Source organism: Xanthomonas campestris pv. phormiicola (assembly GCA_025666215.1).
GTDB lineage: Bacteria > Pseudomonadota > Gammaproteobacteria > Xanthomonadales > Xanthomonadaceae > Xanthomonas_A > Xanthomonas_A campestris_A.
The window spans coordinates 1-57671 of sequence record CP102593.1; the positions used below are offsets into that span (position 1 = coordinate 1).

Genomic DNA, 57671 nt, shown 5'->3' on the forward strand with positions numbered 1-57671 from the left:
ATGGATGCTTGGCCCCGTTGCCTGGAACGCCTGGAAGCTGAATTTCCAGCCGAGGACGTTCACACCTGGTTGAAACCGCTGCAAGCCGAACAGCGCCATGACAACAGCATGGTCCTGTACGCCCCCAACGCCTTCATCGTCGAACAGGTGCGCGAGCGCTACCTGGCGCGGATCCGCGAGCTGATGACCTATTTCGCCGGCAGCGGCGAAGTGGCGTTGCAGGTCGGCTCGCGACCGCGCGCGCCGGAGCCGGTGGCCGCGGTCGCCAGCGATGCGGCCGCCGCGCGCACGCCGCCGGCGCCGCTGCTGGAGCCGTTCGCCGGCAACCTCGACTCGCACTACACCTTCGCCAACTTCGTCGAAGGCCGCAGCAACCAGCTCGGCCTGGCCGCAGCGGTGCAGGCGGCGCAGAAGCCGGGCGACCGCGCGCACAACCCGCTGCTGCTGTATGGCGGCACCGGCCTGGGCAAGACCCACCTGATGTTCGCCGCCGGCAACGCGATGCGCGAGCAGAACCCCAACGCGCGGGTCATGTACCTGCGCTCGGAACAGTTCTTCAGCGCGATGATCCGCGCGCTGCAGGACAAGACCATGGACCAGTTCAAGCGCCAGTTCCAGCAGGTGGACGCGCTGCTGATCGACGACATCCAGTTCTTCGCCGGCAAGGACCGCACCCAGGAAGAGTTCTTCCACACCTTCAACGCGCTGTTCGACGGCCGCCAGCAGATCATCCTGACCTGCGACCGCTACCCGCGCGAGGTGGAAGGCCTGGAGCCGCGGCTGAAATCGCGCCTGGCCTGGGGCCTGTCGGTGGCGATCGACCCGCCCGACTTCGAGACCCGCGCGGCGATCGTGCTGGCCAAGGCGCGCGAGCGCGGCGCCGAGATCCCCGACGACGTGGCGTTCCTGATCGCCAAGAAGATGCGCTCCAACGTGCGCGACCTGGAAGGCGCGCTCAACACGCTGGCCGCCCGCGCCAACTTCACCGGCCGCGCGATCACCACCGAGTTCGCCCAGGAAACGCTGCGCGACCTGTTGCGCGCGCAGCAGCAGGCGATCGGCATCCCCAACATCCAGAAGACTGTGGCCGACTACTACGGCCTGCAGATGAAGGACCTGCTGTCCAAGCGCCGCACACGCTCGCTGGCGCGGCCGCGGCAGGTAGCGATGGCGCTGACCAAGGAACTGACCGAACACAGCCTGCCGGAGATCGGCGATGCGTTCGCCGGGCGCGACCACACCACCGTGCTGCACGCCTGCCGCCAGATCAAGCACCTGATGGAAGCCGACGGCAAGCTGCGCGAGGACTGGGACAAGTTGATCCGCAAGTTGAGCGAGTAGCCGCGCCGCGCAGGCGCCCGGAAACGCGCGCAGCCGGATGCGCGCGCGCCCTGCGCCAGCGGCTGCCGGCGGCGCTTGATAAATCGGTGCATGACTTCGCGACAAATCCGGTAGAAACTGTGGATAAAGTGCAGCGCGGCGGCGCCGACAAAACTATCCACAGGTTTCCCCACCCCTTCAGGGGCAGTAATACCCGGGATTGCAGGGGCGAAAAACCTTTGCATTCCAGATAGTTAAGCTACCTTTGCACCGAAAATCGCTCTACCATCACCACCAAGCTTTTGATTTATTCCATATCTTTTTAAAGCATAGGGGCACGGAACCACATGCGTTTCACACTGCAACGCGAAGCCTTCCTCAAGCCATTGGCGCAAGTCGTCAATGTGGTCGAACGCCGCCAGACCTTGCCGGTTCTGGCCAACTTCCTGGTGCAGGTGCACGACGGGCAACTGTCGCTGACCGGTACCGACCTGGAAGTGGAAATGGTGTCGCGGATCGCGGTCGACGACGCCCAGGACGGCGAAACCACCATCCCGGCGCGCAAGCTGTTCGAGATCATTCGGGCGCTGCCCGACGGCAGCAAGATCACCGTGTCGCAGACCGGCGACAAGATCACCGTGCAGGCCGGGCGTAGCCGCTTCACCCTGGCGACATTGCCGGCCAACGATTTCCCGTCGGTCGACGAAGTGGAAGCCACCGAACGCGTGCTGGTGCCGGAAGCGGCGCTGAAGGAGCTGATCGAGCGCACCGCCTTCGCGATGGCGCAGCAGGACGTGCGCTATTACCTCAACGGCCTGCTGTTCGACCTGCGCGACCAGACGCTGCGCTGCGTGGCCACCGACGGCCACCGCCTGGCGCTGTGCGAGACCGAGCTGGAGAACGCCGGCGGCGCCAAGCGCCAGATCATCGTGCCGCGCAAGGGCGTGACCGAGCTGCAGCGCCTGCTGGAAGGCGGCGATCGCGAAGTCGAGCTGGAAGTGGGCCGCAGCCACGTGCGGGTCAAGCGCGACGATGTCACCTTCACCTCGAAGCTGATCGACGGCCGTTTCCCCGATTACGAAGCGGTGATCCCGATCGGCGCCGACCGCGAGGTCAAGCTGGATCGCGAGGCCCTGCGCGCGGCGTTGCAGCGTGCGGCGATCCTGTCCAACGAGAAATACCGCGGCGTGCGCGTGGAAGTCTCGCCGGGCCAGCTGAAGATCAGCGCGCACAACCCCGAGCAGGAAGAAGCGCAGGAAGAGATCGAGGCCGACACCAAGGTCAGCGACCTGGCGATCGGCTTCAACGTGAACTACCTGCTCGACGCGCTGTCGGCGTTGCGCGAGGAATTCATCGTGATCCAGCTGCGCGACGCCAACTCCTCGGCCTTGGTGCGCGAGGCCAGCAGCGCCCGTTCGCGCCACGTGGTGATGCCGCTGCGTCTGTGACCTGCGCAGAGCGCTCGTGTTCCACGTGGAACACAACAAGAAACCCGGCCTCGCGTCGGGTTTTCTTTTGCCCGGGTGAGCCGGCGCTCTTGACGCCCTGACCTGCTCCCTGTGGGAGCGACTTCAGTCGCGACGGGGCCTTACCGTTGCCGATTGATGTCTCCAGGAACACGCCTTTGGGCGCGAATGGCCTCGCAAGACCAGCCATTCCCCAGGCTCGGCGACCGCATCGAACCAAACCCCGATCGCCAGGCGTCGCCCGCGACAGGACGTTCGCGACAGCTTTGGGTATGCTGCCGCCCTCCCCTGATGAGCCGACCCGCGTGCGCCCGGTGCGAGCGCCTCGCCCCGATTCCGCGCATGCACGTCTCCCGCCTCGATCTGCATCACTTGCGCCGCTTCGCCGCGCTGGAGCTGGCGCCTGCGCCCGGCCTGAACCTGATCACCGGCGACAACGGCGCCGGCAAGACCACGATCCTCGAGGCCATGCACCTGATGGCCTACGGCCGCAGTTTCCGCGGGCGGGTCCGCGACGGCCTGGTCAGCCAGGGCCAGGAGGCGCTCGACGTATTCGTCGAATGGCAGGAGCGCGGCGCGGAGCCATCGCAGCCACGCCGCCGCCGTGCCGGGCTGCGCCACAGCGGCCAGGACTGGCGTGGCCGGCTCGATGGCGAAGACGTGGCCTACCTGGGCACGCTGTGCGCCGCGCTGGCGGTGGTCACCTTCGAGCCGGGCAGCCATGTGCTGGTCAGCGGCGGCGGCGAACCGCGCCGTCGCTTCGTCGATTGGGGTTTGTTCCACGTGGAACCAGACTTCCTGGCGTTGTGGCGCCGCTATGCACGGGCGCTCAAGCAGCGCAACGCCCTGCTCAAGAGCGGTGGCGGCGGTGCGGCCCTGGATGCCTGGGACCACGAACTGGCGGAGGCCGGCGAGCCATTGACCTCGCGCCGCGAGCACTACCTGGAGCGCCTGCTGCAGCGCCTGCTGGCGCTGGGGCCGGAACTGGCGCCGGCGCTGGGCATCCAGCACCTGCAGTTCGCCCCTGGCTGGCGCCGCCACGAGGTCCCGCTGGCCGATGCGCTGCTGCTCAACCGCGAGCGCGACCGCCAGTACGGCTATACCTCGGTCGGACCGCACCGCGCCGACTGGAGCCTGGAGTTCGCCGCCATCCCCGGCCGCGAGGCGCTGTCGCGCGGCCAGGCCAAGCTCACCGCGCTGGCCTGCCTGCTGGCCCAGGCCGAGGACTATGCCGAACAGCGCGGCGAGTGGCCGGTGATCGCGCTGGACGACCTGGCCTCGGAGCTGGACCAGCATCACCAGCGGCGCGTGCTGCAGCGGCTGCAGGCCGGACCAGCGCAGGTGTTCGTCACCGCGACCGAGACCCCGCAGGCGCTGGCCGATATCGCGTTGCCGATAGCGCGGTTCCACGTGGAACATGGTCAGGCCCTGGCCCGGTCCTAGCCGCCGCGGGGCTGGCGGGCCGGGGCTGCTATAATTCGCTGCAATCCCCTATCCATCGGCGCGACCGGGCTCCTGCCCGCCGTCGTCCGACTCGTGGAGCCTACGGCAAGCGCATGACCGAAGAACAGAATCCGCCAACCTCGCCCGCCAACACCACCTACGATTCCAGCAAGATCACCGTGCTGCGTGGGCTGGAAGCGGTCCGCAAGCGTCCCGGCATGTACATCGGCGACGTGCACGACGGCACCGGCCTGCACCACATGGTGTTCGAGGTGGTCGACAACTCCATCGACGAAGCGCTGGCCGGCCATGCCGACAACGTGCTGGTCAAGATCATGGTGGACGGCTCGGTGCAGGTGTCCGACAACGGGCGCGGCATTCCGGTCGACATCCACAAGGAAGAAGGCGTCTCCGCGGCCGAGGTGATCCTCACCGTGCTGCACGCCGGCGGCAAGTTCGACGACAACAGCTACAAGGTGTCCGGCGGCCTGCACGGCGTCGGCGTGTCGGTGGTCAACGCCCTGTCCGAGCACCTGTGGCTGGACGTGTGGCGCGATGGCCACCACTACCAGCAGGAATACAAGCTGGGCGAGCCGCAGTATCCGCTCAAGCAGCTCGAGCCTTCCGACAAGCGCGGCACCACGCTGCGCTTCAAGCCGGCGGTGGAGATCTTCAGCGACGTCGAATTCCACTACGACATCCTGGCGCGGCGCCTGCGCGAGCTGTCCTTCCTCAACTCCGGGGTCAAGATCACCCTGCAGGACGAGCGCGGCGAAGGCCGCCAGGACGTGTTCGAGTACGAAGGCGGCATCCGCAGCTTCGTCGAGCACCTGGCGCAGCTGAAGACCCCGCTGCACCCGAACGTGATCTCGGTGACCGGCGAGCACAACGGCATCGTGGTGGACGTGGCCCTGCAGTGGACCGACGCCTACCAGGAAACGATGTTCTGCTTCACCAACAACATCCCGCAGAAGGACGGCGGCACCCACCTGGCCGGCTTCCGCGCCGCGCTGACCCGCACCCTGACCAATTACATCGAACAGAACGGCATCGCCAAGCAGGCCAAGATCACCCTGTCCGGCGACGACATGCGCGAAGGCATGATCGCGGTGCTGTCGGTCAAGGTGCCGGACCCGAGCTTTTCGTCGCAGACCAAGGAGAAATTGGTCAGTTCCGAGGTCAAGCCCGCCGTTGAGAACACGTTCGGTGCCCGTTTGCAGGAATTCCTGCAGGAAAACCCCAACGAGGCCAAGGCCATCGCCGGCAAGATCGTCGATGCCGCGCGCGCCCGCGAGGCCGCGCGCAAGGCGCGCGACCTGACCCGCCGCAAGGGCGCGCTGGACATCGCCGGCCTGCCCGGCAAGCTGGCCGACTGCCAGGAGAAGGATCCGGCGCTGTCGGAGCTGTTCATCGTCGAGGGCGACTCGGCAGGCGGCTCGGCCAAGCAGGGCCGCAACCGCAAGAACCAGGCGGTGCTGCCGCTGCGCGGCAAGATCCTCAACGTGGAACGTGCGCGCTTCGACCGCATGCTCGCTTCCGACCAGGTCGGCACGCTGATCACCGCGCTGGGCACCGGCATCGGCCGCGACGAGTACAACCCGGACAAGCTGCGCTACCACCGCATCATCATCATGACCGACGCCGACGTCGACGGCGCGCACATCCGCACCCTGCTGCTGACGTTCTTCTACCGGCAGATGCCGGAGCTGATCGAGCGCGGCTACATCTACATCGGCCTGCCGCCGCTGTACCGGCTCAAGCAGGGCAAGCAGGAGCTGTACCTGAAGGACGACAACGCGCTCAACGCCTACCTGGCCAACAGCGCGGTCGAGGGTGCGGCGCTGATCCCGGCCAGCGACGAGCCGCCGATCACCGGCAGCGCGCTGGAGAAGCTGCTGCTGCTGTTCGCCAGCGCCAACGACGCAGTGGCGCGCAATGCGCACCGCTACGATCCGGCGCTGCTGACCGCGCTGATCGACCTGCCGCCGCTGGACGTGGCGCAGCTCGAGGCCGAGGGCGAGCAGCATCCGACCCTGGACGCGCTGCAGGCCGTGCTCAACCGCGGCAGCCTGGGCACCGCCCGCTATCAGCTGCGCTTCGAGCCGGGCACCGAACAGCGTCCGCCGACCCTGATCTCGGTACGCCGCCACATGGGCGAAGAGCTGACCCAGGTGCTGCCGATGGCGGTGTTCGAGAGCGGCGAACTGCGCCCGCTGCGCGACGTCGCGCTGGCGTTGAACGGACTGGTCCGCACCGGCGCGCAGATCGTGCGCGGCAACAAGACCCAGTCGGTCAACAGCTTCGCCCAGGCCCATGCCTGGTTGTTCGACGAAGCCAAGAAGGGCCGCCAGATCCAGCGCTTCAAGGGTCTGGGCGAAATGAACGCCGAGCAGCTGTGGGAAACCACGGTGAACCCGGATTCGCGCCGCCTGCTGCAGGTGCGGATCGAAGACGCGGTGGCCGCCGACCAGATCTTCAGCACCTTGATGGGCGACGTGGTCGAGCCGCGCCGCGATTTCATCGAGGAAAACGCGCTGAAGGTCGCCAACCTCGACATCTGACGCGGCAGCGCCGCCCCGGCCCGCGCCGGGGCCGGCATCGTTGCGCTCCCCTAGCCTGCTCTCGCCCAGGAACGCGATGACCTCGCTGCCGTCGCCTACGCCCGCCCCGCCCCCGTTCACCGATTCCGCGCCGCCGTCCGGCTGGTGCAAGCCGGTGCTCGGCTTCGTCCTCGACGTGCTGCTCGCCGCGGTCGTGCTGCTGGCCGTCAGCGTGCTGTCCGGCCTGGTGTGGGGCGTGGTGCGCGGCTTCCAGGTCACCATGGAACTGCGTGCGCAGGGCATTCCCGCCGATCGGCTCGCCAGCACCGTCGCGTCCCATCTCGGCCAGCCGGGGGCGCTGGCGCAGCTGCTGATCGCCCTGGTCAGCACTCTGTCCGCGGCCTTGCTGCTGTACTTCCTGCGCCGTCCGGCCAGCGCGGCCGAGCGCCGCGCCTCGTGGCAGGCCGCGCGCGTGCCTTCGACCTGGGGCTGGGTGCTGCTGGTCGCGGTGGCGGTGTTCGTGGGCAGCAGCGTGCTGTCCAACCTCGGCGCGCAGCTGGGGATCAAGCCGGTGCCGACCAACCTGCCGCTGATGCGCGACGCGATGACGCAGATGCCGCTGTTCCTGGTCGTGTTCGCGGTGCTGATCGCGCCGGCCTACGAGGAACTGCTGTTCCGCCGCGTGCTGTTCGGGCGCCTGTGGGATGCCGGGCGGCCGCGGCTGGGCATGGCGCTCAGCGGCGCCGCATTCGCACTGGTGCACGAATTGCCCGGCACCACCGGCAATGGCGTGGCCGAGACCCTGCAGCTGTGGCTGGTCTACGGCAGCATGGGCGCCGCGTTCGCATGGCTGTACAAGCGCACCGGCACGTTGTGGGCGCCGATCGCCGCGCACGGGCTGAACAATGCCGTGGCGGTCGCGGCTTTGTACTGGTTTGGCACAACTTGAAGATTTGTTTGACGAAAAGTTAAGACATGTGCCACCACACTGCGATGCGTGTCATAGGGGGACCCGTATGAAGAGTGTTGTACTGGGGGCATCGATCGCGGTGCTGCTGGCAGCGTGCGCGACGACCACATCGCCGACCGGGCGCACCCAGGTCGTGGGCGGCGTGTCGCAGCAGGAGCTGGATCAACTGGGTTTGAAGGCCTTCGCCGAGACCAAGGCCAAGGAACCGGTCGACAAGGACCCGAAGCGCAATGCCTATGTACGCTGCGTGGTCGATGCCCTGGTCGCGCAGTTGCCGGCGCAGTGGCGCGGCACCGCCTGGGAAACCGCCCTGTTCGACGACAAGGAACCCAACGCGTTCGCGCTGCCCGGCGGCAAGGTCGGCGTCAACAGCGGCATCTTCACCGTGGCCAAGAACCAGGATCAGCTGGCGGCGGTGCTCGGCCATGAGATCGGCCACGTGATCTCGCGTCACCACGAAGAACGCATCACCCGCCAGATGGGCACCCAGACCGGCCTCAGCGTGCTCGGAGCGCTGGCCGGCGCGCGCTACGGCAGCGCCGCGGCCGACACGGTGGGCCAGGTCGGCGGCATGACCGCGCAGGCCGCCTTCCTGCTGCCGGGTTCGCGCATCCAGGAGAGCGAGGCCGACGTGGTCGGCCAGCGGCTGATGGCGCAGGCCGGGTTCGACCCGGCGCAGGCGGTGGATCTGTGGAAGAACATGATGGCCGCCGGCGGCCAGCGCCCGCCGCAATGGTTGTCCACCCACCCCGATCCCAGTGCCCGCATCGGCGAACTGCAACGCGATGTCGCTACGCTTGAGCCCGTGTATGCGCAGGCGCGCAGTGCCGGGCGTACGCCGAAGTGCGGTTGAGCGCATCGGCGCCGCCGTGCATGCGCGTGAGCTGTGCACGGCAATGCGTCCTAAAAACGTTTTCACCGCGTACAGGTTTCTGTTAGTTTTGCTGGCTCGGCCCTGGATGGCCGCTCCGTCTTCCGTGCCGCTCAGGGCGGTTCCACCGAGGTGATCCATGAAATTCAGTATTCGCAAGCAAGCGCTGTTGTCCCTGGTGATCGCTGCTGCCCTCGGCGGCGCGGTGGTGACCGATGCTGTCGCGCAGTCCGATCGCTCCGAGCAGCGCTCCTCGCGCAAGTCCAAGAACGAAAAGGCCGCGGTGATGTTCCCCAACGCCACCCGCCAGGAGCCGACCGGCAAGCCGTCGGCCAAGCTCGGCAGCAAGCTGCAGAAGCTGATCGACACCTACAACAAGGGCGAGGACTACGCCGGCGTGCGTAGCCAGGCCGACGAGATCCTGGCCAATACCGCGGCCAACGAATACGACAAGTCGATCGCCGCGCAGCTGGCCGCGCAGGCCGCCTACAACCTGGACGACAGCAAGGCCGCCAAGCAGTACCTGCAGCAGGCGATCCAGTTCAACGGCCTGGACAACAACGGCCACTTCCAGTCGATGCTGATGCTGGCGCAGCTGCAGTTGCAGGACGACGAGACCGCCGCCGGCCTGGCCTCGCTGGACAAGTTCCTGGCCGAATCCAAGTCGACCCGTCCGGAAGACCTGATCCTCAAGGGCCAGGCGCTGTACCAGACCGAGCGCTACCAGGAGGCCATCCCGGTGCTGCAGCAGGCCATCGCCGCCTCGCCGCAGCCCAAGGACAGCTGGAACCAGCTGCTGATGGCGTCCTATGCCGCCGCCGGCCAGACCGGCGAAGCGGTCAAGGCCGCCGAGGCGCTGGCGGCGAAGACGCCGAACGACAAGAAGGCCCAGCTCAACCTGGCCAGCATGTACATGCAGGCCGACCAGATGGACAAGGCCGCCGCGGTGATGGACAAGCTGCGTGCGGCCGGGCAGTTGACCGACGAGAAGGAGTACAAGCAGCTGTACTCGATCTACGCCAACACCGACAAGAAGGAAAAGGACGTCATCTCGGTCATCAACGAAGGCCTGCAGAAGGGCATCCTCAAGCCCGACTACCAGACCTATCTGGCGCTGGCGCAGTCGTACTACTACACCGACCAGGTGCCGCAGGCGATCGAGAACTGGCAGAAGGCCGCGCCGTTGTCCAAGGACGGCGAAACCTATCTGAACCTGGCCAAGGTGCTGCACCAGGAAGGCCGCACCGCGGAAGCCAAGCAGGCCGCGCAGCAGGCGCTCGCCAAGGGCGTCAAGAAGCCGGAAGACGCCAAGAAGATCATCAATCTGAAGTAAAAAGCAAAAAAAGCCCCCGAAAACCAGTGCTTAAAGTAGTGCAGGTCGCAGGGATTGGTATAAGCTTGGAGGTTCCTGCGGTGTCAAGCCGCGTGAACTGGGATTCAGATTCTTCGCGAATCCCGGCCCCCCTAAATCGAGTCATTGGCGCATGACGGAACAATTGGTCATCAATCGGCATTACGACAGAGATGAAGCTTCCGGCCTCAGCTGGCCGCGCATCATCGGTATTGCCTTCGTAATCGCGCTGCATCTGGCAGCGCTGATGTTGTTGCTGATTCCAGCCGTTGCGCCGAAGGCGGCAGCGGAGAAGGAACGCAACATCGTCGTCACCCTGGTCGACGCCCCGCCGCCGCCGCCCCCCCCGCCGCCGCCGCCGCCGAAGCCGCCGGAGACGCCGCCGCCGCCGGTCAAGAACCTGGCGCCGCCGAAGCCGACCCCGTTGCCGCCGCCGCCGGAAGCCCCGGTGATCGACGTGCCGACGCCGCGCGAAACAGACATCGCCACGCCGCCGTCGCCGCCTGCGCCGCCTGCCGCCGCGACCGACATCGGCGCCAGCGTCGATATTTCGTCGAAGAACATGAACCCGCCGAAGTACCCGCCGTCCGCATTCCGGTCGGGCGCGGAAGGCGAGGTGATCCTGATCATCGACGTCGATGCAAACGGTAACGTCACCAACGTCGCCGTCGAGAAATCCAGCCGCAATCGCGATCTGGACCGCGCCGCCATGGAAGCAGCGCGCAAGTGGCGGTTCAATTCCGCTGTCGTCAATGGACAGAAGACCGCCGGCCGCGTCCGCGTACCGGTCAACTTCGCGCTGAACTGATACAAAGGCAGCAGGCCGGCGCACCCGCCGGTCTGCAGGCCCTGTCTACTCTTTGCACCACCCTCATCACCACACACAACAAAGGTAAGCGTCATGCTGCAGGAAATTTTCATCGCCGCTGCTGCGGGGGGCAACAACGCATCGAACGCCCTGTCGCAGATGGGCTTCGAGCACCTGATCACCGAGATGACCTCCAAGCCGGGTGACTTCGCCGTCTCCTGGGTGGTGCTCATCACCCTCATCATCATGTCGGCGTCGTCCTGGTACTGGACCGTCATCAACATCTTCCGCGCCACCCGTCTGAAGGGCCAGGCCGACCGCGTCACCAGCCTGTTCTGGGATACGCCGAACGCGCAGGACGCCATCCGTGCGATGGAAGAGCAGCCGGCCAGCGAGCCGTTCTCGAAGATCGCGCTCGACGCCGCACAGGCCGCTGCGCACCACCAGCGCGCCGAAGCCGGTGCCGGCACCGGCCTGGGCGAGACCCTGAGCCGTTCGGAGTTCGTCGACCGCGCCCTGCGTCAGGCCGTGACCCGCGAAAGCACCAAGCTGCAGTCGGGCATGACCCTGCTGGCCACCGTCGGTGCGACCGCGCCGTTCGTCGGTCTGCTCGGTACGGTGTGGGGCATCTACGGCGCGCTGATCAAGATCGGTGCCACCGGCTCCGCCTCGATCGACGCCGTTGCCGGCCCGGTGGGTGAAGCGCTGATCATGACCGCGATCGGTCTGTTCGTCGCGATCCCGGCCGTGTTCGCGTTCAACTTCTTCAGCAAGGTCAACAGCTCGACGATCGCCAAGTTCGATACGTTCGCCCACGACCTGCATGACTTCTTCGCCACTGGTTCGCGCGTTCGCTGATCCGCGGTCGAGTCGTCCACGCAACGATTAACGGAGCCCGTTATGGCTTTCAGTAGTGGTAACAGCGGCGGCCCCATGGCCGACATCAACGTCACGCCCCTCGTGGACGTGATGCTGGTGCTGCTGATCATCTTCATCATCACGGCACCGCTGATGTCCCACAAGGTCAAGGTGGAGCTGCCCCAAGCCAACCTGAAGCAGGATCCGGACAAGGACGAAAAACGTTCCAATCCGATCACGCTGGCGGTCAAGGAAGACGGGTCGCTGTACTGGAACGACGAGCCGATTTCCAAGGAAGCCCTGGAATCGCGCTTCTCCACCGCTGCCCAGCAGACCCCGCAGCCGCCGCTCAACCTGCGTGGCGACCGCACGACCAAGATGCGTACGATCAACGAGATCACCAAGATCGCGCAGGGTCAGGGCATGCTGGACGTGGGTTTCGTTGCGACCAAAGAGAAGGGGAACTGAGCCATGGCATTCAGCTCAGGAGGCGGCCGTGGTCCCATGGCCGACATCAACGTCACGCCGCTGGTCGACGTGATGCTGGTGCTGTTGATCATCTTCATCGTGACCGCGCCGATCATGACCTACCCGATCGACGTGGACCTGCCGCAGCGAGTGATCAACCCGCCGCCGCAGTTGCGCGACCCGCCGCCGCCGATCGATCTGCGCATCGATGCGTCGAACCAGCTCTTCTGGAACAACAGCCCGGTGGCTGTGACGGCGCTTCCGCAGATGATGGAAAACGAAGTACAGCGCGATCCGACCAACCAGCCGGAACTGCGCATCGATGCCAATCCGGATTCCGAATACGAAGTGATGGCCAAGGTGCTGGCCGCCGCCAAGAATTCGGACATGAAAAAGATCGGCTTCGTGCAGCAATAAGCTCTGCCGCAACACCTCAGTCATGACGCGACTGCAACGCCACCGGCAACGGTGGCGTTTTTTTTGGGCGGCGTCGTGCAAACCGGCAGGAGATCGACGCCGGCATGCGACTGCTCGCAGGTCCGGCAATGCGCCGTCGGACCCATTGTGGGAGCGACTTCAGTCGCGACGGGCTTTATCGATAAGGCCCGTCGCGACTGAAGGGCACCTCTAATAACCCTAATTCCCCAAATTGCACGCTATGCGTATCAATGACTTGCGAGCGTTTTAGCCGAGCTTTTGGGGTTGTTAGAGGTGCCTGAAGTCGCTCCCACAGGTCGTAATTGGCATGGCGATTCGCAGCGGGGCGGCCCAGGCCATTGGCTCCGACGGCCTCGGGTTCGGTAGGTTCGGCCGTTGCCGATGGCCTGCTCTCCCCAGAGACTCCCCCACAAGCTCCCGTCTGTGCTCGAAACGCAGATGGGCTACCGCGCAGCAGCCAGGATCCCCAGATACGCCTTCACCGTGGCATCGAGCCCGGCGTACAGCGCCTCGCCGATCAGCGCGTGGCCGATCGACACCTCCAGCACCTGCGGCACCGCGGCCAGGAACACGCCAAGGTTGGCCTGGGCCAGGTCGTGGCCGGCATTGACGCCCAGCCCAGCGGCCTGCGCGCGGCGCGCGGCCTCGGCGAAGGCGGCCGGCGCTGCGGCGTCGCCGCGGTCGAACGCTTCCGCATACGGCCCGGTGTACAGCTCGACGCGGTCGGCGCCGAGTTCGGCGGCGCGTGCCAGGTCGGGGGTGTCGGCATCCACGAACAGGCTGACCCGGCAGCCCAGGGCTTTCAGCTCGGCGATCAGCGGACGCAGCCGTTCGCTGTCGCGAGCGAAGTCGAAGCCATGGTCGGAGGTCAGCTGGCCGTCGCCATCCGGGACCAGGGTGGCCTGCGCCGGGCGCACCTGCGCGCACAGCGGAATCAGCCCCGGATAGCCCGGCCGCGGCGGCGCGAACGGATTGCCTTCGATGTTGAATTCCACGCCGCGTGCACGGGTCAGCTCGGCCAGTGCCAGCACGTCCTCGGCGTGGATGTGGCGCCGGTCCGGGCGCGGGTGCACGGTGATGCCATGCGCGCCGGCGTCCAGGCAGGCGCGCGCCGCCTCTAGCACGCTCGGTAGTTCGCCGCCGCGCGAATTGCGCAGCACCGCGATCTTGTTGACGTTGACGCTGAGTCGGGTCATCGGCGGGCGGCGCCTACGAGGAGATCGCGTCGTCGCTGGCGGCGGCGGCCGCGCGGCGCGCCGCGGCCTGTTCGCGCAGCCGGCGCAGCTCGGCAGGATCGATCATCGGTGCCGCATCGCGTTGGCTGGCGTCGCCGATCTTGGCCACGTACCAGCCGCGCGCCCAGGCCAGCAGGAATCCCAGCGCCGCCAACAAGGCCAGCACCAGCAACGACATGTGCGGCGTGGAGAACGCCAGGACGAAGGCAGCGAGCGCGAGCAGCAGAAAAAGCCAGTACATGACGATCTCCCCAAGGATGCACGCAGTGTAGCGCTGCCCGGGCGAGCGGTTCCACGGCGAAGCGCCGGAACGGGCGCCTTGCCGCCATTCGAGCGGAGCCCGTAGGGTCACGCTCGTATACGGCCCAGGCGGCTTCGTGGCCCGGGCGTGGACGTCCCCGCTCCCTGGCACGCGCAAGCAAGGCGCGACCTGTCCGGGGATCGACGACGCGCCTACAGCAGCGGCGAGGTCAGCCGCGCCATCGCCTCGGGCAACCGGTAGCGCCACAGCGAGCGCTTGCGGTCGTCGCGCACCTGCACCGCATCGGCGATCTCGCGGCCGATCAGCGTGGCCAGCTCCTGGGTCATCTGCCGGTCGCGGAACATCGCCGAGACTTCGAAGTTGAGGCGGAAACTGCGGTTGTCGAAGTTGGCGCTGCCGACGATGCACAGTTCCTCGTCGACGATCAGCGCCTTGCTGTGCAGCATGCGCGGGCCGTATTCGTAGATCTTGACCCCGGCCTGCAGCAACTCGTCGAAATACGAGCGCGCCGCCAGCGTCACCAGCCGCGAATCGCTGCGCTTTGGCACCAGCAGGCGCACATCGAGCCCACCCAGCGCGGCCGAGGTCAGCGCCATGCGTGCGGCCTCGCCCGGCACGAAGTACGGCGTCACCAGCCACACCCGCCGCTGCGCCTCGTAGATCGCCGCCACCTGCATGCGGTGGATGCTCTCCCACGACGAATCCGGGCCGGATACCAGCACCTGCGCTTGGATCGCGCCGTCGTCGCGGCCGGGCATGTCGTGCGGCCAGATCTGCGCCATGTCGAAAGCGTCGCGGCCCTGGCGGGTGGCATACAGCCAGTCCTCGACGAACACCAGCTGCAGGCTGCGCACCACGTGGCCCTCGCAACGCACGTGCAGGTCGCGGTAGGCATCGGAGCGCAGCGCCTCGTTCTCCTCGTCGGTGACATTGATGCCGCCGGTAAAGCCGATACGGCCGTCGATCACCACGATCTTGCGGTGGGTGCGCAGGTTCACCCATGGCCGCTTCAACTTGAAAGGACGCAGCAACTGGGTGGGATGGAACCAGGCCGCCTCGCCGCCGGCGTCCAGCAGCGGCTGCAGGAAGCGCTTGCGCACCTGCGAGGAGCCCACCGCGTCCAGCAGCAGGCGCACCTTGACCCCGGCGCGGGCGCGCTCGACCAGCGCGTCGCGGATGCGCGTGCCGCTGCGGTCGGGATTGAAGATGTAGTACTCCAGGTGCACGTGGTGCTGCGCGGCGGCGATGTCGCGCACGATCGCATCGTAGGTGGCCGCGCCGTCCACCAGCCATTGCGCGCGGGTCGCCGAACTCGGCGCCAGGCCGGTGGTGGCCTGGGCGATCTTGGCCAGCTCGGTGCAGTCCGCGTCCGGCGGACACACGCTGCTGTAGTGCTCCATGCCCGAGCGCGAGCGGCCGCGGCGCAGGCGCTGCCGCTTCACCTTCTGCGGGCCGAGCAGGTAGTAGATGACGAAGCCCAAGTACGGCAGCGCCGCCAGCGACAGTACCCAGCTCAGCGTCGCCGCCGGCTCGCGCTTCTGCAGCACGATCCAGCCGCTCAGCCACAGGATGTACAGCAGGTAGGCGGCGGTGAGATAGGCGCCGAAATGGGGAATGCCGGTCAGCCAGTCCCAGGTGCTCTGCAGGGTCGCGAATACGAACATCGGCGGATTCTACGGGGCCGGCGCGGCTCCTGCGCGTGGCGCTGAAAGATTCAGCGGCATCCGCCCGTCGTCGCAGCGGCCGAGACGGCAGCGGCGTAGCCTGTGCCGATGAGCACGGCCATCAAGGGACGCGGCGCCGGCAGCCATCTGCCCGGCCGCTTCGAACGCACCATCAGCCAGGCCGAGGACGACGGCTGGCACCCCGACGACAGCGAGGAATTCGCCGCGCCGCGGTTGCGCACCGAAGTGCGCGAGGAGACCGCGCGCAGCATCATCAGTCGCAACCAGTCGCCGGACGTGGGGTTTTCGCAGTCGGTCAATCCGTACCGCGGCTGCGAGCACGGCTGCAGCTACTGCTTCGCCCGCCCCAGCCACGCCTACCTCAACCTGTCGCCGGGGCTGGACTTCGAGACCCACCTGTTCGCCAAGACCAATGCGCCGGAGCTGCTGCGCTGCGAACTGGCCAAGCCCGGCTACGTGCCCAGCCCGATCGCGCTGGGCATCAACACCGATGCCTACCAGCCGATCGAGCGCAGGCTGCAGCTGACCCGGCGGCTGATCGAGGTGCTGTGGGAAACCCGTCATCCGTTCTCGCTGATCACCAAGAACGCGCTGGTCGAGCGCGACCTGGACCTGCTGGTGCCGCTGGCGCGCGAGCACCTGGTCAGCGTGCATTTCTCGGTGACCTCGCTGGACCCGCGTCTGTCGGCGCGGCTGGAGCCGCGCGCCTCGGCGCCGCATGCGCGGCTGCGCGCGATGCGCACCCTGCACGAGGCCGGAGTGCCGGTGGGGGTGATGGTGGCGCCGGTGATCCCGTGGATCAACGACCACGAACTGGAAGCGGTGCTGGAGGCGGCGCATGCCGCCGGCGCCGACTCCGCCGGTTACGTGCTGCTGCGCCTGCCGCACGAGGTCGCGCCGCTGTTCCGCGACTGGTTGCAGGCGCACCATCCCGACCGCGCCGCGCACGTGATGAGCACGGTGCAGCAGCTGCGCGGCGGCAAGGACTACGACGCCAGCTTCGGCAAGCGCATGCGCGGCGAAGGCGTCTATGCCGACCTGCTGGCGCGGCGCTTCGCGCTGGCGCACAAGCGGCTGGGCTACGCGGAACGCACGCGCCGGCCGCTGGACTGCAGCCGCTTCGTCAGGCCGCTGCCGCCGCGCGCGCCCTCGCCGCAGGGCGTGTTGTTTTGAGGCGGGGAGTGGGGAGTCGGGATTGGGGATTCGTAAAAGCACCTGCGGGCTTGCCGCAGTAGCCGCTGACATCCGAATCCCGGACGTCACCGGCCGCGTTGACCGGAAAGGATCCGGCTGGCGACGAGGACGTGCGCCAGCCTGCAGCCAGACGAAGGCTGGGCAGCGGACAGCCGCCGCCCCGCTCTTGCGAATCCCCAATCCCGACTCCCTACTCCCCGCCGTACAACGCCCGCGCCGATTGAAAAAGGATCCAGCTGGTGGCGATGAACTTGTCGCCGCCATGCGGGCGGTTGCCGCGATGGGTGTGGGTGAACGCGGTCGGCGCGATCAGCAGGCTGCCTGCACGTGGCGCGATCCTGCGCTGCTGGAACAGGAACTCGGTTTCGCCGTCCTGGAAATCGTCGTTGAGGTACAGCGTCCACAGCAGATGCCGGTGCAGGGTCTCGGCGCCGGGATCGCGCGGGTACAGTTCGCAGTGCCAGTACGGATAGCCGCCCTCGCCGGCGGCGTACCACTGCAGGTTGATCGCACCCGGACGCAGGCAGGTGCGGGCCAGGTTGGACAGCGCCGCGTCGTCGAGCAGCGCGAAATCGTCGGCGCCGAGCCGGTGCGGTTGGCCGTCGGCGCCGGGCACCTGCAGCATCAGCGGCGAGATCAGCGCCTGCGGGTACTTGCGCAGATAGCCGAGCAGGCCGGCGAACACCGCCTGCTGCAGGCGCTGTTCCACGTCGCGCCACGGCTCCAGGCCGCTGATGCGCAGGTCGCGGCTGTGCTTGAGCTCGGGGAACACGCCGCTGCCGACCTCGCCCGGCTGCAACTGCGAACTGGCGCGCAGGCGGCGCATGATCGCGGCGCAGTCCTCGCGGGTCATGGCGTCGTCGAAGACTTCGATGAAATCGGCAGTGGGTTCGGACATCGCGCGACCTTACCAGCGATCCCGCGATATCGCAGCTGCGCCGTTGGCATCCATCCGAGTGCGCGCCGACAATGATCGCCCCGCTGCCCACCCTGCCCTCGCCGATGATCCGCACGCTGTACCTCGCCGGCCCCGACGTGTTCCGTCCCGATGCCGCCGCCCGCGGCGAAACCTTGAAGCAGTGGTGCGCCGGGTTCGGCTTCGAGGGCCTGTTCCCGCTGGACCAGGCGGTACCGGCGCAGATCGCCGACCCCGCCGCGCAGGCGCGCTGGATCTACCAGGCCAACATCGGCCTGATCGCGCAGGCCGATGCGGTGCTGGCCAACCTGGATTTCTTCCGCGGCCCGGAGCCGGACAGCGGCACCTGTTTCGAGGTCGGCTACGCCGTGGCGCTGGGCAAGCCGGTGTACGGCTACATCCCCGACGACGGCAGCTTCGCCGAGCGTATCCGCGCCCGCCATCCCGGCGCGATCGGCGCCGACGGCCGCGTCGACACCCACGGCTGGCACTTCGAGGAATTCGGCCTGCCGCTCAACCTGATGCTGGCGGTCCCGGCGCCGCTGGTGGTGGGCGATGCGCGGCGCGCGTTGGCGCGGTTGCGCGAGGATCTGGGCGCGGCCTAGCCGGCCGCGTCCGCTTGCGGAGCGAAAATGGTCAGGTGCTGGGCAATGTCCGTATGCTGCAGGTAGTCCCAGCTCATGTACAGGAACGCCGTGCCGTCCTGCAGCTGCCGCAGGCCGAAGCGGGTATCGCCACCGTCCGCCATGCGGCCCCAGCCGAGCAATTTTTCTGCCTGCAGGATCAGGTGCTGCGTGGTGATGGCCGCTGCGCTCAACACCTTGCCGCCGCGGCTGTCGAGGAACGCCTGCACCGTCAGGTGCGGATAGGTGAGGCCCAGCTCCGGATGCTTGATCGCCGCCAGGCGCTTTTCGTACTCGGTTTCGGCGCCGCTGGGCTTTCGGTAGCGGATCGAGAAGGTCTTGCGATCCGGCCCCCACTGGACCCGGCTGGCGATGCTGCGCATGCCGATGCGGTTGCCCACGACCTGCCATGCATCGATCCCGGCCAGCAGATCGAAGTCCAGCGCCAGCGGCGTGTCCACGTTCGCCTCGACCAGGTGCAATTCGCCACCGCCGATGCGCGGATGCGAGGCGATATGCGGCCAGACCCTGGTCTGGAAATCCTGTGCGCTCTGCGACAGGTTGAGCTGGACATCCATGCAGCGCTCCCTGCGCATTCGATCGTCCGGCGATGATGCCAGCGGGCCTTGCAGCGAGAGCGTATCCGGATCTCGAAGTCAGGACTTGTCTACCGCACTGGCCGGAGCGATCGTTTTATCGGTACCGGCTTCCGTCGCTGTGGAGCGGCCCTGAAGGACTTGGTTTGCAGGATGCTCGGGCATGGCTACCGCGCTTTCGGCGGCGATGCACTGCCGCGGATCGCGTAACCCAGCAACACCAGCCAGGCGACCAGGGCCAGCAGCGTCGGCAGTTGGAACTTGCTGGATGTGCCCAGCGTGAAGCTTCTGGCGGCGAAGAAGATGAGCACCCACAGCGCCAGGTTGGCGGCGACGATCACCCGGCGCGCCTTGTGCCGGGTGAACCAGGAAATGACGCTCGGCATCAGCGCCACCGGCGCTGTGGCGAAGAAGAACATGAGGAAGACCGTCTGGTTCATCGCACTCCTGTTCCCTGCCGCTCTCGCAAGGTGGGGCGTTCCAAGTTGAATGGTGCCTTCCTGGGCAGGCTCAGGCGCCGCGCACGGACGGCGCGATGGACCAGAACGCGCTCGCACCGGCAGGCAGCGTCGCCAGTATCCGGTCCAGCTCCACGTTGTCGACATGCCTGCGCAATGCCTGCGCGACGGCCCGCACCGCGTTGGGCGGGGCGAAATTGTGCGCGGCGCGAACCGAACGGACTTCCGCCAACAACTCCTCGTCCGGGCCGAACGCCAGAATCGGCGCCTCGCTGTCCCAGCCTTCTACGAACAATGCGCGCAGCACGGGCGGCAGGATGTCGGCGAAACGGAGCCCTTGCTCGACCGTGAGGCGACGCCGGAAGGTATGCAGCACGCCGACCACCATGTTCCAGGCCATGTTGGTGGTCGCCAGATCCGAAAAGTCGCGCGCATCGACCATGAAGCGCTCGAACTCCAGCGATGCGTTTTGGTATGCGAAGGGCCATGTCATGTGTGGGTCGCCTGATGCCGTCGCCAGACCGAGCGCCGAAGCGGCCTGGCCAGAGTGAAGATGTACCTGCCAACGCAATCGCGTGCAAGGCAATCGACGGCGGGTTTCGGCGTCCCGTCCGTCGCCGCGCTCCTGCTCGCTCCTGCCCTCTACTGCGGCCGGAAGCGCAACAGCACGATGCCGAAGCCGATGAAGATGGTCCCGACGACGCGGTCGAACAGCCGACGCAGGCCGGGCCGGGACAGAGAGCGGCGGATGCCGTGTCCGCCGATGCCGTAGACCGCGTACCAGAACAGCTCGCATGCGGCGAAGGTGGCGACCAGGATCGCGAACTGCGGCCACTGCGGTTGGGTCCTGTCGACGAACTGCGGCAGGAACGCGGCGGCGAACAACAGCAGTTTGGGATTGCTCAGTCCGATCGCCAGGCCGCCACGGAACAGCTGCAGCGGCGACAGCGACGCGGCCAGGGGCGGTGCGCTCTGCGGGTCCAGCGGCGCCTCCCCGCTGCGCCAGGCGGCGATGCCCAGCCACAGCAGATAGCCGACGCCGGCGTAGCGCAGCACCTCGAACACGCGTGGCGACGCCTCCAGCACCGCACCCAGGCCCGCTGCCGACGCCAGCAGCACCAGCACCACCGCCAGCAGGCTGCGGCGCACGCCGAAACGCACGCTGCGCGTCATCACGTGCAGCATGTTCGGCCCGGGCGTGCCCGACAACACGAACACGGTCAGCAGGAACATCCACCAGACATGCAGGCTCATGGCGCAGCGGCTCGCGGGAAGTGGCGCCACATCGTAGCAACGGTGGGGTACGCACACCATGCGGGGAGCGCGGTCGTCCGCCCGCTCACGTAGCGCCGCACGATTTGCCGGCGGTGCATGCCGCAGTCAGGCCTGCGCCCGGCGACAGCGAGCGGGAACCGGCGTGCAGGCGGCGACGCTAGAAGTAACCGCTTGAAGGAACAACGCGGCCCAGGCATGCGCGAACGGCTTGACGGGCTGGCGGGCGGAAAGATGTGCGAATATCCCCGCGCACACGGAGAATGAAACTGCCGCTTTGAGGCGCAAAAACGCAATATTCGTCGTGAATTCGGGGAAGAAAACCCCCTCGGCCAATCCGAGAGCGAATTGCACGACTAAGAGCACACCGGCGTACTTGAAGACCTTGCTCCAGTTCATGCCGCTCATCCCCCGTTGCCAGGTGTGCATTGCGCCGAATTGCGAAGTGGCGTTGCTTGTTCCAGCTAACACGCCTCTCGTGCAGCGCGCCGGAGCGTTTGCCGGGGATGCCAGTAGCTGGTGTCTCCCCGGCAATGCGCAGCGAAGACTCAGCCCTGCGCCTGGTCGTGCTCCACGTGGTACCGCACCGCCTCGGCCACCTCGTGCTTCGAGCCCAGGAATACCGGCACGCGCTGGTGCAGCTGGTCGGGTTGAATGTCGAGGATGCGCGCGCGGCCGGTGCTGGCGGCGCCGCCGGCCTGTTCGACCAGCAGGCCCATCGGGTTGGCTTCGTACATCAGGCGCAGCTTGCCGGGTTTGCCGGGGTCTTTCTTGTCCCACGGATAGATGAAGATGCCGCCGCGGGTCAGGATGCGGTGCACGTCGGCGACCATGCTGGCGATCCAGCGCATGTTGAAGTTCTTGCCGCGCGGGCCTTCGTCGCCGGCGAGCAGGTCGGCCACGTAGTGCTGCATCGGCGCTTCCCAGTGGCGCTGGTTGGACATGTTGATCGCGAACTCGGCGGTGTCCTCGGGAATGCGCATGTCGGCCTGGGTCAGCAGGAAGCTGCCTTCCTCGCGTTCCAGGGTGAAGGCGTGGGTGCCGTGGCCCAGGGTCAGCACCAGCATCGTGCTGGGGCCGTAGATGCAGTAGCCGGCGGCGACCTGGGCGGTGCCCGGCTGCAGGAAGTGTTCGTCGCCGGGCTTGTCGGTGCCGGGCGGCGCGCGCAGCACCGAGAAGATGGTGCCGACGGAGACGTTGACGTCGATGTTGGAGCTGCCGTCCAGCGGATCGAACAACAGCAGGAAATCGCCGCTGGGATACTTGTCCGGCACCGGCTGGCTGTGGTCCATCTCTTCCGACGCGCAGGCGGCCAGATGCCCGCCCCAGGCGTTGGCTTCGAGCAGGATGTCGTTGCTGAGCACGTCCAGCTTCTTCTGCGCCTCGCCCTGCACGTTGCCGGTACCGGCGTCGCCGAGCACGCCGCCCAGGGCGCCCTTGCTGACCGCGATGGAGATGCGCTTGCAGGCGCGCGAGACGATGGTGATGAGCTGGCGCAGCTCCGGGCCGATGCGGCCGGCGTGCTGTTCTTCGATCAGGAAGCGGGTCAGCGAGGTTCGCGACATGGGCGCAGGCAGCCTTTTCGTGGGGGAAGGCGCCTATTGTCGCGGCTGTTGCATGAGATTTCGATTAGCGGGAGAGCGATGGCGTGCAGCCGCAGCACAACGGCACGGGTCGATGGGAGCGGGGCGTTCGGAGAATGCCATGCGTCGGGGCTGAAGCCCCTCCCACAACAGGCGGTCGATAGCGCGCACAAAAAAGCCGGAAGCGCAGGCGCTTCCGGCTTCGTGTCGCGACGTCGCCGCGAGCGATCAGCCCTTGTGCACGGTGGCCACGGCCTGGGTCACGTAGTCCAGGTTGGCCTGGCTCAGCGCAGCCACGCAGATGCGGCCGGTGCCGACGGCATAGATGCCGAACTCTTCGCGCAGCCGGTCCACCTGCGCCTTGCTCAGGCCCGAGTACGAGAACATGCCGGCCTGCTGCTGGATGAAGCCGAACTCCGGCGCGCCGAGGGCGGCCAGCTTCTGCACCATGCCGGCGCGCAGCGCGTGGATGCGTTCGCGCATCTCGGTCAGTTCCTGCTCCCACATCGCGCGCAGCTCGGGGCTGGTGAGCACGCCGGCCACCAGCGCGGCGCCGTGGGTGGACGGGCTGGAGTAGATGGTGCGGATGATGCGCTTGACCTGCGACTGCACCGCCTTGCTCTCGGCCGCGGTGGCCGAGACCACCGACAGCGCGCCGACGCGCTCGCCGTACAGCGAGAACGACTTGGAGTACGAGCTGGCGACCACGTAGCTGTCCACGCCGGCTTCGGCCAGCAGGCGCACCGCGTAGGCGTCTTCGTCGATGCCCTTGTCGAAGCCCTGGTAGGCGATGTCGACGAACGGGAACAGCTGGCGTTCCTTCAGCAGCGCGGCGACGCTGCGCCACTGCTCCTGGGTCAGGTCGGCACCGGTCGGGTTGTGGCAGCAGGCGTGCAGCAGCACCACGGTGCCCGGCGCGAGCTTGTTCAGGTCGGCGAGCATGCCGTCGAAGTTCAGGCCGTGCGTGGCCGCATCGAAATAGGTGTAGTCGACCACGTCGAAGCCGGCGGCCGAGAACACCGCGCGGTGGTTCTCCCAGCTCGGGTTGCTGATGGCGATGGTCGAGGTGGACAGCAGCTTCTTCAGCAGGTCCGCGCCCACGCGCAGCGCGCCGCTGCCGCCGATGGTCTGCGAGGTGGCGACGCGGCCGGCGGCCAGCAGCGGCGACTCGGCGCCGAACAGCAGTTTCTGCGTGGCCAGGTCGTACGCCGGCAGGCCGTCGATCGGCAGGTAGCCGCGCGGTTTGGCGTCCTGCGCCAGCTGCCGTTCGATCTGCTGGACGGCGCGCAGCAGCGGGATGCGGCCGCTCTCGTCGTAATAGATGCCCACGCCCAGGTTGACCTTGGTCGGGCGGGAATCGGCGTTGTAGGCCTCGGTCAGGCCCAGGATCGGGTCGCCTGGGACCTGTTCCACGTTTGCAAAGAAGGACACGGCGGTACTCGTTTGGTGGCGAAAGGTGGGGGCCGGGAGGGACCGGAGCCGGCGCGGTCAAACGCCCCATCCTAGCAAACGCAGGTCCTTGCGTGGCGGGGCTTTGCGCCGCACCGCGTGCGGCCGGGCGGCGCATGGGCGATGATGCACGCATGCCCAATCGCCATCCCCTCGCCCTGCTCTGCGGCCTCTGTGCCGCGGGGCTGTCGCCGGTCGTCTGCGCCGCCGCCGATCCCGATCCCACCACCCTGCCGGTCGTGCAGGTGCAGGCCGCGCGGGTCAGCGGGGTGGACGATTTCGACCTGCCCGCGTCGCTGACCGCGATCACCGTGGGCGACAGCAACCGCACCGGGGTGCAGGTCTCCGAGGCCTTGTCCGGCGTGCCCGGGCTGCTGGCGCGCGACCGCCAGAACTACGCGCAGGACACCCAATTGTCGATCCGCGGCTTCGGCGCGCGCTCGGCGTTCGGGGTGCGCGGCGTGCGCCTGCTGCTGGACGGCATCCCGGCGACGATGCCGGACGGCCAGGGCCAGCTGTCGCACTTCAACCTGCTCGGCGCCGAGCGCATCGAGGTGCTGCGCGGCCCGTTCTCGGCGCTCTACGGCAACTCCTCCGGCGGCGTGGTGCAGCTGTGGAGCGCCGACGGCGCGCCCGACGACCCGTGGCGGCTGCGCACCACCGCCGGCAGCAACGGCACCTACAGCGCCGGGGCGCAACTGCAGGGCCAGCAAGGCGCCGTGCACTACAACGTGGCCGCCACCCACTTCCGCACCGACGGCTACCGCGACCACAGCCAGGCGCGGCGCGAGTCGGTCAACGCCAAGCTCGGCTTCGACCTGGCCCCGGGCCGGCGCCTGGATCTGGTGCTGAACTACCTGGACGCGCCGTGGGCGCAGGATCCGCTGGGCCTGACCCGCGCCCAGTTCCATGCCGATCCGCAGCAGGCCACCGCCGTGGCGACCCAGTTCGACACGCGCAAGTCCACCCGCCAGGCGCAGGCCGGGGCGATCTTCACCCAGCAAGTGGATCAGCAGACCTGGCGGCTGATGGGCTATGCCGGGCGCCGCGACGTGCAGCAGTACCTGGCGGTGCCGGTGGCGGTGCAGGCCAATCCGCTGCACGCCGGCGGGCTGATCGACCTGGACGGCGACTACGGCGGCATCGATGCGCGCTGGGCCTGGCAGGGCGAGCTCGGCGGGCGCCCGTTCCAGTTCACCGTCGGCGCCAATGCCGATCGCCAGAAGCAGCACCGCACCGGCTACGAGAACTTCGTCGGCAGCACGCTGGGGGTGAAGGGGCGGCTGCGCCGCGACCAGGAGGACCAGGTGCAGAACGTGGACCAGTTCGCCCAGGCCTGGTGGCAGTTCAGCGAACGCTGGTCGCTGCTCGCCGGGCTGCGCCACAGCCAGGTGCGGTTCCGTTCCGACGACGCCTACATCGTCGGCCGCAATCCGGACGACAGCGGCAGCACCGATTATTCGGCGACCACGCCGGTGGCCGGGGTGGTGTTCCGCGCCAGCGACGACCTGCGCTTCTACGCCTCGGCCGGGCGCGGTTTCGAGACCCCGACCTTCAACGAACTGGGCTACCGCAACGATGGCGGCGCCGGCCTGGCGCTGGACCTGTCCGCGGCCAGGAGCGAGAACCTGGAACTCGGCGCGAAATGGCGCGACCAGGCCGGCGCCGCCTGGGAAGCGGCGCTGTTCCGCGCCAACACCGACGACGAGCTGGCGGTGGCCAGCAACACCAACGGCCGCAGCACCTACCGCAACATCGGCCGCACCCGCCGCCAGGGCGCCGAGGCCAGCTACCTGCTGCCGCTCGGGGAGACCGCGCAGCTGCAGCTGTCCTACACCTGGCTGCAGGCGACCGTGCGCCAGGCCTACCTGACCTGCGCCAGCAGCGGCTGCGCCACGCCCACCGCGCGGGTGGCGGCCGGGTCGCGCCTGCCCGGCGTGCCGCGCCAGCAGTTCTTCGCGCGCTGGCAGTGGCAGCCGCGCGCGTGGCAGTTCGCGGTCGAAGCGGTGGCCGCCGGCGACACCGTGGCCAACGACCTGGCCACCGAGACCGCCCCCGGCTACGCGCTGCTGAACCTGGAGGCCTCGCGCCGCTGGAGCACCGCGCACGGTGCGCTGCACACCTTCGCGCGCATCGACAATGCGCTCGACCACGCCTACATCGGCTCGGTCATCGTCAACGACGCCAATGGCCGTTACTACGAGCCGGGACCGGACCGCGGCTATACGGTCGGGTTGCAGTGGGATTTCGCGCATTGAGCATGGCGGAGCCTGCAGCACATCGGCTTGACGCAGGTCCAGAGGGAAACACCCTTTTCACAAACGCCACCAGCGACGCCTGGACGTTGATAGCCGATATGCGCGCGCTGGATCGGACAGCAGATGGATCGCTGGCGTTATAGTTGCTCCCTGCATCGGGACGGCACGTCTGCGAAATGAAGCATGTCGGCGTGAGAGACTGCGGGTGGAATGTTGTTCGATTCGCCATCGTGACCTTCGCGATGACGATCGTAGCGCACGCGTTGGCCTACCTGACCCATGAGTACAGCCACTCAAGCATGGCGTGGTTACTGGGTTGGATGAAAACCCCCTTTGCTATCGACTATGGCTCCGCAACGCCGAACAACGTCATTTTCCTCGATGATGTTTCAGACAACGTGGACTACGGCCCCATCCTGGCGAACGGGAAGGGGTACAGCGTGGCGGTCATCGCACTGGCCGGCCCGTTCATCGGCAACGGCGCGCTCTTCTTTCTGCTGGACAGGCTGTTGCGCACGAAGGTGGTTCGATCGCAATGGTTGCTTCATGCCTTCCTGTACTGGTTGTGCCTGATGTGCGCGGGCAACGTATGGGGCTATGTGCCGATTCGTGCCATCACGACGCATGCGGACATCGCGCTGGCCGCACAAGGACTCGGGCTCTCGCCGTGGGCCCTATTTCCGGCGCTGATGACACTCTCGGGATACATCGTTTTTCGCTTTTTCACGAAGACATTTCCTCGCGCTTGCGACGGCATCTGCGGGAGAAATCCCGAAAAATACCTTTTGCTTTCCGTGTTGAGCGCGTTCTGGTTCTTCTCGTTCTTTAGTGCCGATGGCATCTCCGGATCTTACGGAGTCCTCTCTCAGATCCTCTCCATCGCATCGCGCTACCTTGTTTTCCCGTTGTGCGCCGTGTGGCTCTGGAATGCCTATGGGAAGGACCTTTCATCGCGGACGCCGGCATCCAGCTAAGCCGTGACAGGTGGGAACTGCAGTGCACGGAGGCGCAGAGTGTGCCGCCAGGTGGCGCATCAAGAGTGCTGCGCCCCAACGCAGTTGCAAAGCATGAGGGATGGTGCACATCCGGCTCATGCAAGCGGGACGGAGCAGCACGCCGATATCAAGCCGAGGGCGCCGCGGCGCCGAGCCCGAGCCGGCGGTACAGCGTGCTGCGGCTGATGCCGAGCTGGCGCGCGGCGCGGGCGACGTTGCCGCCGCAGGCTTCCAGCGCCTGGCGCATCGCCGCCAGGGCGAGGCTGTCCAGGTCGCTCGCCGATGGCGATGCGCTTGCCGGGGTCGCCAGCAGTTCGCCCGGCGATGCGCTCTGCCCCGGCACGGCTGCGCCGCTGGCCGCAGACAGGCCGCGCCGTGCGCCGGGCAGATAGGCGGGCAATGCATCGACGTCGACCACGGCACCGGCGTCGCTCAGTGCCACCAAGGTCCGCAGGCAGGCCACCAGCTGGCGCAGGTTGCCCGGCCACGGATAGGCGCTCAGCGTGGCCAGCGCCGGGTCGGTGAGGCGCCGGCCCTGCCCTACCCGCGCCCACAGCTCCTGCACCACCGCACGCCGATCCGGATGCACGCTCAGCGCCGGAATCTGCACGCCGTGGTGGGCGATGCGGTAATACAGGTCGGGGCGGAAACGCCGTTCGGCCATCGCCTCGTCCAGGTCGCGATGGGTGGCGCAGATCAGCGCGAAATCCAGCTTCACCGGCTTGCCGCCGCCCAGCGGCAGCAGTTCGCGCTCCCGCAGCACGCGCAGCAGGCGCGGCTGCAGGGCCAGCGGCATGTCGCCGATCTCGTCCAGGAACAGCACGCCACCGTCGGCCTGGCGCAACAGGCCGGGGCTGCCGTGCTTGCGCGCGCCGGTGAAGGCGCCGTCCTCGTAGCCGAACAGTTCGGCCTCGATCAGCCCTTCCGGCAGCGCCGCGCAGTTGACCGCGACGAACGGCTTGCCGGCGCGCGCGCTGCGCCGGTGCAGCTCGCGCGCGAACACTTCCTTGCCGGTGCCGGTTTCGCCCTGCACCAGCACCGGCAACTGCGCATCGAGCACGCGCCGCGCACGCTCCAGCGCCAGCTCCTGCATGGCATCGAACAGCGGCGCATCGGCAGGGGCATGGGCGCGCGTGGCCGTGGACACGGTGATCGGCGGCTGCTGCGAACGCCGCCGCGGCTGCGCATCGCCGAGGCTGTCGACGCGGCCGTGCAGGGCGCGGCCCTGCAGGTCGAACACGCTGCCCTGCTGGCGCAGCCGCGACAGCGGCTCTTCGAACAGGGCGTCGTAAGGCGCGCGGCCCAGGTCGTGCCGCTCCAGCCCGAACAGGCGCAGGCCGGCCTGGTTGGCCGCCACCAGCTTGCCGTTGCGGAATGCGAGCAGGCCTTCGCGCGCGGTGCCGAGCAGCGCCGGATCGTGGTGCACGCGCAGCAGGTCGCAGCCGGCGATGCCGTCGTCGAAATAGCGGTGCTCGATGCTGGCCACCGCCATCCGCGCCAGGCCCAGCGCGTGCATGTGCTGCACGCTGGCGTCGCCGGAAATGTCCAGCACGCCGGCCAGCTGGCCGTAGGGATCGAAGATCGGCACCGCGGCGCAGCTGAGGATCTGGTGCGGCGCGAAGTAGTGTTCGCCGCCGCGCACCTCCACCGAGCGGCTCTCGACGATGGCGGTGCCGATCGCGTTGGTGCCGACCTGGGTCTCGCTCCAGCACGCGCCCGGCATCAGCGCCACGCGTCCGGCCTTGTCGAGAAAGCGTGGGCTGCCTTCGGCGTCGAGGATCCAGCCGGCCTCGTCGGTCAGCAGCACGATGCTGCCGGTGGCGGCGGCATCGCCGGCCAGGCCTTCCAGTTCGGCGCGCGCCAGCCGCCACAGGCGCTCGTGCGCTTCGCGCAGTTCGCGCAGGCGCGGCGCGCTGACCGGCTCGATCGGCGGCGTGCCCTGCGCGGCCAGGCCCAGCCGCTGGCAGCGCTGCCACGACTGCAGGATGGTGTCCGGCACCTGGCCGACCGGGGCGCCGCCGCGCTCGAAGAAGATCCGGCGGGCATGGCCGAGCTGGTGCTGCGTTTGCGGGTGCGCCATGGCGGCTCCGCTGTCGCAGATTGCGACAGGTGTTGGGACGGGTGTTCCGATAAACACCACATCCGCCGCCGGCGCGCAATCGGCAGACGTGACGCGCTGCAGCAGGAATCGGCTGGGTGCGCCGATCCGTCGCGGTGCGGCGGCGTGACGCAGCGCAGCACCTGGAACCTGGCATCGCTCTTGCGGTTACCGCCTACCCGGATGCGGCACGCCGCATCCCTTCCCACCGCCGCAGGAGACCCCGATGAACGCCGTGACCACCGCCAAGCCGCATGCCACCGATCCGCAATCCATCTTCAAGTCGCGTTACGGCAACTTCATCGGCGGGCAATGGGTGGAACCCAGGAGCGGCCGCTACTTCGACAACAGCACGCCGATCACCGGCAAGGTGTTCACCTCGGTGGCGCGCTCCGACGCGCAGGACATCGAGGCCGCGCTGGACGCGGCGCACGCGGCCAAGGACGCCTGGGGCAAGACCTCGGCCACCGAGCGCAGCAACGCGCTGCTCAAGATCGCCGATCGCATCGAGCAGAACCTCGAGCTGCTGGCCTATGCCGAGACCTGGGACAACGGCAAGCCGCTGCGCGAGACGCTCAACGCCGACGTGCCGCTGTGCGCCGACCACTTCCGCTACTTCGCCGGCGCGATCCGCGCGCAGGAAGGCGGCATCTCCGAGATCGACAGCGACACCATCGCCTACCACTTCCACGAGCCGCTGGGCGTGGTCGGGCAGATCATCCCGTGGAACTTCCCGCTGCTGATGGCGTGCTGGAAGCTGGCCCCGGCGATCGCCGCCGGCAATTGCGTGGTGATGAAGCCGGCCGAGCAGACCCCGGCCTCGATCCTGGTGCTGATGGAGGTGATCGGCGACCTGCTCCCCGCCGGCGTGCTCAACGTGGTCAACGGCTTCGGCCTGGAAGCGGGCAAGCCGCTGGCCAGCAGCCCGCGCATCGCCAAGATCGCCTTCACCGGCGAGACCACCACCGGCCGGCTGATCATGCAGTACGCCAGCCAGAACCTGATCCCGGTGACGCTGGAACTGGGCGGCAAGTCGCCGAACATCTTCTTCGCCGACGTGATGGCCGAGGACGACGATTTCCTCGACAAGGCGATCGAGGGCTTCGTGCTGTTCGCGTTCAACCAGGGCGAGGTGTGCACCTGCCCGTCGCGCGCGCTGATCCAGGAATCGATCTACGACAGGTTCATGGAAAAGGCGCTCAAGCGCGTGGCCGCGATCAAGCAGGGCAATCCGCTGGATCCCAACACCATGGTCGGCGCGCAGGCCTCCAGCGAGCAGTTGGAGAAGATCCTGTCCTACATCGACATCGGCAGGCAGGAGGGCGCGCAGGTGCTGATCGGCGGCGAGCGCAACGCCCTCGACGGTGAGCTGGCCGGCGGCTTCTACGTCAAGCCGACGGTGTTCAAGGGCCACAACAAGATGCGCGTGTTCCAGGAGGAGATCTTCGGGCCGGTGGTGTCGGTGACCACGTTCAAGGACGAGGCCGAGGCGCTGGCGATCGCCAACGACACGCTGTACGGGCTGGGCGCCGGCGTGTGGAGCCGCGATGCGGCACGGCTGTACCGCATGGGCCGCGCGATCCAGGCCGGGCGGGTGTGGACCAACTGCTACCACGCCTATCCGGCGCATGCCGCGTTCGGCGGCTACAAGCAGTCGGGCATCGGCCGCGAGAACCACAAGATGATGCTCGACCACTACCAGCAGACCAAGAACCTGCTGGTCAGCTACTCGCCGAAGGCGCTGGGCTTCTTCTGAGTCCGGCCTCGGCCGTGGGGCCGCCGCGCTCAGCGGTAGCCCCACGCGGCGCGCGTGCTCACGCCGGGCGTCGCGCTGCCGGCGCATGGTGACGCACGCCAGTGCCGTGCGCGCCTGACTGTCGCCGCGCCCGCGGTGCGTGCGTGCGGCCCGACCTGCCGTGGCCGCGCCAGGGCGCCGCAGCGGACGCCACTTCCTGATCTGGATCAAAGCGCGCCAGCGCCGGATCAACGATGGTGCTGTCACCCATTCTTCCAAGGAGTACTCCATGAACAAGACGATGAAGGCTGCAGTGGTGCGCGAATTCGGCAAGCCGCTGACGATCGAGGAAGTGGAGGTGCCGCGGCCGCAGGCCGGCGACATCCTGGTCAAGATCGAAGCCTGTGGCGTGTGCCACACCGACCTGCATGCGGCCGAGGGCGACTGGCCGGTGAAGCCGAACCCGCCGTTCATTCCCGGTCACGAGGGCGTGGGCCATGTGGTTGCGGTCGGCGCTGGCGTGGGCCACATCAAGGAAGGCGATCGGGTCGGCATTCCGTGGCTGTATTCGGCCTGCGGGCATTGCGAGCACTGCCTGGGCGGCTGGGAGACGCTGTGCGAGGCGCAGCAGAACTCCGGCTACTCGGTCAACGGCGGTTTCGCCGAATACGCGCTGGCCAATGCCGACTACGTCGGCCACCTGCCGAACACCATCGGCTTCGTCGAGATCGCGCCGATCCTGTGCGCCGGGGTCACCGTGTACAAGGGCCTGAAGGTCACCGACACCAAGCCCGGCAACTGGGTGGTGATCTCCGGCATCGGCGGGCTCGGCCACATGGCGGTGCAGTACGCCAAGGCGATGGGCCTGAACGTGGCCGCGGTGGACGTGGACGACGCCAAGCTGGCGCTGGCCCGGCGCCTGGGCGCCACGGTGACGGTCAACGCGCTGACCACCGACCCGGTGGCCTACCTGAAGAAGGAGATCGGCGGCGCGCACGGCGCGCTGGTCACCGCGGTGTCGCCGAAGGCGTTCGAGCAAGCGATCGGCATGGTCCGCCGCGGCGGCACGGTGTCGTTGAACGGGCTGCCGCCGGGCCAGTTCCCGCTGGACATCTTCGGCATGGTGCTCAACGGGGTGACCGTGCGCGGCTCGATCGTCGGCACCCGCCTGGACCTGCAGGAATCGCTGGACTTCGCCGAGCAGGGCAAGGTCGCCGCGACCGTGGCCACCGCCGCGCTGGAGAACATCAACGAGGTATTCGCGCGCATGCGCGCCGGCCAGATCGAAGGCCGCATCGTGCTGGACATGGCGGCCTGATGGACGCCGTCGCGCCCGCCTCCGGTCTGCCGCTGCAGGTGCTGGCGACACTGCCGGCACTGCAGTTGATCCAAACCTTGCGCGCGCGGCACGGGCCGTTGCTGTTCCACCAGTCCGGCGGCTGTTGCGACGGATCCTCGCCGATGTGCTATCCGCAGGACGATTTCATCGTCGGCGACCGCGACGTGCAGCTGGGCGAGATCGGCGGCGCGCCGTTCTACATCAGCGCGCCGCAGTTCGAATACTGGAAGCACACGCAACTGGTCATCGACGTGGTGCCCGGTCGCGGCGGCATGTTCTCGCTGGAGAACGGCGAAGGCGTGCGCTTCCTGGTGCGCTCGCGGCTGTTCGGCGACGAGGAGTATGCGGCGTTGCAGGCGGCGGGCAGGGTATAGCGAGCCTTGCCGCAACCGCTTGAGCAGGCGCAAGAACGTTGTGGGAGCGACTTCCGTCGCGACGGGCCTTCCCGGTAGCGCCTGTCGCGACGGAAGTCGCTCCCACAATTGCGCTGACCGGCCTACGGGGCCTTGGACGGTACAAACGCGGAGACCGGATCGCTGGCGGGGAAGGTCTCTTCCAGCGCTTCGTCCTGATTGGCGTCGGCGTGGTGCTGGCGCGCCCGGTCTTCGTCCGTGGCATCCGCCGCCGCCTCGGGCGCATGCCGGTCCGCGCCGGTGCGCGGTTCGTGCTCGACGATGGTGGCGGGGCTGTCGCCGGCGCCGCGGTCCTCGCGGTCCTGGCCGTCGCGTTTGCCGCGCTGTTCGCCGGGGACGGGGTCGCTGCGCAGCGGGTCGGTGGGCGTGGACATGGCCGATTCCTCCTGTGGGGTAGGGCAACGCTGCGCCCAGTGCAGTGCGTTCCCGGTGAAGCCGCTGCGAATCGCAGCGCGTCCACGCGGCTGTCACGAACGCCTAACGGTACCGGCGCTACTGCTGCCTCCCCGCCGCCGCCGATGCCGCCCGGAGCTTTCGCCATGTGCCCCAGCGCCCGCCCCGATCCGCTGTTGTTCAATGCCCACCTGGATCCGTTGCCGGCCGCGCCGCCAGGCCGCCACGATGCGACCAGTGCGCATCCGCACGCCGCCGCGGACTACCGCCAGTACAGCCTGGCCGACTATCGCCAGCGCCGCGCCCGCCATGGCACCCCATGGCGCGACCTGTGCCCGGCCTATGCATTCGCGCTGCGCACCCACGCCGGCGGCTGGCCGCGCGCGTCCATGGCCGACACCGATGGCGAACTGGCCGCGCACTGGGAGCAGGTCCGCGGCGAATCGTGCCTGGACTGGCGCCAGGCAAGGCCGGTGATCGAGGATGCGTGGCAGGCGCTGGACCATCTGCCGGCGCCGGCGCTGCGCATGGAGGCGCACTGATGGCGCGCCCGATCTGGACCGGCACCCTGTCCTTCGGCCTGCTCAACGTGCCGGTGGCGCTGATGTCCGGCGAACGCCGCATCGACCTGCACTTCCGCATGCTCGATGCGCGCGACAAGCGCCCGATCCGTTTCGAGCGGGTCAACGCCGACACCGGCGAAGAGGTGCCGTGGAAGGACATCGTCAAGGCCTTCGAGTACAGCAAGGGCAACTACGTGGTGGTCGAGCAGAAGGACATCGCCTCGGCCGCGCCGGAAAGCCACGAAACGGTGGAAGTGGAGGCCTTCGTCGACGCCGCCGACATCGACCTGCGCTATTTCGAGAAACCCTACGTGCTGGTGCCGGGCAAGAAGGCCGAGAAGGGCTACGTGCTGCTGCGCGAGACGCTGCGCGCCACCGGCAAGGTCGGCATCGCGCGGGTGGTGATCCGCACCCGCGAATACCTGTCGGCGGTGCTGCCGCAGGAGGACGCGCTGGTGCTGATCCTGCTGCGCTATCCGCAGGAGCTGGTCGATCTGGAGGACTACACGCTGCCCAGCGGCAAGGCCGCCGACTACCGGATCAGCGCCAAGGAAACCGAGATGGCCGCGCAGCTGATCGGCTCGATGTCCGGCAAGTGGGATCCGGCGTCCTATCACGACGAGTTCCGCGAACGCCTGCAGGCGGTGATCCAGAAGCGGATCGAGGCGCAGGAAGGCACCGCGCAGGTGGACGACGAGACCGACGCGCCGCAGCGCGAGGATGCCGCCACCAACGTGGTCGATTTCATGTCGCTGCTGCAGAAGAGCCTGGACGCCAAGCGGCGCACGCCGGCGAAACAGGCCGAGGCGTCGGTCCCGGTGCGCAAGACCGCGAAGAAGCCGGCCAAGAAAGCGGCGAAGAAGGCCGCCAAGCCTGGCGCGACATCCGCGAGCAAGGCCAAGCCGGCGAAAAAGCCCGCCGCAAGCAAGCTGCCGGCGCGGCGCAAGGCGGGGTAGGGCGCGATGAGCCTGCGCGAATACGCCCGCAAGCGCCGCTTCGGCGCGACCCCGGAACCGGCCGACGACAGCGCCGCGGCGCCGTCGCGGCGGCCGATCTTCGTCGTGCAGCTGCACCACGCCAGTTCGCGCCACTACGATTTTCGCCTGGAAGCCGATGGCGTGCTGAAGAGCTGGGCGGTGCCGAAGGGGCCGTCGCTGCGCGTGGGCGAAAAGCGCCTGGCGGTGCAGGTGGAAGACCATCCGCTGTCCTATGCCGGCTTTGCCGGCGATATTCCCGACGGCCATTACGGCGCCGGCCATGTCGAGGGGTTCGACCACGGCACCTGGTCGTGCGACGGCGAGCCGCTGGCCGCGATCGCCGCCGGCAAGCTGGATTTCGTGCTGCACGGCGAGCGCCTCAACGGCAACTGGAAACTGCTGCGCACCGCGCTGCGCGGCAAGCAGCCGCAGTGGCTGCTGATCAAGCGCGACGACGCGTTCGCCGCCGATCGCGAGGCCGACGACCTGCTGCAGGAGCCGCTGGCGGCCGCTGCCAAGCGCGCCGCCAAGGCGACCAAGGCGACCAAGGCGACCAAGGCGACCAAGGCCAGCAAGGCAAAACCCACGCGCGGCCAAGCGCCGGCCGCAACTGCCGCACCCCGCGCAGCGCGGCCGCGGCGCAGCGATGCGGCCTGGCGCAAGCGCGCGCTGGCGCTGGACGGCGCACGCGATGGTCCATGTCCGCCAGGCGAGCGCGCACAGCTGACCACCTTGCGCGAGCGCGCCCCCGACGGCGCGCAGTGGCTGCATGAGATCAAATGGGACGGCTATCGCCTGCTCGCCGATCTCGAGGCCGGCCAGGCCACGCTGCGCTCGCGCAACGACCAGGCCTGGACCGAGAGCTTCCCCGGGGTCGCGCACGCGGTGCAGGCGCTGCCGGTCAGCCAGGCGCGGCTGGACGGCGAGCTGGTGGTGCTCGACGCGGACGGCCGCAGCGATTTCTCCGCCTTGCAGCGGGTCATCGACGGCAGCTCCAGGCAGCCGCTGCGCTACCTGGCGTTCGATCTGCTCGGCGTGGCCGGGGTGGACCTGCGCGACGTGCCGCTGCTGCAGCGCAAGCAGTTGTTGCGCACGCTGCTGGGCGATGCGCCGGGCGTGCTGGCCTACAGCGATCACGTGCTCGGCCATGGTCCGGAGGTGTTCGCCGCCGCGGCCGCCAAGGGCTACGAAGGCGTGATCAGCAAGCGCGTGGACGCGCGCCATCACGGCGGCCGCGGCGGCGACTGGGTCAAGACCAAGCACGAGAACAGCGACGAGTTCGTCATCGTCGGCTACACCGATCCCAAGGGCGCGCGCAATGGCTTCGGCTCGCTGCTGCTGGCGCAGCACAGCGATGGCGGGTTGCGCTATGTCGGCCGTGTCGGCACCGGCTTCGACGAGGCCGGCCTGCAGCGGTTGCTTGCGCAGCTGCAGGCGTTGCACAGCGAGCAGGAGGTGGTGGATCTTCCTGCGCATGCGCCGTTGCCGCGGCGCAGCGTGCACTGGGTGCGGCCGCAGCTGGTCGCCGAAGTCGCCTTCCGTGGCTGGGCCAAGCAAGGCTTGCTGCGCCAGGCCGCGTTCAAGCGCCTGCGCGAGGACAAGCCGCTGCAGGATCTGGGCGGCGATCGTGCGCCGCCGCCGCCCGCGCGCCGTGGCAACCACGCCACGGCGGCACGCGTGGCCACGCCGGCAAAGGTGGCAGCGGCCACGCGCGCGGCGGCAAGGACCGCGCAAGCCAAGGGCAAGCAAGGCCAGGCCGGAATCGGCAAGGCTGCGAAAGAGCGGGCTGCGAACGGCCCGGCCGCGAAAGCGCAGGTCAGGGCCGCGCCGCGCGCGTCGAAGGCGCGCAAGGCGGTGTCCAGCGCCGCGGCCGCGGCCGATGCGGTGACCGTCACCCATCCCGAGCGCGTGGTGTATCCGGGCGCCGGCATCAGCAAGGGCGAGGTTGCCGACTACTACCGCGCCATCGCGCCATGGTTGCTGCAGGAAGTCGCCGGCCGTCCGTTGTCGTTGCTGCGCTGCCCCGACGGCGCCGGCGGCGAATGCTTCTTCCAGAAGCACAACAATCGCGCGCTCGGCCAGCACGTGCACGCGATCGCGCTGAAGCAGAAGAGCGGCACCGAGGATTACCTGTACATCGACGATCTCGCCGGCCTGCTGGAGCTGGTGCAGATGAACACCCTGGAGCTGCATCCCTGGGGATCGACCGTGGACGATCCCGAGCACCCGGACCGGCTGGTGTTCGACCTGGACCCGGGCGAGGGCGTGCGCTGGACGCAGATCAAGGCGGCCGCGCGCGAGATCCGCGCCCGCTTGCGCGAGGCCGGGCTGGAGAGTTTCGTGCGCCTGTCCGGCGGCAAGGGCCTGCACGTGGTGGTGCCGATCGTGCCCGGCGCGGACTGGGAGCAGGCGCGCGATTTCTGCGAAGCCTTCGCCCAGGCGCTGGCCGCGTTCGCACCCGACCGCTACGTGGCCACGATGAGCAAGGCCAAGCGCAACGGGGTGATCTTCGTCGATTGGCTGCGCAACGGCCGCGGCAACACCAGCGTGTGCTCGTGGTCGCTGCGCGCGCGCGAGCACGCCACCGTGGCGGTGCCGCTGCGCTGGGAGGAACTGGCGCGGATCGCCTCGCCGCAGGCGTTCCCGCTGGCCAAGGCGCTGCAGCGCGCCGCGCGCCTGCGCGAGCATCCGTGGAAGGAGATGGAGACGCTGCAGCAGCGGTTGCCGGGGAGCTGAGCCGGACGGATTGCGGCGTCCCGTTGTCTGCCTTTCCGGCATCTGGTGGCGAACCGCGTCGCGACTGAAGGGCACCTCCAACAACTCCAAAAAACTCGGCTAAAACGCTCGCAAGTCATTGATGCGTATAGCGTGAAATTTTGGGAATTGAGGTTGTTAGAGGTGCCCTGAAGTCGCTCCCACAACAAGCGGCGTGTCTCGCACACACATCTCAGCTCTCGTATCCATTGTGGGAGCGACTTCAGTCGCGACGAACGAAGTCTTGAGCCATCCGTTGGCGCCGACCCTTGCAAACCGACGGCATCTCCGCGGTGCCGCACTCGGCGGCATGCGCCAGCGCCACGCGCGATGCAGACACGCGATGCTCGCCGCGTCGCGGACCCGCGGCGCCGATGCCGAAGCGGACTACGGCGACACGGCGGACTCGCGGGTGACCCGCGCCAGCGAATCGCGCGAGATCGCCGCGATCGACTTCGCCCCGGTCAGCGTCATCGCCACCCGCATCTCCTTCTCCACCAGGGTCAGCAGGTTCTCCACCCCGGCCTGGCCGGCCGCGGCCAGCGCATAGACGAAGGCGCGGCCGAGCAGCACCGCGTCGGCGCCGAGCGCGAGCATGCGCACCACGTCCAGGCCGCTGCGGATGCCGGAGTCGGCCAGGATCTTCAGCTCGCCCTTCACCGCGTCGGCGATCGCCGGCAGCGCGCGCGCGCTGGACAGCACGCCGTCGAGCTGGCGCCCGCCATGGTTGGAGACCACGATGCCGTCGGCGCCGAAGCGCACCGCGTCGCGCGCATCGTCCGGATCGAGGATGCCCTTGATCACCATCGGCCCGGTCCAGAACTCGCGGATCCACTCCAGATCCTTCCACGAGATCGACGGGTCGAAGTTCGCGCCTAGCCAGCCGATGTAGTCGGCCAGCCCGGTCGGGTGGCCGCGGTAGGCGGAGATGTTGCCCAGGTCGTGCGGCCGCCCCAGCAGGCCCACGTCCCAGGCCCAGCGCGGATGGGTCGCGGCCTGCAGCATGCGCCGCAGCGGCGCATTGGGCCCGCTCATGCCCGAGTGCGCGTCGCGGTAGCGCGCGCCGGGCGTGGGCATGTCCACGGTGAACACCAGCGTGGTCACGCCGGCGGCCCTGGCCCGTTCCAGCGCGTTGCGCATGAAGCCGCGGTCCTTGAGCACGTACAGCTGGAACCACATCGGCCGCGCGATCGCCGGCGCCACTTCCTCGATCGGGCACACCGATACCGTGGACAGGGTGAACGGCACGCCCTTGGCCGCCGCGGCGCGCGCGGCCTGCACCTCGCCGCGGCGCGCGTACATGCCGGTCAGCCCGACCGGGGCCAGCGCCAGCGGCAGCGCCAGGCGCTCGCCGAACAGCTCGGTCTCCAGGCTCAGCGCGGCCATGTCGCGCAGCACCCGCTGGCGCAGCGCGATGTCGGCCAGGTCGGCGACGTTGCGCCGCAGCGTGTGCTCGGCGTAGGCGCCGCCATCGATGTAGTGGAACAGGAACGGCGGCAGCCGCGCTTGCGCGGCGGCGCGGTAGTCGGAAGCGGCGGAAATGATCATCGGCGCGGTCGTCAGGGAGAGGAGGGCAGGCGCGAGGCGCGCGCACGGCGCGCCTCGTCCTCGTCGAGGCTGCGCAGCGAGGTGTGCACGAAGGCCAGGTGCGCATGCGCGGCATCGCGTGCGCGTTCCGGCTCGCCGGCCAGGATCGCGTCGCACAGCGCGCGGTGCTGCGCCAGCAGCGGCGCGAAGGTGCGCGGCGACTGGAACAGCTTGTGCCGGCTCTGCGAGATGTTGGTCTGCAGCAGGTCGAACAGGCCGCGCATCACCTGCAGCAGCACGCGGTTGTGCGCGGCCTCGGCAATGGCCAGGTGGAAGTCGGCGTCGGCGCGCGCCTCGGCGGCCGCATCGCCCTGCGCATGCGCCTGCAGCATCGCCTCGAACGCAGCGGCGATGCGCGCGCGGTCGGCGTCGGTGGCGCGCAGCGCGGCATGCCAGGCGGTGGCGCCTTCCAGCGCATGGCGGGTCTCCAGCACGTCGAAGCGGTATTCCGGATCGCCCTGCAGCAGCGGCAGGAACGGTTGCAGCGGCGCCACCACCCGCTCTTCGGGCGTGTGCGGCCGCTGCACGTAGGTGCCGCCGCCGGCGCGCGCGCGCAGCAGCCCCTGGCTGGCGAGCTGGGCGATGGCCTCGCGCAATGCGGTGCGCGAGACGCCCAGTTCCAGCGCCAGGGTGCGCTCGGCCGGCAGGCGCTGTTCCGGCTGCAGCCCGCGTTGCGCGATCAGCGCACGCAGCTGCGCGGCGACGCGATCGCTGAGCCGGCCGCCGCCGGGCGTGGCCGCGGTCGCGGTCGCCTCGGGCACTGCATCGCGGGGGCCGCCGCTTGCCGCCGGCCGGGCCGGCGTGCCGCTTGTCGCGGATGCGGATGAATTGGTCATACCAATGTCTTCGGGCGGCACGCCGGGGTGGTCATTAGATCGCCGTGCGTTCCGCAAAGTCAATTGCAGAAGGGAGGAGGCGTCCGATTTTGGTCGTACCAATCACAGCATCCCGTAACGCGCCATCGTCGCAGCCAGCACGAACACCAGCCCCAGTAGGCCCAGTTCGGCGCAGACGAGGCGGTACAGCGCGGCCACCTGCACCGGCGGCGGCACGAACCCCGGCTGCAGGCGGCTCTGGCGGCGCCAGCGCAGCAGACGCAGCGTGGGCAGCAGCGACAGCAGCCCGATTGTCGCGAACACGCCCAGCTTGGCCCAGAACCAGGGGTTGTGCAGGTAGTAGTCCGGGCCCTTGAGTCCGTAGCGCACGCGCAGGCCGCCGACGATCAGGATCAGCAGCGCCGCCACCCCGTACGCGGCGTCCGCGCGCAGCAGCCGCGCCAGTCGCAGCGCATGCGGCGGTTCGCGCAGCAGCGTCCATTCGATCACCAGCGCTGCGCTCAGCAGCAGCAAGGCCAGGTGGTGCAGCACCGCGAGCAGCAGGTCGAGCGCGCCCATCGACCGCACCTCACCAGACGAACGGCAGCAGCCGCCAGCTGTGCGCGGCGTAGTCGGGGTACTCGCGCGGGAACGCCTGGGTCAGCGCGGCTTCCTCCACGCGGATGCGGCGCAGGAATGCCCAGGTCACCGGCAGCACGATCACCAGCAGCGACAGCACGTTGCCCAGGCCGACCGCCAGTCCATAGAACGCCAGCAGCGCGCCGGTGTAGGAAGGGTGGCGCAGATAGCGGTACGGCCCATGGCGGATCAGCCGGTGGTCGTCCTGGATGGTCACGTCCACCGTGAACCAGCGCGCCAGCACCCGGATCGCCCACAGCCGCAGCGCCAGCCCGCCGGCCAGCAGCGCGCAGCCCAGCCAGCGCGCCGGCTCCTGCAGCGCCGGCGCATAACGCCACACGCCGACGAAGGCCAGCAGCACGCCCACCGCCACCGCTGCGTACAGCACGCGCCACAGCAGCTGCAGCGTGCCCTGGTCGCGCGCGCCTCCATCGGCCGCGCGGCGGCGGTGGCTGAGCAGCAGTTCGTAGACGCCCCAGGCCAGATTGAGCGCGATGAACAGCGTATCGGGAAGATGCATGGCATGACTCCGTGGATGGATGGATCAGGAAGAATGCGGAAGGACGGCCAGCACGGCGGATAGGATCAGCAGCCAGTGAACGACGATGTTGGGCCATAGGCGGCCACTGACGATGAACTGCAGGCACAGTGCCAGGCCCCATAGGAAAAACCACCAGAACTGGTCGATCGACTTGAGCCCGTGCTGGAACACGAAGGCCAGCGTGGCCACGCCGCTGGAAACCCAGGCACCCAGTCCCCGGCTGCGCAGCGCCTGCAGTGCGAAGCCGCGGTAGACGAGTTCCTCGCACAGGCCGCCGAGCAACGCCATGCAGATGAACACCATGCGGCTGGCGGTGCTCTGCGGCGCCAGGTTGGCCAGGTCGGAAAGCTTGGCCGGATCGACCGCGCCGGTGAGTCGGAGCGCGAATTCGACCGTTGCCACCAGGCACAGCGCGAACAGCAGGTAGCCGCCGATCAGGGCGACGCTGCCCCGCCGGCCGAACCCATAGCCAAGATCGCGCCAGTGCCAGCCGCTGGCACGCAACACGCAGCGAAGCAGCAGGAGTTGCGCGGCATACCAGAGCGTCACCAGGATCCAGAACAGGCTCTGGAAATCCAGGCCATGCGCCAGGACCACGGGTCGGGCGAGCAAAAGCAGCGACAGCAAGGTGGAGCCCAGCGGCAGGCCGAGCAACAGGCCCAGCAGATAGCGCATCGGCATCGGGGAAGGCGGGTTAGGGCGGGTCATGGCGGCGTCCATGCGGTGGTCGTTCAAGTCTGGCCGTCCGCGCCGCTGCCGACAGCAGCCGCTGGTCATCGATCCGACATGCCGGAAGTCACTTTCTGCGCTGGCCCCATTGCCGGCCAGGTGGCGCGCGGTCAGCATGCGCGGCATGAACGGTTTCCTGCGCGAGCTCCTCGAACCCAAGCGCCTGGCGGCGCTGGTTACCGTGGCGACCGTCCTGTGGTCGTTCCAGCTGGAGCCGCAGGCGCCGGCCGCCTGGCGCTGGACCGCGATCGGGGTGTTCGCCCTGCCGCTGCTGTTGAGCGGGACCGTCCTGTCGCCACCGCGCCTGCGCGACGTCCTCGTCTGGCTGCAGGCAGGTGCTGCGCTGGCCCTGGTGTGGATGGAACCGCGCGCCGGCACCGCGCCGGTATTGCTGGTGGTTGTGGTCGCGCGCGTGGCGTTGGTGTGGGAGCCGCGTCGGGTGCTGCTGATGGTGCTGCTGGTCAACCTCGGTACGTTCCTGGTGCTGCACGAGGCCGGATTCCGGCGTGCGCTGGCGGTGACCCTGATCTACGCCGGCTTCCACGCCTTCGCCGCGCTGACCGCGCACTACGCGCGCACCACCGAACTCGCCCGCGAAGCGCTGGCCCGGGTCAACGCCGACCTGCTGGCCACGCGCGCGCTGCTGGCCGACAGCGCCCGCGACGCCGAACGCCTGCGCCTGGCGCGCGAGCTGCACGACGTGGCCGGGCACAAGCTGACCGCGATGCGGATCAACCTGCGCCTGCTGCTGGCCGATCCGGACCTGGCGCGGCGCGAGGAACTCGGCGTGGTCGAGCGCCTGTCCGGCGAGCTGCTGGCCGATATCCGCAACGTGGTGCAGTCGCTGCGCGACGACCGCGGCCTGGACCTGGAGACTGCGCTGCGCGCGCTGGCCGCACCGTTCCCGCGGCCGCAATTGCGGCTGCAGATCGCACCGGACGTGCGCATCACCGATCCGCAGCTGGCCGAGACCCTGCTGCGGCTGGTGCAGGAAGCGCTGACCAACGCCGCCCGGCATGCCGATGCCGATGAGGTACAGATACGTCTGCATCATGAGGATGGGCAATTGCGCGTGGACATCGAGGACGACGGCCGCCGTGCCGAGCGTATCCAGGAAGGCAACGGCATCGCCGGCATGCGTGAGCGCCTGGCCGCGTTGCGCGGCCGGCTCGAGCTGGGCCGCACGCCGCTGGGCGGCATGCAACTGACCGCGCGACTGCCGCTGTGAGCGGCTTGCGCATCGCCCTGGCCGACGACCAGATCCTGGTGCGCGCCGGCCTGCGCGCCTTGCTGCAGACCCAGGGCATCGTCGTGGCCTGCGAGGCCGACGACGGCGAAGCGCTGCTGGCCGCGCTGGCGGCCACGCCGGTGGACGTGGTGCTCAGCGACATCCGCATGCCCGGGCTGGACGGCATCCAGGCGCTGCAACGGCTGCGCGCGCGCGGCGACGCCACCCCGGTGCTGCTGCTGACCACCTTCGACGACGCCGACCTGCTGCTGCGCGCCACCGACGCCGGCGCGCAGGGCTTCCTGCTCAAGGACGCCGCACCGGAGGACCTGCGCGATGCGATCGTGCGCGTGGCCGCGGGCGAGACCCTGCTGCAGCCGGTCAGCACCGACCCGGTCCGCGCGCGCTACCGCTACCGCGACGAGGACGCGCCGCGCGACACCTTCAACGAACGCGAAGTGGCGATCCTGCGCCTGCTCGCCGGCGGCTATTCGAACAAGGAGATCGCGCGCAGCCTGTTCCTGGCCGAGGGCACGGTGAAGAACTACGTGTCCACGATCCTGGACAAGCTCGGCACCCGCGACCGCACCCGCGCGGTGCTCAAGGCGATCACGCTGCGGGTCATCTGAGCGGGCGGACACGGCACGCGTGTCGCGAGGCCGGCGGTGGATGCAGTCGCGACTGAAGTCGCTCCCACAATGAAGCCGAGGGCTGCGGTATTCCGGCAGCGAACGTCGCCCCTTGTGGGAGCGACTTCAGTCGCGACGCGCAGACCCGCAACGGCTGCAGCCAAAGCGGCATGCCAGGAACACGTTCCACCGATCGGCCGTGCCAGTCCAGCGTCCAGCCTCACAGATCCGCACTAGGACAGCCGCCGCATGCCGCGCCATGTCCATACCATGCCGTCTGCTGCACTCGGCCCTTCTGCGCACGCCGCGCAGACATTAAGATGCCGCGGGGCATCTTGCCGAGAGGACACCACGTTGATCATCCACCCGAAAGTTCGCGGCTTCATCTGCACCACCACGCATCCGCTCGGCTGCGAGCGCAACGTGCTCGAGCAGATCGAGGCCACGCGCGCGCGCGGCGTGCGCAGCGACGGCCCGAAGAAAGTGCTGGTGATCGGCGCCTCCAGCGGCTACGGCCTGGCCTCGCGCATCACCGCCGCGTTCGGCTTCGGCGCCGACACGCTGGGCGTGTTCTTCGAAAAGCCGGGCAGCGACAAGAAGGCCGGCACCGCCGGCTGGTACAACTCGGCTGCGTTCGACAAATTCGCCAAGGCGCAGGGCCTGTACAGCAAGTCGATCAACGGCGACGCCTTCTCCGACGAAGCGCGCGCGCAGGTGATCGAACTGATCAAGACCGAGATGGGCGGCCAGGTCGACCTGGTCGTGTATTCGCTGGCCTCGCCGGTGCGCAAGCTGCCCGGCAGCGGCGAAGTGAAGCGCTCGGCGCTCAAGCCGATTGGCCAGACCTACACCGCCACTGCGATCGACACCAACAAGGACGCGATCATCGAGGCCTCGATCGAGCCGGCCACCGAGCAGGAGATCGAAGACACCGTCACCGTGATGGGCGGCCAGGACTGGGAACTGTGGATCGACGCGCTGGCCGCCGCCGGCGTGCTCGCGCCGGGCGCGCGCAGCGTGGCCTTCAGCTACATCGGCACCGAGATCACCTGGCCGATCTACTGGCACGGCGCGCTGGGCAAGGCCAAGGTGGACCTGGACCAGACCGCGCAGCGCCTGCATGCGCGCCTGCAGCAAAGCGGCGGCAGCGCCAACGTGGCGGTGCTCAAGTCGGTGGTGACCCAGGCCAGCGCGGCGATCCCGGTGATGCCGCTGTACATCTCCATGGTCTACAAGATCATGAAGGAAAAGGGCCTGCACGAAGGCACCATCGACCAGCTCGACCGCCTGTTCCGCGAGCGCATGTACCGCGCAGACGGCCAGGTGCCGGCCACCGACGAGCAGAACCGCCTGCGCCTGGACGACTGGGAACTGCGCGACGACGTGCAGGACGCCTGCAAGGCGCTGTGGCCGCAGGTCACCACCGAGAACCTGTTCCAGCTCACCGACTACGCCGGCTACAAACACGAATTCCTCAAGCTGTTCGGCTTCGAGCGTAAGGACGTGGACTACGACGCCGACGTGGATCCGGACGTGCGGTTCGATTGCATCGAGCTGTAGGGAGCCGGGATTGGGGATTGGGGATTGGGGATTCGGGATTGGAAAACGGCAGGCAGTGATGCCGGCCGTTTTCTTTGAGCTCCACGCGTCGCGACTGAAGTCGCTCCCACAAACTGAAGTCGCTCCCACAAACAGCGCCGGCCGCCGCGGAGACCGCGCGGGTTGCCACTGTGGGAGCGACTTCAGTCGCGACGCGGAAAACCAAGGCCGCCGCTGCGCCGAGCATTGCAGGAAGGTCCGCAGCGACTGCTCAATGGAAGCCGCCCGGCAGCTGAAGCGTGTCGCTGCTCGCGGCTGGAGCCGCGGGGATTCGGGATTGGGGATTGGGGATGCGTGATGGCGTCGATGCCGTGTTTTCCATGGGCGTCTTGGCATTGCGACCGCTTCATTTTCCTGTCGCGGCTGAAGCCACTCCTAAAGGGAACAGCGCGCGCGCTTTTTTGTAGACGGCTTCAGCCGCGACAGAAAAACGAATCGCCAGCAACGCCCACCCACTCGCAAAAACGCCGCAACCAACGCTCTTACGAATCCCGAATCCCGAATCCCCACTCCCGGCTTTTCACCGCTTCACATCGAACCGCGACGTCCCCACGCAGGCCTGCACGTCGGCTTCGCCCAGCGGATGGAAGTCGCCCGGCACCGAGTGCTTCAGGCAGCCGGCGGCCAGGCCGAAGCGGATCGTGGCGGTGTCGTCCCAGCCCTGGCTCAGGCCGTGCAGCACGCCCGCGGCGAACGCATCGCCGCCGCCGATGCGGTCGACGATGCCGGTCAGCTCCTCGCTCGGGACCTGCGCCACCGAGCCATCGCGGCGCAGCAGCATCGCGCCCAGGCTGTGGTGGTCCACGCTGTGCGCCACGCGCTGGGTGCAGGCCATCGCCTGCAGCTGCGGGAACGCGGCGAAGGCGTCGCGCGCGCCGGCTTCCACCCGCGCCTGCGCGCTGTCCTGCGGATACTGGTGGCCCAGCACCACGCCCAGGTCGCGGTAGTCGGCGAACAGCACGTCGGCCTGCGCCAGCAGCTGGCGCAGGATGCCCGGCGCGTCGCCGTTCCAGGCCTCCCACAGCTTGGGCCGGTAGTTGCCGTCGAACGACACGCGCACGCCGAGCGCGCGTGCGCTGCGCGCCGCCGCCAGCGCTGCGGCCGCGCCGCGTTCGCCCAGCGCCGGGGTCACCCCGGACAGGTGCAGCCACTGCGCACCCTGCAGCAGCGCCGGCCAGTCGTAGGCGTCCGCCTCCGCCAGCGCGAACGCCGAGCCGGCGCGGTCGTAGGTGACTTCGCTGGGGCGGTGCCCGGCGCCGGTGGTCAGGAAGTACAGGCCCATGCGCCCCGGCACGACGCGCACGCCGCGGGTGTCCACGCCGTGGCGGCGCAGCTCGCCGGCGGCCGCCTCGCCCAGCGGGTTGTCCGGCAGCACGCTGACCATCGCCACGTCGTGGCCGAAATGCGCCAGCGCCACGCCGACATTGGCCTCGGCGCCGCCCACATGCACGTCCAGCCGTGGCGACTGCAACAGACGTTCGTGGCCGGGGGCGCCCAGGCGCAGCAAGAGTTCGCCGAAGCAGACGATGCGGGAGGCGGTCATGGCGGAGAGGATCCTGATCGGTCGAAGCGGGGGCCCAGCATGCCGGGAACGACGGCCCCGGCCAAGTCCATTGACTATCGGTGTCATTTTTCGCAGACGCCAACGCGCCATCGCCGCAGCGGCTGCGCCAGGCCAGCCACGGCTTTGTGCCGAAATCGCACAAATCGGCTGCGTTTTCTGTTGCGCTGCAAGATGCCGCAATGTTTCGCAACTGTTAACGTCGGTTTTGACTAGCGGTGTCATCCGCGGCAACACCCCGAAATATCATGCAGTTCATGTAACCCTTGGGAGGGGAGGACATGCAATCTCGTACCGAACGCCGGAAGACACCGGTTACCTTGCTCGCATTCTCGATCGGTCTGGCCCTGCACGCCGGCGTGGTCCAGGCGCAGGACGTTCCCGCGCAGGATCCTGCCCCCGCCCCCGGCTCCAGCGAAACGGCCACCCAGCTCGACACGGTCACCGTCACCGGCTACCGCGCCAGCGTGGAGAAGGCGCTGGACCTCAAGCGCGGCGAGACCGGCATGGTCGACGCCATCGTGGCCGAGGACATCGCCGACTTCCCCGACCTCAACCTGGCCGAATCGCTGCAGCGCATCCCCGGCGTGGTCATCACCCGCGATGCCGGCGAAGGCCGCAACATCTCGGTGCGCGGCCTGGGCCCGGACTTCACCCGGGTACGGGTCAACGGCATGGAAGCGCTGACCACGGTCGGCGGCTCGGACCAGTCCGGCGGTTCCAACCGCAGCCGCGGCTTCGACTTCAACGTGTTCGCCTCGGACCTGTTCACCCAGCTGGTGGTGCGCAAGACCGCCTCGGCCGACGTCGAGGAAGGCTCGCTCGGCGCCACCGTGGACCTGAAGACCGCGCGCCCGTTCGACTACGACGGCTTCACCCTGGCCGCCAGCGGCCAGGCCGGCTACAACGACATGGCCGACAAGGCCGACCCGCGCCTGGCCGGGCTGATCGCCAACACCTGGGCCGACGGCACCTTCGGCGCGCTGCTGTCGGTGGCGTATTCGGAGCGGCAGATCCTGGAAGAAGGCAGCAACAGCGGGCGCTGGGCCAACGGCCCGAGCAACGGCAACTTCAGCGCCGCCTCGCCGTTCGCCGCCGCGCGCCGCGCCGACGTGTTCCACCCGCGTTTCCCGCGCTACACGCTGATGGAGCACGAGCAGAAGCGCACCGGCGTGACCGGCTCGCTGCAGTGGAAGCCGGGCAAGAACACCGAGTTCTCGCTGGACGGCCTGTACTCCAAGATCGATGCCAAGCGCACCGAGAAATACATCGAGGCGATCTCCTTCAGCCGCGGCGCCTCGCAGGGCGGCAAGCCGCAGACCATCGTCAAGAACGGCTACATCGACCCCAGCACCGGCGCGCTGCTGTACGGCGAGTTCGACGACGTCGACATCCGCTCCGAGCAGCGCTACGACGAGTGGAATACCGTGTTCAAGCAGCTCACCCTCAACGGCGAGCACAAGTTCAGCGACTCCTTCAAGATCGACGGCCAGATCGGTACCTCCAGCTCCAAGCACGAGAACCCGATCCAGACCACCATCATCATGGACAAGCTCAACGTCGACGGCTATTCGTACGACTACCGCGGCAACAGCCGTTCGCCGGTGTTCGACTACGGCGTGGATCCCACCGACGGCAGCGGCTGGACCCTGGCCGAGATCCGCCTGCGTCCGCAGTACGTGGAAAACACCTTCGACACCGGCAGCCTGAACTTCGAGTGGACCCTGGGCCCGGGCTTCAGCCTGCGCGGCGGCGTGCTGGCCAAGGACTACACCTTCAAGACCAAGGAACTGCGCCGCGCCTCGGAAGTGGCGGTGCCGACCTTCGCCAACGGCACCCGCATCGTGCCGGTCAACATGACCGAACTGGCCAACCTCGGCGGCATCAGCGGCAACCCCAGCAGCTGGGTGGTGCCGGACCTGGACGCGGTGGCCAATGCGCTGGACATCTACAGCGGCACCGGCACCTTCGCCCTGGCCGAGCGCGCGGTGAACACGCGCAGCGTCGAGGAGAAGGACCGCGGCGCCTGGTTGATGGGCCAGTTCGGTTTCGACATCGGCCCGGTGCCGGTCAACGGCAACCTCGGCGTGCGCTACGTCAAGACCAAGCAGGAATCCACCGGCTACGCCACCGTCGGCAGCGCGCTGGTGCAGACCACGGTCAACCGCGAATACAACGACACGCTGCCCTCGCTGAACCTGGTCGCCGAACTTTCGCCCGACTTCCTGGTGCGCTTCGGCGCAGCCAAGGTGATGTCGCGGCCGGGCCTGGGCAGCCTGACCCCGGGCGTCACCGTCAACGTTTCCGGCGGTGCGCGCACCGTCAGCGGCGGCAACCCGGACCTGGAGCCGATCCGCGCCAAGACCGCCGACCTGGGCGTCGAGTGGTATTTCCAGGAAGGCGCGATGCTGGGCCTGGCGGTGTTCTACAAGGACATCGACAGCTTCGTGCAGACCACCCGCGTGACCCAGCCGTATTCGGCCAGCGGCCTGCCGGCCAGCCTGCTCGAAGGCACCGGCGCCAGCGTCACCGACGACTTCGTGTTCAGCGTGCCGCTCAACACGCCCGGCGGCGACCTGAAGGGTGCCGAGTTCAACTACACCCAGCCCTTCAGCTTCCTGCCGGGCAAGTGGAGCAACCTCGGCCTGCAGCTGAACTACACCTACGTCGATTCGAAGATCCAGTACCTGACCTCGACCGGCGCCGCTTCGCTGGAAACCGACCTGACCGGCCTGTCCAAGAACTCGTACAACGGCACCCTGTTCTACGAAGGCGAGCAGCTCAGCGCGCGCGTGTCCTACACCCATCGCGACAAGTACCTGACCCAGGTCCCGGCCACCGAGACCGGCTTCGACGTGCACGGCATGACCGCGGTCAACACGGTGGACGCCTCGATCAGCTGGAAGATCGACGACCACCTGGAGCTGAGCCTGGAAGGCATCAACCTGACCAACGAACCGTCCGACGAATGGGTCGGCTCGACCTCGCAGCTGCCGTTGCAGTACAGCGAGACCGGCCGCCAGTACCTGCTCGGCGTGCGCTACAAGTTCTGAAGTCTGCGCCCGCCGGTGTCGCGCCCAGGACGCGGCACCGGCAGCGCGCCGCTGCCTGCATACTCGCCGCACCGGGGGGTAGGGAGGATCGCCATGCGGCGGCACGCGCGCACGGCGATCGCAAAGGAGCGACATGAAACAGGCAATCCGCCGCCGCGCCACGCGCGCTGCAGCCCGCGCCATCGGCGCCATGACCCCATTGTGGGAGCGACTTCAGTCGCGACGGGCCTTACCGGCAAAACCCATCGCAGCCGAAACCGCCCCTTGCAGGAGCGGCTTCAGCCGCGATAGACACCCATTACCCCGCGACCCCACGCCGCACGCGCGCTGCTCCTCACGGACAGGTCAAACCTCCCCCAACCCCGGCAATCGCCTCCTGGCCCACTGCCTGGCCATGCTGTCCTGCCTGGCACTCCCGGCCTTCGCCGCATCCGCCACCGCCCACGACCTCCTGTTCCGCGTCTCCGCCGACCAAGGCTTCGACGCCGACATCGCCCAAGGCGACCCCACACCCAACTTCCGCGACAAGGTCGCCCTGGTCCCCACCGGCGTAAAGGGCAACGCCATCGAATGGGCCGACGACGGCGTGCTCGCCTGGAACGCCCCCGGCAACCTCTACACCCAGCGCGGCACCCTGTCCTTCTTCTGGCGTTCGCGCTATCCGGTCGGCGAAGCCCCGTTCGTGATCTTCCGCGTCGGCTACGCCGACCACAGCAGCTGGGACATGGCCTGGCTGCGCATCGACTGGAACGGCCACGGCTTCGACGCCTTCGTCACCGACGCCAACCTGGCGCGCACCCGCGTGTCGTTCACCCTCGACAAGAATCCATCCGCCAGCGCCTGGACCCACCTCGCCTTCGCCTGGGACGAAACCCGCGGCGTGCGCCTGTACGTGGACGGCAAGGAAGCCGCGCGCGCCGACTGCGCGCAGGCCTGCGCCGACGGCGGCTCGCTCGACTTCGACGCCGCCCTCGACCAACTCGGCCTGGCCGGGCGGGTGATGGCCCCGCACCAGGTGCAGAGCCGCTACAACTTCCTGCGCGGCAGCGACTTCGACGAGATCCGCGTCTACGACCGCATGCTCGACGCGGCCGGCGCCGCCGCCCTGGCGCGCCAGCAGGAACCGCGCAGCGCCGAACCGTTGCCCGAGCCCGCCGCGCGCAACGCCTGGCTGCATCGTTTCGGCTGGGACCACGGCCACGCACCGCCCGCGCTGGACGTGCCGTCCACCCGCATCCGCAAGGTCGAATTCGCCGACGCCAAGGACCTCAAGCAGTGGATGTGGAAGGCCACCGACGGCATCGCCGAGACCACCTGGCCCGGCGTCTACAACCGCTCGCGCCTGCCCGGCCGCGACGACTACTTCCAGCTGCCCGACTGGAACGTCTACGTCGAAGGCGGCAAGGCGCTGGACCTCATCCTGCCCGACGAACCGTTCAACCGCATCGAACTGCGCGGTGCCGCCTACGGCCAGGCCAGCTACGCCGCCGCCGGTGCTGCGCCCGCGCCGCTGTTCCAACGCACGCAAGGCACCGTGCGCAGCATCGACCAGTTCGAGCGCCGCCGCGGCGGCCACCTGCGCTTCGCCAACACCGCGCAGGAAACCCCGATCCAGGAAATCTGGGCCTACGACGTCGGCGCCGGCGCACCGCCGTCCGACCCCAGCGCCACGCTCAGCTACACCGTGCGCAGCGACATCGCGCCCGACTACGCCAACCTCGCCACGCTGCGCGGCTACATCGCCGGCCGCTACCCGCCGGCCGAACGCAGCACCGTGGTCGCGCTGCCGAGCAAGGCGCCGACGCGCAAGCGCAGCGACGAAAAATCCGCCGCGCCGTCGCTGCCGATCGTGCACGTGCTGATCCCCTCCAGCCTCGGCGACGCCCCGCCGGACCAACCGCTGATGCGCAGCTGGTCCTACGGTTGGGAGAACATGCACGACGGCCTGGACGGCATCGCCATCGAGCTGCCGGCGCTGGACCTGCCCGCCACCCACGACGGCCTGATCCCGCTCAACCTCCGCATCAAGGACCCGATCTGGCCGGCGCGCGACATGCTCGACGTGTCGGTGTCGGTCAAGCCCGGCCAGGCGCGCACGCTGTGGCTGGATCTGCGCGATCGCATCCTGAGCAACGACAGCCTGATGCTCAGCATCGCCTCCGCCGCGCCCGGCTTCGACGCACGCGCGCTGGACGGCGCGCAACTGCGCCTGTTGTTCAAGCCGCGCGAGCAGGCCAAGGCCGAACACATCGCCGACCGCTTCAACCAGGTCAAGGACAACTGGGGCTTCCTGGTCGAGGAGCACACCACCTCCAAGCGCCAGTTGCTGTACGCGCGCCTGGATGCCGACATCGGCGACCTGCTGCGCGTGGACCCTGACAACGCACTCGGCCGCGAATACTGGAACGACATCAGCTACGGCAACCAGGGCGCGTTGCCGGTGGACCTGCCCACCCCGCCCAAGGGCGTGCCGGCCTGGGCGTTCTGGCAGCTGGAAGACCTCAAGGCCACGCGCCGCTACATCAACTGGTGGATCGACCAGCGCCAGGTGGCCTACGGCGATTTCGGCGGCGGCATCTCCGACGATTCCGACCTCACCCAGCAATGGCCCGGCGTCGCCCTGATGGGCGTGGACCCGGACAAGCTCACCGCCTCGCTCACCGCGCTGTCCGACGCCAACTACCGCAACGGCATGTTCACCGACGGCCTGTCCACCATCGAGACCGACGAACTGCATGCCTACGAGGAAGGCATCAACCTCAACAGCGCCATGCTCTACCTCAATTGGGGCGACCCGCTGACGGTGGAGCGGCTGATGCGCACGGTGAAGGCCTTCGACACCATCATCCAGGTCAACCCGCAAGGCCACCTGCTGTTCGCCAGCAACTGGTTCGGCGGGCGCAAGGTCTACCGCGAGCCGAACTGGCAGTGGCAGAAACCCTACTCGTTCCCGATCCTGCACCCGGCCATGCTGCTCGGCGGCTACAACGCCGACCCCAACAGCCGCCGCATCGTCACCGGCCTGGCCGACGGCTACCTGGCCTACGCCTACACCGATGCCAAGGGCCACTGGGCGCTGCCCAACGAGATCAACTGGACCACCGGCAAGACCCGCGGCGGCAACCTGTTCGAAGGCAGCGGCGGCGCCGACACCCTGCACACCTTCTGGGCCGCCTGGCGCTGGACCGGCGAGGCACGCTACCTCAAGCCCATCGACTACCGCGTGGCCAACGCCGGTCCGGCCGGCCTGTCGCTGCTCAACGAAAACTTCCTCGACCTGCTCGGCAAGCGCGACAGCTGGGGCGCCGACCTGGCCAAGGCCGCCGCCAAACCTGATGCCGTCCCCGACTTCGCCCACCACGCCGCCTGGGAAGCCAGCGGCGACACCGCCTGGCTGGAAGCCCTGTACCGCGCCGAGACCCGCGACAAACGGCAGAGCTTCTACATGAACACCGAAGGCCACTGGTGGAGCGACCGCGTCGAATCGCCCACCGTGAACCTGCAGCGCGCCCGCCTGGGCGGCGTGGCCCTCAAGCGCAACCAGACCTACCCCGGCCACACCGTCAGCTGGCGCTTCGCCGACCCCGAAGGCGCCGTGCACGTCGCCCTGCTGCTGCCCAAGCCGCGGCAGGACCGCTTTACCGTCATTGGCTACAACACCGGTGGCAAGGCGCAACGAGCGCAGATGACCGGCTGGAACGTCGCCGCCGGGCAATGGCGCATGCGCTCGGGCCTCGATCGCGATGGCGATGGGCGCATCGACGGCAAGCCCGCGACGCGCGAATTCGCGTTCGAGAAGAGCGGGGCGGTGGACGTGGAATTCCCGGCCGGCAAGACGGTGGTGATGGAGTTCGAACTCATCGCGCCTGCCGCGGTGCCGGTCGAGCAGCGGCCAGATTTGGGAATTGGGCGTGGCGATGTGCGGGTGACGGGCGATGCCATCGAGGTCATGGTGCATAGCCTGGGCCATGTGGATGCGCCGGCTGGGTTCGTGGTGCTGGAAGACGCGAGTGGCCGGGAAGTGGCGCGGGCGGCGTTTGCTGGGTTGGAGGCACCGCGGGATTTGGAGCCGAGCACTGTAACTGTCCGGTTGGAGCTATCGGCTGGCGGTAACGGCAAGGGTGCACGCTTTCGGATCGTTACCGATGGCGAAGTGGACGAGGTAACGATGCGCAATAACGCGATGGATTTGCACTAATTAAGCAGGCAATAAACCAGTGGTAACCCCTCTGATAATGGAGGAACGTTAGCCAGGAAAGCGGTTCTAGACAGAATCCACATTTGTCTCCCCGCGACGCGTTGCGTCGTGCTACAACGGGTCGTCAATTCGGGGGGAAGGGACATCCATGGACTTTGTTGACCAGCTGCGCCTGCTTGCGGCGCGCATCGTTAGTACGCGCGCGATGATTCAGACAGAAGAGGCCACCAAGAACGCAATGGTGATGCCTTTGATCCAGATCCTTGGATACAACGTCTTCGATCCGCTCGAAGTCACGCCAGAAATCGTTGCCGATATCGGCACCAAGAAAGGCGAGAAGGTCGACTACGCCATCTTGCGCGACGGTAAGCCAATCATCCTGTTCGAATGCAAAAAGGCAGGCGGTGACCTAAGCATCAATCATGCGGCGCAACTCTTTCGCTACTTCCATGTGACCGAAGCGCGCTTTGGCGTGCTCACCAATGGATTGCTCTATCGGTTCTTCACCGACCTGGAGCAGCCCAACAAGATGGACGAAAAGCCATTCTTTGAGTTCAACATCCTCGACTTCAAGGAACGCGACGTCGAAGAGCTCAAGAAGTTCGCGAAGACCGCATTCGATCTGGACGCAATACTCAACACGGCAAACGAACTGAAGTACACGCGCGCCATTCAAACGCGTCTTGCCGAATGGATGGCACAACCATCAGAAGAATTCGTCCGGCTCGTGTCGTCCGATCTCATCGGTGCACGCAGGTTCACCCCAGCGGTGCGGGACCAGTTCACGTTGATTACCCGCCGCGCCTTCGACCAGCTCGTTGGCGAGAAGATCAATGAGCGACTGAAGGGGGCGATGTCGCCGGAATCCCTATCGGTTCCCGATCTGGTCCAAGTATCGGCACCCACCACCGTAGAGCCGCCGACGCAGCCAACCGCGATAGAGCCACCATCAATAACGACTCAGGAAGAAATCGAAGGCTTCCATATCGTGCGTGCAATCGTGCGCGACCTTGTCAGTACCAAACGTGTTGTCATGAGAGATGCGATGAGCTACTGCGCGATCCTTCTCGATGACAATAATAGAAAGCCGATTTGCCGGCTGCGCTTCAATAATTTAGAAAAGCTGAAGATTGGGTTGTTTAATCAGAACAAGGAAGAAGAGATCGTCAGCATCGAATCGTCGGACGACATTTACAACCATTCTGAGCAAATAAGAGCAATGATATCTTCATATTTGCCAAGAAAATAGCCCTAAACTAGTGAAGTGATGAGGGTGCTATTACTTCTTGCCATGCCGCGCTTAGGTGATTTTCTGATATTTTATATAAATAGGAGGTCATAAATGGTAATCAAAAGGATACATCCTCCTAAACCTCCTAAACCTCCTAAACCTCCGGAAAGATTGCAAAACATGCAAACGTTGCGGCCACTCGGCAAGACCAAGTGGGTTCGCGCACATTGGCGTTGGGACTACTCCGCACACAATTGGGAGTGGGTACTTGGTCACTGGAGCAAGTAAGGATTGTGCGCAATAGTTATCACATAGCAGCTTTAGACGCAGTCGAGCCAGCGTCCAAAGATCGTTTCCCTTTCAAAAAGATGCCAGAAAAATATCTACTTGAAATCGATATTTCCTCTGGTCCATTTATTGTCCATCAAAACCTAGGGGATATTTCATGGCGGATCAAAACATTTCCGTTTCCGGTCCAGTCAAAGTTGTCTCGGATTCTCCACAACGAGTTGCTTTGGAACTTGCAGAAAAAATTAACAAATATGTGGATGTCAACACGGCACGTACAACAGAGTATTGGCTCACTCTATACTCTCAATGTCTTAAGGCAGCTAACGGATGGGATGTCGAAAAAATTCTCAAACAAAATTAAATCTAAAATCCATTAAAGCCGCACCTGCCTCGCGGGTCGACTTAATTCCGGTTTAGGCCACGGAGAACGAAGGTGCAAGACATTACAGAGTGGTTCCCCGATTTTAAGGTTTCCGCTGAGACAGACGATGAGCTTATGGACTATTTCCTCAAGACTCCAACTGTTGAGAGGATCGTTCACGAAAATAGATGGATGATTATCGGGCGCAAAGGAACAGGAAAGACGGCCGTATATGAGTATTTCCGAAAGTCTCCGCCCAGCGCAATTGGTGGATATTCGTCGGTTGCACTGAGCTTTAGAGACTATCCATGGCCAATCCATCGCCTTTACCGAGAAGCAATGGAGTCGGAAATCTCTTCATATCAGAAGAGTTGGCGCTACATTGTCCTAACGAAGGTACTGTCTACACTTATCTCCGATTCGGAACTTAAAGGAAAGCTTCCGAAAGATTTGGCAAATGCAAAAAAGCTAATGAATAAGCTGTATGGCAATCCTGACCCATCCTTGCTTGAGATTATAAAATCAAAGATTTATCGGATTAAAAAAATAGATCTTCCGGGCGCGGATACAACACTTGTATCAGGGCAACTGGGTGGGCTTGAGTTTGAGGATGTTGCAGAAAATGAACAGCTGCAACGAGCTCTGCGTAGCAATGCATTTCAGTTGCTCGAATATTTTGAGTCAACTCTTAAGCGCTATATTAGTGGCAACCGCTATATGATAATAATTGACCAGCTTGATGAGAACTGGTTAGAGTCAGAGATTGCAGAATATTCAAAAGCGATTGTGAATCTCCTTCTCGCGGCCCAAAGTATTAACAACAGTCCAGACTATCGGAACAATCTGCGCATCGTTGTGTTTCTTAGAAGAGATATTTACGAAACACTCAAATTTAATGACAAGAATAAGATCTATCAGGATGGTGCATTAGAGATAAAATGGGCGCATGATGATCTGGATGAGATGATCTCTGAAAGAATTCGGAGACGAGCTCCGGCTGAGTTGAAACTTGATCATACATTACGCTCTGCCGCAATCTTCGAAAACAAGACAGTCCGGCATGGTGCTACTCCACTAAAGCATATATTGCGCAGATCCTTCTATCGACCACGTGACGTGATCGTTTACTTGAACAAGCTTCGTGAAGCTCATGATTCAAGCACAAAATCAATATATAAATCATCCGATCTTTATAAGGCTGAGGCTGCAGTTTCTAATTCGATGTATGACGAGCTCATCGATGAATGGGCTGCCCAAATTCCTCAATTTACGGGATATCTAGAGGCGCTGCAAAATATCGGCTTCGAAATATTTACCTTTGATCAATATTTTGAGTCGATTAAGTCAATTTTCTCAACCGCGACGAAGACAAATACCCAGGAAATTTTGCGGTTCTTGTTTGAAAATTCAATTATTGGCCAAAAAGCATCTGTCAATTGGGAGTATGCATGCACCAATCCCAATATCCAGATCGACTTCTCGAAGCCTTTCCATGTTAACAATGGACTCAAGTCTCGTCTGGTGCTCACTGAGAACCGCGAAAGGCGCAAGAAGATAACTAAGTCTGTCACCAAGGCTTCTTCAAGTCGCAAACGAACGAGGCCTATTAAGTAATTTAGTTTAAAAATTTCAAGGCGGAGCCGTCTTGCGACATTTTAACTGGGTGATAGGTCAGATTGATTGCAAAACAGGGGTCAGAGTGCACTTTTCTTGGAAAGTCCACTCTGACCCTGAGGTTTCCCCACTTTTCCATGTTACGAACCGCATGTTCTGACTGGCCTCCGGTGACAGCTGACGTAGCGCGTGAAGCATGGCGTGGAGCGGTCGTTCCAACCATCCTCGCTGTAAGGCTTCCTGACCCAATCGCACCAGGCAGTA

General features: G+C 67.0%; 48 protein-coding genes (1 of these 48 running past the window's edge). 28 read left to right on the plus strand and 20 right to left on the minus strand.

The features are described 5' to 3' along the window. From dnaA to NRY95_00055, 11 genes are all read left to right on the plus strand, one after another. Positions 1-1341: a chromosomal replication initiator protein DnaA gene (gene dnaA / locus NRY95_00005; GenBank protein ID UYC16407.1), complete on the plus strand. Its 1341-nt coding sequence runs from the start codon at positions 1-3 to the stop codon at positions 1339-1341. A gap of 326 nt (positions 1342-1667) precedes the next feature. Beyond that, positions 1668-2768 (plus strand): DNA polymerase III subunit beta, encoded by a 1101-nt coding sequence (gene dnaN, locus NRY95_00010; GenBank protein ID UYC16408.1) that lies wholly within the window; start codon positions 1668-1670, stop codon positions 2766-2768. A gap of 360 nt (positions 2769-3128) precedes the next feature. After that, positions 3129-4229 carry a DNA replication/repair protein RecF gene (gene recF, locus NRY95_00015; protein UYC16409.1) on the plus strand — a complete coding sequence of 367 codons (1101 nt, stop codon included), beginning with the start codon at positions 3129-3131 and terminating at the stop codon, positions 4227-4229. Positions 4230-4342: 113 nt separating this feature from the next. Further along, the gene (gene gyrB / locus NRY95_00020) at positions 4343-6790 is read left to right on the plus strand and encodes a DNA topoisomerase (ATP-hydrolyzing) subunit B (GenBank protein ID UYC16410.1); all 2448 of its coding nucleotides are present in this window, start codon (positions 4343-4345) and stop codon (positions 6788-6790) included. Positions 6791-6866: 76 nt separating this feature from the next. Next, the gene (locus NRY95_00025; protein ID UYC16411.1) at positions 6867-7718 is read left to right on the plus strand and encodes a CPBP family intramembrane metalloprotease; all 852 of its coding nucleotides are present in this window, start codon (positions 6867-6869) and stop codon (positions 7716-7718) included. 67 nt (positions 7719-7785) lie between these two features. After that, entirely contained in the window at positions 7786-8592 is an 807-nt protein-coding gene (locus tag NRY95_00030; GenBank protein UYC16412.1) for a M48 family metallopeptidase, read from the plus strand. A gap of 157 nt (positions 8593-8749) precedes the next feature. Beyond that, positions 8750-9943 (plus strand): tetratricopeptide repeat protein, encoded by a 1194-nt coding sequence (locus NRY95_00035; protein ID UYC16413.1) that lies wholly within the window; start codon positions 8750-8752, stop codon positions 9941-9943. Positions 9944-10094: 151 nt separating this feature from the next. Then, positions 10095-10769, plus strand: a complete 675-nt coding sequence (locus NRY95_00040; protein UYC16414.1) for an energy transducer TonB — start codon at positions 10095-10097, stop codon at positions 10767-10769. A 93-nt stretch (positions 10770-10862) separates the two neighbouring features. Continuing rightward, positions 10863-11627, plus strand: coding sequence for a TonB-system energizer ExbB (gene exbB / locus NRY95_00045; protein ID UYC16415.1), 765 nt, complete (start codon positions 10863-10865; stop codon positions 11625-11627). Positions 11628-11669: 42 nt separating this feature from the next. Continuing rightward, positions 11670-12095 carry a biopolymer transporter ExbD gene (locus NRY95_00050; GenBank protein ID UYC16416.1) on the plus strand — a complete coding sequence of 142 codons (426 nt, stop codon included), beginning with the start codon at positions 11670-11672 and terminating at the stop codon, positions 12093-12095. A 3-nt stretch (positions 12096-12098) separates the two neighbouring features. Continuing rightward, complete coding sequence (locus NRY95_00055; GenBank protein UYC16417.1) at positions 12099-12512, plus strand: biopolymer transporter ExbD; 414 nt, start codon at positions 12099-12101, stop codon at positions 12510-12512. Positions 12513-12976: 464 nt separating this feature from the next. Here the strand turns inward: NRY95_00055 and NRY95_00060 are convergent, their stop codons facing one another. The 3 genes from NRY95_00060 to cls all read right to left on the minus strand — a co-directional run bounded on the left by NRY95_00060 (position 12977) and on the right by cls (position 15694). Next, positions 12977-13729, minus strand: coding sequence for a pyridoxine 5'-phosphate synthase (locus tag NRY95_00060; protein ID UYC16418.1), 753 nt, complete (start codon positions 13727-13729; stop codon positions 12977-12979). Between the two features lie 13 nt (positions 13730-13742). After that, positions 13743-14009, minus strand: a complete 267-nt coding sequence (locus tag NRY95_00065) for a hypothetical protein (protein ID UYC16419.1) — start codon at positions 14007-14009, stop codon at positions 13743-13745. A 212-nt stretch (positions 14010-14221) separates the two neighbouring features. Beyond that, positions 14222-15694, minus strand: coding sequence for a cardiolipin synthase (gene cls, locus NRY95_00070; protein UYC16420.1), 1473 nt, complete (start codon positions 15692-15694; stop codon positions 14222-14224). A 108-nt stretch (positions 15695-15802) separates the two neighbouring features. Between cls and NRY95_00075 the strand changes: the two genes are divergently transcribed. Next, positions 15803-16888: a PA0069 family radical SAM protein gene (locus NRY95_00075; GenBank protein ID UYC16421.1), complete on the plus strand. Its 1086-nt coding sequence runs from the start codon at positions 15803-15805 to the stop codon at positions 16886-16888. 211 nt (positions 16889-17099) lie between these two features. Here NRY95_00075 and NRY95_00080 read toward each other — a convergent pair whose 3' ends face one another. Further along, on the minus strand, positions 17100-17807 hold the full coding sequence (locus NRY95_00080) for a 2OG-Fe(II) oxygenase (protein ID UYC16422.1): 708 nt from the start codon (positions 17805-17807) through the stop codon (positions 17100-17102). 71 nt (positions 17808-17878) lie between these two features. On the opposite strand from NRY95_00080, the gene NRY95_00085 reads away from it, so the two are divergent. Then, complete coding sequence (locus NRY95_00085) at positions 17879-18430, plus strand: nucleoside 2-deoxyribosyltransferase (protein ID UYC16423.1); 552 nt, start codon at positions 17879-17881, stop codon at positions 18428-18430. On the opposite strand, the gene NRY95_00090 is transcribed toward NRY95_00085, so the two are convergent. The 7 genes from NRY95_00090 to NRY95_00120 form a co-directional block, all read right to left on the minus strand. Then, entirely contained in the window at positions 18427-19026 is a 600-nt protein-coding gene (locus NRY95_00090) for a hypothetical protein (protein UYC16424.1), read from the minus strand. The genes NRY95_00085 and NRY95_00090 overlap by 4 nt on opposite strands. A 185-nt stretch (positions 19027-19211) precedes the next feature. Next, a complete protein-coding gene (locus NRY95_00095) occupies positions 19212-19484 on the minus strand; it encodes a hypothetical protein (protein ID UYC16425.1) in 273 nt (90 codons plus the stop codon). A 70-nt stretch (positions 19485-19554) separates the two neighbouring features. Next, positions 19555-19995, minus strand: coding sequence for a DUF2267 domain-containing protein (locus NRY95_00100; protein ID UYC16426.1), 441 nt, complete (start codon positions 19993-19995; stop codon positions 19555-19557). Between the two features lie 149 nt (positions 19996-20144). Next, on the minus strand, positions 20145-20756 hold the full coding sequence (locus NRY95_00105) for a LysE family translocator (protein ID UYC16427.1): 612 nt from the start codon (positions 20754-20756) through the stop codon (positions 20145-20147). 126 nt (positions 20757-20882) lie between these two features. Further along, positions 20883-21173: a hypothetical protein gene (locus tag NRY95_00110; protein UYC16428.1), complete on the minus strand. Its 291-nt coding sequence runs from the start codon at positions 21171-21173 to the stop codon at positions 20883-20885. Positions 21174-21322: 149 nt separating this feature from the next. After that, positions 21323-22339: a class 1 fructose-bisphosphatase gene (locus NRY95_00115; GenBank protein ID UYC16429.1), complete on the minus strand. Its 1017-nt coding sequence runs from the start codon at positions 22337-22339 to the stop codon at positions 21323-21325. A gap of 246 nt (positions 22340-22585) precedes the next feature. Further along, a complete protein-coding gene (locus NRY95_00120) occupies positions 22586-23788 on the minus strand; it encodes an aspartate/tyrosine/aromatic aminotransferase (protein UYC16430.1) in 1203 nt (400 codons plus the stop codon). A 152-nt stretch (positions 23789-23940) separates the two neighbouring features. Here NRY95_00120 and NRY95_00125 point away from each other — a divergent pair, with 152 nt between their 5' ends. Together NRY95_00125 and NRY95_00130 are read left to right on the plus strand one after the other, a co-directional pair. Beyond that, a complete protein-coding gene (locus NRY95_00125) occupies positions 23941-26064 on the plus strand; it encodes a TonB-dependent receptor (GenBank protein UYC16431.1) in 2124 nt (707 codons plus the stop codon). A gap of 176 nt (positions 26065-26240) precedes the next feature. Then, the gene (locus NRY95_00130) at positions 26241-27038 is read left to right on the plus strand and encodes a hypothetical protein (GenBank protein ID UYC16432.1); all 798 of its coding nucleotides are present in this window, start codon (positions 26241-26243) and stop codon (positions 27036-27038) included. Between the two features lie 148 nt (positions 27039-27186). On the opposite strand, the gene NRY95_00135 is transcribed toward NRY95_00130, so the two are convergent. Further along, the gene (locus NRY95_00135) at positions 27187-29139 is read right to left on the minus strand and encodes a sigma-54-dependent Fis family transcriptional regulator (GenBank protein UYC16433.1); all 1953 of its coding nucleotides are present in this window, start codon (positions 29137-29139) and stop codon (positions 27187-27189) included. A gap of 244 nt (positions 29140-29383) precedes the next feature. On the opposite strand from NRY95_00135, the gene NRY95_00140 reads away from it, so the two are divergent. From NRY95_00140 to NRY95_00150, 3 genes are all read left to right on the plus strand, one after another. Beyond that, entirely contained in the window at positions 29384-30913 is a 1530-nt protein-coding gene (locus tag NRY95_00140; protein UYC16434.1) for an aldehyde dehydrogenase family protein, read from the plus strand. Positions 30914-31181: 268 nt separating this feature from the next. Further along, on the plus strand, positions 31182-32210 hold the full coding sequence (adhP, locus tag NRY95_00145) for an alcohol dehydrogenase AdhP (GenBank protein UYC16435.1): 1029 nt from the start codon (positions 31182-31184) through the stop codon (positions 32208-32210). Beyond that, positions 32210-32605 carry a DUF779 domain-containing protein gene (locus tag NRY95_00150; GenBank protein ID UYC16436.1) on the plus strand — a complete coding sequence of 132 codons (396 nt, stop codon included), beginning with the start codon at positions 32210-32212 and terminating at the stop codon, positions 32603-32605. Before adhP ends, NRY95_00150 begins: the two co-directional genes overlap by 1 nt. Positions 32606-32727: 122 nt before the next feature. On the opposite strand, the gene NRY95_00155 is transcribed toward NRY95_00150, so the two are convergent. After that, on the minus strand, positions 32728-33018 hold the full coding sequence (locus NRY95_00155) for a hypothetical protein (protein ID UYC16437.1): 291 nt from the start codon (positions 33016-33018) through the stop codon (positions 32728-32730). A 165-nt stretch (positions 33019-33183) separates the two neighbouring features. On the opposite strand from NRY95_00155, the gene NRY95_00160 reads away from it, so the two are divergent. From NRY95_00160 to ligD, 3 genes are read left to right on the plus strand one after another with little or no spacing between them, the layout of a single operon-like run. Next, the gene (locus NRY95_00160) at positions 33184-33579 is read left to right on the plus strand and encodes a hypothetical protein (GenBank protein ID UYC16438.1); all 396 of its coding nucleotides are present in this window, start codon (positions 33184-33186) and stop codon (positions 33577-33579) included. Further along, the gene (locus NRY95_00165; protein ID UYC16439.1) at positions 33579-34556 is read left to right on the plus strand and encodes a Ku protein; all 978 of its coding nucleotides are present in this window, start codon (positions 33579-33581) and stop codon (positions 34554-34556) included. Before NRY95_00160 ends, NRY95_00165 begins: the two co-directional genes overlap by 1 nt. A 6-nt stretch (positions 34557-34562) precedes the next feature. Then, positions 34563-37313, plus strand: a complete 2751-nt coding sequence (gene ligD / locus NRY95_00170) for a DNA ligase D (protein ID UYC16440.1) — start codon at positions 34563-34565, stop codon at positions 37311-37313. Positions 37314-37718: 405 nt separating this feature from the next. Here ligD and lldD read toward each other — a convergent pair whose 3' ends face one another. The 5 genes from lldD to NRY95_00195 all read right to left on the minus strand — a co-directional run bounded on the left by lldD (position 37719) and on the right by NRY95_00195 (position 41768). Further along, the gene (lldD, locus tag NRY95_00175) at positions 37719-38879 is read right to left on the minus strand and encodes an FMN-dependent L-lactate dehydrogenase LldD (protein ID UYC16441.1); all 1161 of its coding nucleotides are present in this window, start codon (positions 38877-38879) and stop codon (positions 37719-37721) included. Between the two features lie 11 nt (positions 38880-38890). Next, positions 38891-39754, minus strand: coding sequence for a transcriptional regulator LldR (lldR, locus tag NRY95_00180; GenBank protein UYC16442.1), 864 nt, complete (start codon positions 39752-39754; stop codon positions 38891-38893). Between the two features lie 102 nt (positions 39755-39856). Then, on the minus strand, positions 39857-40312 hold the full coding sequence (locus NRY95_00185; protein UYC16443.1) for a DUF2214 family protein: 456 nt from the start codon (positions 40310-40312) through the stop codon (positions 39857-39859). A 10-nt stretch (positions 40313-40322) separates the two neighbouring features. Then, positions 40323-40892 carry a phosphatidylethanolamine N-methyltransferase family protein gene (locus tag NRY95_00190; protein ID UYC16444.1) on the minus strand — a complete coding sequence of 190 codons (570 nt, stop codon included), beginning with the start codon at positions 40890-40892 and terminating at the stop codon, positions 40323-40325. Positions 40893-40916: 24 nt separating this feature from the next. Further along, on the minus strand, positions 40917-41768 hold the full coding sequence (locus NRY95_00195; GenBank protein ID UYC16445.1) for a CPBP family intramembrane metalloprotease: 852 nt from the start codon (positions 41766-41768) through the stop codon (positions 40917-40919). Here NRY95_00195 and NRY95_00200 point away from each other — a divergent pair. From NRY95_00200 to NRY95_00210, 3 genes are all read left to right on the plus strand, one after another. Further along, complete coding sequence (locus NRY95_00200; GenBank protein ID UYC16446.1) at positions 41767-42870, plus strand: sensor histidine kinase; 1104 nt, start codon at positions 41767-41769, stop codon at positions 42868-42870. The genes NRY95_00195 and NRY95_00200 overlap by 2 nt on opposite strands. After that, a complete protein-coding gene (locus NRY95_00205) occupies positions 42867-43499 on the plus strand; it encodes a response regulator transcription factor (protein UYC16447.1) in 633 nt (210 codons plus the stop codon). Before NRY95_00200 ends, NRY95_00205 begins: the two co-directional genes overlap by 4 nt. 354 nt (positions 43500-43853) lie before the next feature. Next, complete coding sequence (locus NRY95_00210) at positions 43854-45059, plus strand: trans-2-enoyl-CoA reductase family protein (GenBank protein ID UYC16448.1); 1206 nt, start codon at positions 43854-43856, stop codon at positions 45057-45059. 559 nt (positions 45060-45618) lie between these two features. Here NRY95_00210 and NRY95_00215 read toward each other — a convergent pair. Next, positions 45619-46641, minus strand: coding sequence for a sugar kinase (locus NRY95_00215; protein ID UYC16449.1), 1023 nt, complete (start codon positions 46639-46641; stop codon positions 45619-45621). Between the two features lie 299 nt (positions 46642-46940). Between NRY95_00215 and NRY95_00220 the strand changes: the two genes are divergently transcribed. From NRY95_00220 to NRY95_00235, 4 genes are all read left to right on the plus strand, one after another. Continuing rightward, positions 46941-49712, plus strand: coding sequence for a TonB-dependent receptor (locus NRY95_00220; GenBank protein UYC16450.1), 2772 nt, complete (start codon positions 46941-46943; stop codon positions 49710-49712). Between the two features lie 394 nt (positions 49713-50106). Beyond that, on the plus strand, positions 50107-53910 hold the full coding sequence (locus tag NRY95_00225; protein UYC16451.1) for a LamG domain-containing protein: 3804 nt from the start codon (positions 50107-50109) through the stop codon (positions 53908-53910). 148 nt (positions 53911-54058) lie between these two features. Then, positions 54059-55159, plus strand: coding sequence for a type I restriction endonuclease (locus NRY95_00230; protein UYC16452.1), 1101 nt, complete (start codon positions 54059-54061; stop codon positions 55157-55159). Positions 55160-55865: 706 nt separating this feature from the next. Continuing rightward, positions 55866-57407: a hypothetical protein gene (locus NRY95_00235; GenBank protein ID UYC16453.1), complete on the plus strand. Its 1542-nt coding sequence runs from the start codon at positions 55866-55868 to the stop codon at positions 57405-57407. A gap of 57 nt (positions 57408-57464) precedes the next feature. Here NRY95_00235 and NRY95_00240 read toward each other — a convergent pair whose 3' ends face one another. Continuing rightward, positions 57465-57671, minus strand: partial view of an IS4 family transposase gene (locus NRY95_00240; GenBank protein ID UYC16454.1) — the 3' end only. Its footprint extends 1083 nt past the window's final position; 207 of the gene's 1290 nt are visible here — the last part of the coding sequence; its start codon lies beyond the right edge, outside the window; its stop codon occupies positions 57465-57467.

Excerpts from the sequence above, each read along its gene's own strand:
- dnaA (UYC16407.1), top strand. The coding sequence starts at position 1 with ATGGATGCTTGGCCCCGTTGCCTGGAACGCCTGGAAGCTGAATTTCCA.
- dnaN (UYC16408.1), top strand. The coding sequence starts at position 1,668 with ATGCGTTTCACACTGCAACGCGAAGCCTTCCTCAAGCCATTGGCGCAA.
- recF (UYC16409.1), top strand. The coding sequence starts at position 3,129 with ATGCACGTCTCCCGCCTCGATCTGCATCACTTGCGCCGCTTCGCCGCG.
- gyrB (UYC16410.1), top strand. The coding sequence starts at position 4,343 with ATGACCGAAGAACAGAATCCGCCAACCTCGCCCGCCAACACCACCTAC.
- NRY95_00025 (UYC16411.1), top strand. The coding sequence starts at position 6,867 with ATGACCTCGCTGCCGTCGCCTACGCCCGCCCCGCCCCCGTTCACCGAT.
- NRY95_00030 (UYC16412.1), top strand. The coding sequence starts at position 7,786 with ATGAAGAGTGTTGTACTGGGGGCATCGATCGCGGTGCTGCTGGCAGCG.
- NRY95_00035 (UYC16413.1), top strand. The coding sequence starts at position 8,750 with ATGAAATTCAGTATTCGCAAGCAAGCGCTGTTGTCCCTGGTGATCGCT.
- NRY95_00040 (UYC16414.1), top strand. The coding sequence starts at position 10,095 with ATGACGGAACAATTGGTCATCAATCGGCATTACGACAGAGATGAAGCT.
- exbB (UYC16415.1), top strand. The coding sequence starts at position 10,863 with ATGCTGCAGGAAATTTTCATCGCCGCTGCTGCGGGGGGCAACAACGCA.
- NRY95_00050 (UYC16416.1), top strand. The coding sequence starts at position 11,670 with ATGGCTTTCAGTAGTGGTAACAGCGGCGGCCCCATGGCCGACATCAAC.
- NRY95_00055 (UYC16417.1), top strand. The coding sequence starts at position 12,099 with ATGGCATTCAGCTCAGGAGGCGGCCGTGGTCCCATGGCCGACATCAAC.
- NRY95_00060 (UYC16418.1), bottom strand. The coding sequence starts at position 13,729 with ATGACCCGACTCAGCGTCAACGTCAACAAGATCGCGGTGCTGCGCAAT.
- NRY95_00065 (UYC16419.1), bottom strand. The coding sequence starts at position 14,009 with ATGTACTGGCTTTTTCTGCTGCTCGCGCTCGCTGCCTTCGTCCTGGCG.
- cls (UYC16420.1), bottom strand. The coding sequence starts at position 15,694 with ATGTTCGTATTCGCGACCCTGCAGAGCACCTGGGACTGGCTGACCGGC.
- NRY95_00075 (UYC16421.1), top strand. The coding sequence starts at position 15,803 with ATGAGCACGGCCATCAAGGGACGCGGCGCCGGCAGCCATCTGCCCGGC.
- NRY95_00080 (UYC16422.1), bottom strand. The coding sequence starts at position 17,807 with ATGTCCGAACCCACTGCCGATTTCATCGAAGTCTTCGACGACGCCATG.
- NRY95_00085 (UYC16423.1), top strand. The coding sequence starts at position 17,879 with ATGATCGCCCCGCTGCCCACCCTGCCCTCGCCGATGATCCGCACGCTG.
- NRY95_00090 (UYC16424.1), bottom strand. The coding sequence starts at position 19,026 with ATGGATGTCCAGCTCAACCTGTCGCAGAGCGCACAGGATTTCCAGACC.
- NRY95_00095 (UYC16425.1), bottom strand. The coding sequence starts at position 19,484 with ATGAACCAGACGGTCTTCCTCATGTTCTTCTTCGCCACAGCGCCGGTG.
- NRY95_00100 (UYC16426.1), bottom strand. The coding sequence starts at position 19,995 with ATGACATGGCCCTTCGCATACCAAAACGCATCGCTGGAGTTCGAGCGC.
- NRY95_00105 (UYC16427.1), bottom strand. The coding sequence starts at position 20,756 with ATGAGCCTGCATGTCTGGTGGATGTTCCTGCTGACCGTGTTCGTGTTG.
- NRY95_00110 (UYC16428.1), bottom strand. The coding sequence starts at position 21,173 with ATGAACTGGAGCAAGGTCTTCAAGTACGCCGGTGTGCTCTTAGTCGTG.
- NRY95_00115 (UYC16429.1), bottom strand. The coding sequence starts at position 22,339 with ATGTCGCGAACCTCGCTGACCCGCTTCCTGATCGAAGAACAGCACGCC.
- NRY95_00125 (UYC16431.1), top strand. The coding sequence starts at position 23,941 with ATGCCCAATCGCCATCCCCTCGCCCTGCTCTGCGGCCTCTGTGCCGCG.
- NRY95_00130 (UYC16432.1), top strand. The coding sequence starts at position 26,241 with ATGAAGCATGTCGGCGTGAGAGACTGCGGGTGGAATGTTGTTCGATTC.
- NRY95_00135 (UYC16433.1), bottom strand. The coding sequence starts at position 29,139 with ATGGCGCACCCGCAAACGCAGCACCAGCTCGGCCATGCCCGCCGGATC.
- NRY95_00140 (UYC16434.1), top strand. The coding sequence starts at position 29,384 with ATGAACGCCGTGACCACCGCCAAGCCGCATGCCACCGATCCGCAATCC.
- adhP (UYC16435.1), top strand. The coding sequence starts at position 31,182 with ATGAACAAGACGATGAAGGCTGCAGTGGTGCGCGAATTCGGCAAGCCG.
- NRY95_00150 (UYC16436.1), top strand. The coding sequence starts at position 32,210 with ATGGACGCCGTCGCGCCCGCCTCCGGTCTGCCGCTGCAGGTGCTGGCG.
- NRY95_00155 (UYC16437.1), bottom strand. The coding sequence starts at position 33,018 with ATGTCCACGCCCACCGACCCGCTGCGCAGCGACCCCGTCCCCGGCGAA.
- NRY95_00160 (UYC16438.1), top strand. The coding sequence starts at position 33,184 with ATGTGCCCCAGCGCCCGCCCCGATCCGCTGTTGTTCAATGCCCACCTG.
- NRY95_00165 (UYC16439.1), top strand. The coding sequence starts at position 33,579 with ATGGCGCGCCCGATCTGGACCGGCACCCTGTCCTTCGGCCTGCTCAAC.
- ligD (UYC16440.1), top strand. The coding sequence starts at position 34,563 with ATGAGCCTGCGCGAATACGCCCGCAAGCGCCGCTTCGGCGCGACCCCG.
- lldD (UYC16441.1), bottom strand. The coding sequence starts at position 38,879 with ATGATCATTTCCGCCGCTTCCGACTACCGCGCCGCCGCGCAAGCGCGG.
- lldR (UYC16442.1), bottom strand. The coding sequence starts at position 39,754 with ATGACCAATTCATCCGCATCCGCGACAAGCGGCACGCCGGCCCGGCCG.
- NRY95_00185 (UYC16443.1), bottom strand. The coding sequence starts at position 40,312 with ATGGGCGCGCTCGACCTGCTGCTCGCGGTGCTGCACCACCTGGCCTTG.
- NRY95_00190 (UYC16444.1), bottom strand. The coding sequence starts at position 40,892 with ATGCATCTTCCCGATACGCTGTTCATCGCGCTCAATCTGGCCTGGGGC.
- NRY95_00200 (UYC16446.1), top strand. The coding sequence starts at position 41,767 with ATGAACGGTTTCCTGCGCGAGCTCCTCGAACCCAAGCGCCTGGCGGCG.
- NRY95_00195 (UYC16445.1), bottom strand. The coding sequence starts at position 41,768 with ATGCCGCGCATGCTGACCGCGCGCCACCTGGCCGGCAATGGGGCCAGC.
- NRY95_00215 (UYC16449.1), bottom strand. The coding sequence starts at position 46,641 with ATGACCGCCTCCCGCATCGTCTGCTTCGGCGAACTCTTGCTGCGCCTG.
- NRY95_00220 (UYC16450.1), top strand. The coding sequence starts at position 46,941 with ATGCAATCTCGTACCGAACGCCGGAAGACACCGGTTACCTTGCTCGCA.
- NRY95_00225 (UYC16451.1), top strand. The coding sequence starts at position 50,107 with ATGCTGTCCTGCCTGGCACTCCCGGCCTTCGCCGCATCCGCCACCGCC.
- NRY95_00230 (UYC16452.1), top strand. The coding sequence starts at position 54,059 with ATGGACTTTGTTGACCAGCTGCGCCTGCTTGCGGCGCGCATCGTTAGT.